Below are 55,587 nucleotides of genomic sequence, written 5' to 3'. Positions count from 1 at the left end.
CGAACTCATCGAGTGGCTGGCCGCAGCCGAGGCCGAAGACATCCGCTTGGTCACCAGCTCCGTCACGCTCGTCGAAGCACGCGACCCCAGGACCAACCAGGCCCGCTTCGACTACGCCGCCTCGCGCGTGGACATCGTCCCACCCACCGAAGCCATCGCCCGCCACGCGAGCAAGCTCCTCGCCTCGGCCGGGCTGCTCGGCCACGAGTACGCCCTGGACGCAATCGTCGCCGCCACCGCACTCGCCTCGGCAGCCCCAGCAACTGTCCTGACCGCGGACCCCGAAGACCTCCTGACGCTGTGCGGCCCCGGCGCGCAAGTGGTCAAGCTCTGACGCCCACGGCCGGCCACAACGAGACGGCACCCCTATGGCGTTCCGTCTCCGCAAGGTCCCGGCAAGATCTCGACAAGGTACCGGGCACAAGAAAAAACCCCAGGTCACGGCGAGTGAGTCCTGGGGTTCTTCCGGAGCCGCCTTCGGGATTCGAACCCGAGACCTACGCATTACGAGACCATGGACACGGCATGAGCCACTGCCGCCGCCGGGGGCAGTCGAAGGCCCACCTGCAGCACGTGTTCACGGCCATCGCCGTGAACATTGAGCGCCTCAGCGGTCGGCCGCCGACCGGTGAGGCACCTCCGCGCCGGCGGCCGACCCGCCTTCCAGGACTTCCTGGACCAGCACGGGATCCATCGACTGAAGTCTTGGCGAGCCGTCAGCGGCTGGCCTCGACCACTACAAGATCCCCGACGGAGTCGCATGACTCCGGGAGCCCGCGCGCCATTGCCCCCGAGGTCGTTAGATCCAGCTGCGTTGGGCGGCTTTCAGGCCGGCTTCGAAGCGGCTGGCGGCGCCTAGGCGTTCCATGATGGAGGCCATTTGGCGGCGGACCGTGCGGACCGAGACGCCGAGGCGGTTGCTCGCGGCTTCGTCGGTCAGGCCGGAGCCCAGGAGGCGGAGGAGTTCGCGTTCGGCGGGGCTCAGGCCGGTGTCGGGGTCTCGGGTGTGGGTCGAGCCGAGGGGGACCGCGATGACCCAGGCCTGTTCGAACAGGTCGATCAGCGAGATCACTATGCCGGGTTCGGTGACGTACAGGGCGCCCTTGCGGCTGTCCGAGGGGTGCAGGGGGACCAGGGCGCGGCTGCGGTCCGTGATGACCACGCGCTGCGGGACCACCGGTGCCGTGCGGACCTCGCCGCCCCGCTCCAGCAGCCAGTTGGCGTGGTCCACGGTAGGGCCGTCGTTGCGCACGCAGTCCTGGTAGAGGGTCCGGAATGTCACGCCCCGGTGCAGCGCCTCGGAGTTCAGCGGGCGACTGGCCATCAGATCCTCGGACCGCTGTGCGCGGCCGGGGTGTACACCCATGCACTCGGTGGTCATGGTCCGGCCCATGAATTCGAGGCGGCTCTGGATCGCGTCCAGGCCCAGGAGGCGTTCCCCGTGGATTCCGTCGGACTGCGCGTCGTCGGCGTGGTCGGCGAAGAGCTGGGTGACGGCAGCTCGGGAAGCGGCGACTTGAGCCTGCCGTTGGGCAAGTTCCGCTTCCTGCTGCCGAAGTATGTCGGCGAGGCCCACCTGGGGGCTCACGGCGCAGAGGGCGCCGCACGGGGGCCGAGGCGATCCACCCCGGGTACGGTTTCCTCGCGGAGAACAGCGCCTTCGCACAGGCCTGCGCTGACGCCGGACTCGCTTTCATCGGGCCGCCGGCCTCGGCGATCTCCCTGATGGGTGACAAGATCCGGGCCAAGGCGACCGTGCAGGCGGCCGGGATCCCGGTCGTGCCGGGCTCCTCCGGCAGCGGGCTGACCGACTCCGAACTGGTCGCGGCCGCCGCGGAGATCGGCATGCCGGTGTTGCTGAAGCCCTCGGCGGGCGGTGGCGGCAAGGGCATGCGGCTGGTGCGGGATGCGGGGCTGCTGGGCGAGGAGATCGCCGAGGCCCGCCGCGAGGCCCGCTCCTCCTTCGGGGATGACACGCTGCTGGTGGAGCGGTGGATCGACCGGCCCCGGCACATCGAGTTCCAGGTGCTGGCGGACTCGTACGGCAACGTGGTGCACCTGGGTGAGCGCGAGTGCTCGCTCCAGCGGCGGCACCAGGAGGTGATCGAGGAAGCGCCGTCGGTCCTGCTGGACGAGAAGACCCGCGCGGCCATGGGCGCGGCAGCGGTGGAAGCGGCCCGCTCGTGCGGGTATGTCGGCGCGGGCACCGTCGAGTTCATCGTCCCGGGGGGGCAACCCGTCCTCGTACTACTTCATGGAGATGAACACCCGCCTCCAGGTCGAACACCCGGTCACCGAGCTGATCACCGGCCTGGACCTGGTGGAGCAGCAGCTGCGGGTCGCGGCCGGGGCGAAGCTCGGCTTCGGCCAGTCCGATGTCACCCTCACCGGTCACGCCATCGAGGCCCGTGTCTGCGCCGAGGACCCGGCGCGGGGGTTCCTGCCCTCCGGGGGCACCGTCCTCGCCCTGTCGGAACCCTCGGGCGGGTCCGTCCGCACCGACTCGGGCCTGGGTCGCCGGAGTGGACACCGGCTCGACGTACGACCCGATGCTGTCGAAGGTCATCGCGTACGGGCCGGACCGGGCCGCTGCACTTCGTGTTCTGCGGGGGGGGGGGCGCTGGCGGACACCGTCATCCTGGGCGTCCAGACCAACACGGGTTTCCTGCGGCGGCTGTTGGCGCACCCGGACGTGGTGTCCGGGGACCTGGACACGGGCCTGGTCGAGCGCGACCTGGCCGAACTCCTGCCGAAGGGTGTCCCGCCGGAGGTGTATGCGGCAGCTGCGCTTCTGTCGGCCCAGGCTTCTCTCCCCCACCGCGCCCCTTTCCGGCTCGATACATATGCGGCTCCGCCGCGGAGGGCTCTGCCCGGACCCGCACCTCGAACTCCCCCGGCTACCGCTGGGAGCGGCCCCCAGGCGAGGCTGGATAGTACGGCCGGGCTGGGTACAGCGGCCCAGCCCGGTGGATCGGCAAGGCCGGTGTGGCCGGGTGGGGCGGCGAGGCATGGCGGGCCCGCGGCGCTGAGCGGTGGGCTCCAAGCGCCGAACGAGTGGGTCGACCCGTTCGGGATCCCGAACGGCTGGCGCCTGGGCGGTACCCCGGCCTGGACCGTCCACCACTTCCGCCTCCCGGGCCAGGACCCGGTCACCGTCCGCACCCGCCCGCACGGCGCGGAGCCGGAGCTCCTCATCGGCAACCCCGCTGGCGACAACCCAGCCCCGCCGGTGTTTGAGGCGTTGCGGGTACCCCCAATGGTAGCTGGGGGAGGGTCCGGGGGCGGAGCCCCCGGTACTCAGCCCGCACCCGGCAGCTCGGCGGCGTCACATGGGCAGAGCCCCGGCACTCAGCCCGCACCTAGCAGCGGTGCCGCCCCACATCAAGCCCCGTCGGCGTTTGAGGCGCGGGGTCTGGGGCAGAGCCCCAGCGCACCGGCCCGCGGCCGGATCGTCAGCCGCACCCCCCACCACGTCACGGTCGAACTCGACGGCGTCACCCACACCTTCAGCCACGCCCCCTCCCCGGAGGGAACCTGGCTCGGCCGTGATGGGGACTCCTGGCACCTCAAGGACCACGACCCAGTCGCCGCTTCCCTCCAAGGCGCGGACAGCGCAGGCGCCGACACCCTCGCCGCCCCCATGCCCGGCACCGTCACCGTCGTCAAGGTGGTCCTCGGCGACCATGTCACTGCCGGGCAGAGCCTCCTCGTCGTCGAGGCCATGAAGATGGAGCACGTCATCTCCGCCCCCCACGCCGGCACCGTCACCGAGCTCGACGTCTCACCCGGTACCACCGTCGCCATGGACCAGATCCTGGCCGTCGTCACCCCGGGCGGCGAGGAAATGTGATCTCGACCGAGAACGGGAAAAGTCCGCCCGAACCATCCCCGGTTGCGCTCGGATAGTGTTGTTGGCTTTCGTGACCGTCCTTCCGTTCACCCGTCCAGGTGACCGACAAGGGCCGCACGTTACTCATTTCGCTGAAAGGCTTCATGTCTGTTCCTTCGTTGGATCAGTCCGAATCCGCCATCGTCGCCCGGCTCCGCGCCGCGGGTTGCGTCTTCGCCGAGGAGGAGGCGCAGATGATCATGTCCGCGGCGGGCAGCCCCGCCGATCTTGAGGACATGGTCGAGCGCCGCGCGGTCGGTCTGCCGCTCGAACACGTCGTCGGCTACGCCGAGTTCTGCGGGCTGCGGATCGAGGTCGACGCCGAGGTCTTCGTGCCCCGTCGGCGTACCGAGGCCCTCGTCCAGCAGGCCGCCGCGCTCGCCCCGTCGCGTGCGGTCGTCGTCGACCTGTGCTGCGGCTCGGGCGCACTGGGCGTCGCCCTGGCCGCCGCCCTCGACGAGGTCGAGCTGCACGCCGCGGACGTCGACCCCGCCGCCGTGCGCTGTGCCCGGCGCAATGTCATCCCGGCCGGGGGCGAGGTCTACGAAGGCGACCTCTTCGAGCCCCTGCCCGTCGGGCTGAAGGGCCGCGTGGACGTACTGCTGTCCAACGTGCCGTACGTGCCCACGGTGGAGATCGAGCTGCTTCCGGCCGAGGCCCGCGAGTACGAGGCGCGGGTGGCTCTCGACGGTGGCGTGGACGGCCTGGAGGTGCTGCGGCGCGTGGTCGCCGAGGCCTCGCAGTGGCTGGCGCCGGGCGGCATCCTGCTCTTCGAGACGAGTGAGCGACAGGCCGACCAGGCCATCGCGGCGGTCACCGGCGCCGGGCTGCCCGCCAGGGTGGTCACCGACGACGAGCTGGACGCCACCGTGATCGTAGCGACCCGCTCCGGCGCCGAGGCAGCAGAGGCTGACGAGGCCCGCTAGGGGCGGAGGCAGGCGCGTAGACCGGTACGGCCGGCAGCGATGGAGTCCGCTGCTGGCCGATACCGCTCAGGCCAGCCGGGCGAACTGCTCCGCTTCCTCGTGGGCGCGGGCGCGCGACGCCTCGGCCTGGGGGCGGAGCGGGGCCATGGCCGGGTTGCGGTGGGCCATGGTCAGCTCGGGGGTGATGATGTCCAGGTTCAGGCCCAGGGAGCCGGCCATCACGCTGCGGAGGTAAGGGATCACGTGGTCCATGCCCTCGCGCGGGGTGCCGGGGCCGTATCCGCCGCCGCGGCTCGTGACGACCACGGCGCGGCGGCCGCGGGTGGGGACCTGGTCGGGGGCGGGGAAGAGGGTTCGCCCGTTGACGAAGACCTGGTCGATCCACGCCTTGAAGCCCGAGGGGATCGAGTGGTTGTACATCGGCACGGTGAACAGGTAGGCGCCGGCTCCGAGGAACTCCTCGATGAGGGTGTCCTGGAGGGCGATCGCGGCCGCTTGGCCCTCGGTGCGGTCGGCGGGGCTGGTGAAGCGCCCGGTTATCGCGGCGGGGGTCAGGTGCGGCAGCGGGTCCGCGGCGAGGTCGCGGTAGACCACGGTGTCATCGGGGTGCTCCTTCTGCCACGCGGTCTGGAAGGTGGCGCCGACCTCCCGGGAAACCGATCCGGTGAGGAGGGATGAGGAGTCGATGTGAAGCAGGTAGGTCATCTTCGCTTTTCAGTAAGGGGGAGGGGGAACAGCCCAATGATCACCCCATGTGATGACGCGCTGCCACCTCTGCGGGAGGGAACCGCATCCCCCATGTTGACGGTTTGACTCAAAGAGACTTCTGGCGGGCGGTAGGGGCGGCCGACGCCTCCGGGGCCACCCGCCGCCCCCGGCTCGTTTTCCGCGCCCGCGATCGCTCAGGGCGCCACCACATGTTCAGGGAAAGCAGGGAATCCATGGAAATCAACTCTCCTTCGCCCCTACCGATTTCAGGAAGCACGCGGCTCTACGCCGTTCTCGGCGACCCCGTCGCCCAAGTGCGCGCACCGTCTCTCCTCAACCCGCTCTTCGCACACCTCGGCATCAACGCGGTGCTGCTCCCCGTACATGTTCGACCGGATTCTTTCGCCGACGTTTTCCGCGGTCTTCGGAGAATGGAGAATCTGGACGGGATACTCATCACCATTCCGCACAAGGCGGCAGCCCTGCACCTCGCGGACGAGGTGAGCCCGGCAGCCGAGGCGGCCGGCGCCGTCAACGCGCTGCGCCGTGAACCGGACGGCCGCTGGACCGGTGAGAACTTCGACGGGATCGGTTTCGTCAGCGGACTGGTCGCGGCCGGCCACCTCCCCAAGGGGAAGCACGTCGCCCTCATGGGCGCCGGCGGGGCCGGCAGCGCGATCGCGGCGGCCCTGCTGGCCGCGGGCGCGGCACGGCTGTCCCTCTGCGATCCGGACGCGGACAAGTTGGAGGCCCTGGTCGCGCGGCTGGAGCGGCACTGGCCCGGCCGCACGACCGGCGCGGCGAAGCCCGTACTCGACGACGCGGACATCGTGGTCAACGCGACCCCGCTGGGCATGCGCGCGGACGATCCCCTGCCGTTCTCCCCGCAGGCCCTGCGCCCGCACTGCGTGGTGGCCGATGTGATCATGAAGCCGAGAGAGACCGCCCTGCTGAAGGCCGCTGCCGCGCTGGGCCACCCGATCCTCCACGGCGCCCATATGCTCGATCACCAACTCGGCCTCTACCGGACCTTTTTCCGGCTCGACAAGTCTTCGAGAGGGGCCCGCGACCGTGAATGAGAGCGTGCCCGTCAGGAGTCAGACGCACCGGATGAATGAGCGGATGAACGAGTTGGATCAGCCGAACCGGCAGAGCGAGCCGAATCTGTTCGCCATCAGCGACCTCCATATCGCCCACCCGGAGAACAGAAAGATCGTCGAAGGGCTCCGTCCCGCGTCGGACGGCGACTGGCTGATCGTGGCCGGTGACGTGGGGGAGCTGACCGAGGACATCACCTGGGCCCTGCGGACGCTGCGCGACCGGTTCGCCAAGGTGATCTGGAGCCCGGGCAACCACGAACTGTGGACTCCGAGGCCAGACCCGGTCCAGCTGCGCGGCGTTGAGCGGTACCAGCACCTGGTCGACATCTGCCGCGACCTCGACGTCCTCACCCCCGAGGACCCCTACGCACTGTGGGAGGGCGCAGGCGGCCCGGTGCGCATCGCGCCCCTGTTCACGCTGTACGACTACACCTTCCGCACCCCCACGGCCGCCACCAAGGAGGAGTCGATCGCCCAGGCGTACGAGGCGGGCGTGGTGTGCACCGACGAGTTCTTCCTGCACCCCGACCCGTACGCCACCCGCGAGGAGTGGTGCCACGCACGCGTGGCCTACACAGAGGAACGCCTCGCCGCCTGCGACCCCGACATGCCGCTGGTGCTGGTCAACCACTACCCCCTGGTCCGGGAACCCACGAGGATCCTGCGGCACCAGGAGTTCGCCCAGTGGTGCGGCACGGAACGCACCGCCGACTGGCACCTCCGCTTCAACACCAGCGTGGTCGTCTACGGCCACCTCCACATCCCCCGTACCACCTGGCACGACGGTGTGCGCTTCGAGGAGGTGTCGGTCGGCTACCCCAGGGAGTGGCGCCGTCCTGGCCACCCCCGCAACGTGCCGCGCCGGGTCCTCACTGCGGCGAGCGCCCCGTGATAGAGCAGATCCTCCCGCCCGACGTCGCCGTCTCCGAGGCATTCGACGACCTCGCCGACGCCCCTCTCTTCCCCGAGGAGGCGGCGGTCGTCCGCAACGCCGTCGACTCCAGGAAACGCGAGTTCGCCACCGCCCGGATGTGCGCCCGCCGGGCGCTCGCCGACATGGGCCTGCCCGCCGTCCCCGTACTGCCGGGCGAGGGCGGAGCGCCCCACTGGCCGGAAACCGTCGTCGGCAGCCTCACGCACACCCGCGGCTACCGGGCCGCGGTACTGGGCAGACGTACGCACTTCGCGACGCTCGGCATCGACGCCGAACCCCACGCGCCGCTGCCCGACGGGGTCATCGACGTCACCGCCCTGCCAGCGGAGCGCGACCATCTGCTCAGCAGTGCCCAAGCCCGTAGCGGCCACTCCCGGAATCCCTACACCAGGTACCCCACCTTGGCCGTGAAGCCTGCAACCGAAGCCTCCCAGTGAGTTGCGGGCGGATCGTACCCGCTAGCCGCGACAGGTTGACCCAGCGGATCACGCTGGTTACCCACCTCCGGCGTACCGCGTTCGGCTTCCTCTGCGCCCGTCCGCTCACGCATGGCTCACGCAGGCACTTCCAGGGCACCCCGCCGCGCGGCTCGTCGCACCCCAGGCATGAAAAAACCCCAGGTCACGGCGAGTGAGTCCTGGGGTTAATCCGAGCCGCCTTCGGGATTCGAACCCGAGACCTACGCATTACGAGTGCGTTGCTCTGGCCAGCTGAGCTAAGGCGGCGCGCTGCATGAACCATGATGCGATCAGCAGCCCGACCAAGTCTACACAGTTTCGAAGGGTGCTCCGCACGCCCCCTCAGCCGCCCGCTTCGCGCAGGTCAGAGGGGGCGTTGGTCGGTCAGGTGCACTGCTTGGCGTCCTTCGGGGGCGTGCCCTCCAGGAGGTAGATGTTGATCGCCGTGTCGATGCAGTCGCTGCCGCGGCCGTACGCCGTGTGGCCGTCGCCTTCGTAGGTGAGCAGGGTGCCGGAGTCCAGCTGGTCCGCGAGGAGTTGGGCCCACTTGTACGGGGTCGCCGGGTCGCGGGTGGTGCCGACCACGACGATCGGGGCCGCACCCTTCGCCTTGATGCGGTGCGGGGTGCCGGTGGGCTTGACCGGCCAGTAGCCGCAGTTCAGGGAGGCCCAGGCGAGGCCCTCGCCGAAGACCGGGGAGGTCTTCTCGAAGGAGGGGAGGCCGGCGCGTACCTCGTCGGGGCCGGTGAAGGCCGGAGGAAGGTCCAGGCAGTTCACGGCGGCGTTGGCGAACATCAGGTTCGCGTAGCTGCCATCGTCGGAGCGCTCGTAGTACGTGTCGGCCAGCGCCAGCAGGCCCGCTCCGTCGCCGCCCATCGCGGTGGTCAGGCCGTCGCGCAGCTGGGACCAGGCGGACTCGTCGTACATCGCCGCGATCACGCCGGTGGTGGCGAGCGCCTCACCGAGGGGGCGGCTCTGGCCGGTGGGGGCGGGCTTGGCGTCGAGCTCGTCGAAGAACGCCTTGAGGCGCTTGCCCGCCTCGTCGGCCGTCCCCGTGCCCAGCGGGCAGACCTTGCGCTTGACACAGTCCGCGGCGAAGGACTGGAAAGCGAGCTCGAAGCCGCCGGTCTGGTCGCGGTTCATGTCGCGCGCGGGCAGCGACGGGTCCATCGCACCGTCCAGCACGAGGCGGCCGGCGCGGGACGGGAAGAGCTCGGCGTACGTGGCGCCGAGGAAGGTCCCGTACGAGGCTCCGACGAAGTTCAGCTTCTTGTCGTCCAGGACCCCGCGCAGGATGTCCATGTCCCGGGCCGATTCGACTGTGGAGACATGCGGGAGGATCTTGGCCGAGCGCTTGTCGCAGCCCGCGGCGAAGTCCTTGTACGCCGTGACCAGTTCGCCGGTCTCCGACTGGTCGTCGGGGGTCTGGTCGATCTGGGTGTACGCGTCCATCTCCTTGCCCGTCAGACACTCGACGGGCTCGCTGCGCGCCACGCCGCGCGGGTCGACGGCCACCATGTCGTACCGCGCGCGGACCGGCTCCGGGTAGCCGATGGCCGCGTACGCCTGGAGGTAGCCGATCGCGGAACCGCCGGGGCCGCCCGGGTTGACCAGGAGCGAGCCGATCCGCTTGCCGGGGCCCGTGGCCTTCTTGCGCGACACCGCCAGCTTGATGTCCCCGGCGGCGGGCTTCGCGTAGTCGAGCGGGGCCTTCATCGTGGCGCACTGGAAACCGGCCACACCGCAGTCGCGCCAGCTCAGCTTCTGCGCGTAGTACCCCTTGAGCTCGGCCGGAACCGCCTTCTGCGGCACCGACGCCGAGGCATTCGGCGACGAAGTCCCCGACGAGCAGCCGGAGATGAGCAGGCCCGCAGTGGCGAGCGCGGTGGCGGAGTAACGGAGCAGGCGCCTGGTGTCCATCCTCGGAGCGTAGTCCGGTGATGACCAAATGTGCCGAGGGCTGCTCGTACGAGTGAGCCGGTGAACCCATGGTCAACGCCGCCGCCCGGCACTGGTGGCCGACACTTCCGCCCGGCGCCGGTGGCCGATTGGCGGGCCCGCGTGGTATTGCCCGTCTTGGCCCGCGCCATGCGGAGTCCCGCCGCGCAGAACCCCGCCGCGCAGAACCCGCGCCGCCGCCCGCGGCCACGCGCCGGCCCGTACGCCCGCGTCGTACCGCCCCCGCCCCCGTCCTCACCCCGCCCGCAACGCCACCGTCATCGCTTCCACCGCGAGCAGCGGCGCGACGTTGCGGTCCAGCGCCTGGCGGCAGGCGATGATCGCCTCGATTCGGCGCAGTGTGCGCTCGGGGGTCGAGCCCTGCGCGATGCGGTCCAGGGAGTCCCGTACGTCCTCATTGGCGAGGGCGACCCGCGAGCCGAGCTGGAGCGCCAGCACGTCGCGGTAGAAACCGGTCAGGTCCGTCAGGGCGAGATCGAGCGTGTCGCGCTGCGTACGGGTCGAGCGGCGCTTCTGGCGGTCGGCCAACTCCTTCATCGCGCCTGCCGTGCCGCGCGGCATCCGGCCGCCCGCCGACGCGCCCAGCGCCGCCTTCAGTCCCTCGGTCTCCTTGACATCCACATCCTCGGCGACCTGCTTGGCGTCCTCCCCAGCCGCGTCGACCAGCTCCTGAGCCGCTTTCAGGCAGCCACCGATGTCGGCGATCCGCATCGGCAGCTTGAGGACGACGGCGCGGCGGGCCCGCGCACGCTCGTCGGTGGCCAGGCGGCGTGCTCGGCCGATGTGGCCCTGGGTGGCGCGGGCGGCCGTCGCCGCGGCCTCGGGGTCGATGCCGTCACGCCTGATCAGCACATCGGTGACGGCCGCGACGGAGGGCGTGCTGAGCGTGAGATGGCGGCAGCGCGAACGGATCGTGGGGAGCACGTCCTCCAGGGACGGCGCGCACAGCAGCCAGACCGTGCGGGGAGCGGGCTCCTCGATCGCTTTCAGCAGCACATTGCCCGCGCCCTCCGTGAGGCGGTCCGCGTCCTCCAGGAGGATGACCTGCCAGCGGCCGACCGCCGGGGAGAGCTGAGCGCGCCGAACCAGGTCACGGGTCTCCTTCACACCGATGGAGAGCAGGTCGGTGCGGACGATCTCGGCATCGGAGTGGGTGCCGATGAGCGTCGTATGACAGCCGTCGCAGAATCCGCAGCCCGGCGCGGCGCCCAGTGCTCGGTCCGGGCTCACGCACTGGAGGGCGGCGGCGAAGGCGCGGGCGGCGGTGGAGCGCCCGGAGCCCGGTGGACCGGTGAACAGCCAGGCGTGCGTCATCTTCGACGCGAGCGGGGCCTTGAGGACCCCCGTCCGGTCCTGCACCGAGGTCACGAGCGCGTCGGCGTCCCGGGCGGCGGCGGCAAGCTGCGTCTGGACACGCTCCTGCCCGACCAGGTCGTCCCATACCGTCATCGTGCTGCCGCCCTCGCCCCGCGCCGGTGCGCGCTCGCCTTGTGGTGTCCTGTGATGCCGCCCGTTCCCGTGGGCGGCTCCGATTTTCGGATTCCATTGCCGGCTTCCATTGCCGGCTTCCGTTGTCGGCTTCCGTTGTCGGTTCCCATTGTGGGCGACGGGACTGACAGTCGTCGCCCACGGCAGTCGCCGCGACGTACGGACGGCTCACGCTGGACGCACAAAAGCGCCGGGCGGGCCTGAGAAAGTAAGCCCGCCCGGCGCTACCTACCGGGTTCCTGGAACCCCTATCAGCGGCCCTTGCCCTTGCCGCGCCTGCCGTCGCCCTCATCGTCACTGTCGTGATCGCCGAGCAACTCGTCCGCCAGGGACGGAAGATCGTCGAGCGGAGTCTCCTCCGCCCAGTCCGAGCGCCGACGCGTACGAGGAGTGGGGCCGGGCGCCGGGCGCCCGCCCTCCGGGTCGAACTGCGGCAGTTCACGCGTGCGGTCGTTGCCCTCCTGGGCGGCGCCCGGCGCGTCCTGCTCGTCCCGGAAGAAGCCCCGCGGCACCCGGTCCGACGGCTCGTCGGTGGGCCGAGTCTCCCGTACGGGCGGCAGCACCGTGGTCTCGTCGGCCGACCCGGACGACCCGGACGATCGGGGAGCCCCGTCCCGTACGGGCGGCAGCACAGCCGTCTCGTCCATCGCGCCCGGCGCACCAGCCGCACCCGAAACATCCGGGACCCGCGGCAGCACTGTGGTCTCGTCGTTCCCGAACGGCGCCGCAGCGACCGACGTCTTGTTGGGGCGCGTCCTCCCTGCGGGAGCCTTGCCGGACGGCGCCTTGCCCGAGCGCCCTCGGTCGGCCGGTGCGTTCTCCGCATGCGTACTCTCCGCCGACGCGCGCCCCTCCGGCGCCTTGCCCGCAGGTGTCCTGTCGGCCGGTGCCCCGTCCACAGGCGCCCTGTCAGCCGGTGTCGCGTCCGTCGATGTCCCGCCCGCCGGCGCCGCATCCTGCTTGCTCAGATCGAGCTGCGGGGTCGGAACCGTCAGCGTCATGTCGTCGGCCCGGACGGCCGGCATCGGGACGACCGGCGTCGTCAGCGTCGTCTCGCTGTCGCTGAGATCCGGAGCCTGAGCCTGAGTCGGAGCCGGAGCCGGTCGCGGAGCCGGTGCCGGAGCCGGAGCCGGAGTCGGTCGCGGGGCCGGTGCCTTCGCGGCCTCGGCTGCGGCCGAAGCCGTCGCCGCTGCCGCGGATGCCGCCGCAGCCGCCTCCGCGAGGCGACGAGCCTCCTCCGCCCGCAGCAGCGCCTCTTCCGCCCTGCGCTGCTTCTCGCGGCGGCGCTCCTCCGCCTCGGCCCGCAGCCTGGCCTCTTCCTCGGCCTGCTTGCGCAGCCTGTCCTGCTCGGCGGCCCGCGCCTTCGCCTCGGCCTCGCGGCGCAGCCGCTCCTCCTCCGCGAGTCGGCGGGCCTCCTCGGCGCGCAGCCTGTCTTCCTCCGCCTGCCGTTCGATCTCGCGCTGCCGCGCCTCTTCGATCTCGCGGCGCTTGCGCGCCTCCTCCTCGGCACGGAGCTTGGCGAGCTGCTCCTGGCGCTCGCGCTCCAGTCGCTCCTCCTCCGCCTTGCGCGCGGCCTCTTCCTCGGCCTTGCGGCGCGCCTCTTCCTCGGCGGCCTTGCGCGCCTCTTCCTGGGCCTTCACCTCGGCCTCGGAGAGCGGCAGCAGCTGGTCGAGACGGTGACGTACGACCGTGCTGACCGATTCCGGCTCCTGGCCGGCGTCCACCACCAGGTAGCGCGCCGGGGCGGCCGCGGCCAGCGTCAGGAAACCGTGCCGTACGCGCGCGTGGAACTCCGGCGGCTCCGACTCCAGTCGGTCCGGCGCCTCCGTGAAGCGCTCCCGCGCGGTCTCGGGGGACACATCGAGCAGCACCGTCAGATGCGGTACGAGTCCGTCGGTCGCCCAGCGTGAGATACGGGCGATCTCGGTCGGCGACAGGTCACGGCCCGCGCCCTGGTAGGCCACGGACGAGTCGACGTAGCGGTCGGTGATCACGATGGCGCCGCGTTCCAGCGCGGGGCGCACGACGGAATCGACGTGCTCGGCACGGTCGGCGGCGTACAGCAGTGCCTCGGCCCGGTTCGACAGACCGGCGCTCGACACGTCGAGCAGAATCGAACGCAGCCGCTTGCCGATGGGCGTCGCGCCGGGTTCGCGTGTGACGACCACCTCGTGGCCCTTGTTGCGGATCCACTCGGCGAGCACCTCGACCTGGGTGGACTTTCCGGCCCCGTCACCGCCCTCCATGGCGATGAAGAAACCGGTGGCGGCGGGCGCCTGGTCCGGGTCGCCGCCGCGCAGTGCCTCGCGCAGATCGCGGCGCAGGGTCACGCCCTGCCGGTCGTCCGTCTTGGCGAGGACGATGGCCGCGACGGGCAGCAGCAGCGCGCCGATGAGCATCAGGGTGAAGGCCGCGCCGCCGTGCGCGAAGACGAATTCGCCGCTCGCCAGGCGCTGCGGCCCGATGGCGGCGGCCAGCAGCGGGGCCGCGACCGCACCGAGGGCCATGGAGACACCCACGACGGCCTGCAGGTGCTCGGTCGTACGGGCCCGCCGGAAGTCCTCGGTCTCCTGGTCTATCAGCGTGTGCCCGGTGTTCGCGGCGACTCCGGCCGAGAAACCGGCGAGCACGCTGATGAAGAGCACGGTCGACGTGTCGGGCACCAGGCCCATGGCGAGCAGCGCGACGCCGGTGACGGCGATCGCGAGGGACAACAGCCTGCGCCGCGACAGCGTGGGCAGCACCTTCTCGGCCTTGCGGATCCCGATGACCGTGCCGCCCGTCAGGGCGAGGAAGAGCAGGGCGAAGGCGACAGGGCCACCGCCCAGGTCGATGGCGTGCAGTACGGCGACAGCAGCAGCGGCGGCGACGGCCCCGGCGACAGCGGCGCAGGCCAGGACGGTGAGCGGGATCGCGCCCGTGCGCCCCCGGTCGATTCCGGTGCCGGTCTTGGGACGGCGCAGACCCTCCAGGGGGGAGCGCGCGCGCGGCGTCTGCACGCCGGGCAGTTCAAGGAAGTACAGCGTCGAAACGGACGCCCCGAAGAGACCCGCGGCGACGTACGAGCCAAGGGCTGCCTGGTGCAGGGAGAACCAGTCGATGCCGGTCCCCAGCAGATTGCCGATCAGCGTCGCCAGCAGAAGCACGGCGCCGGCGGCGGGCAGGGCGACAAAGCCGGTGCGGAGGGAAAGTCGGCGCAGCGCGTCGAGGTGGTCGGGCAACGGCCGTATGGCCGCGCCCTCCGCGGGCGGGCCGGGCACCAGTGCGGGGGCCGCGCCCTCCTTGCAGACGGTCCAGAAGCGCTCGGCGACACCGGCGACGAAAACGGTGATCAGGAGGAGGGCCTGGGCCCTGTCCGGGGTCCAGTCGATCCACAACGGTGCGACGACGAACAGGGCGAGCCGCAGCCCGTCCGCACCGATCATGGTCCAGCGTCGGTCGAGCGGTCCCGAGGGCGCGGTCAGTGAGGAGACCGGGCCCAGGAGTACCGCTCCGAAAAGGAATGTGGCAAGGATCCGAGCCCCGAACACCGCGGCGACCGCAAACGCCGCACCGCGGTAACCACCGCCGAACGACCCTTCCGAGATCGCCACCTGAAGCGACAGCAGCAGAAGCACGAGGAGGGCGAGGGCATCGCCGATATTGCCGACGAGCTGCGCGCTCCACAACCGCCGGAGCGGTGGGATACGCAACAGGGCTCGTACGGCTCGCTCGCGTGAGTCTGCGGCTAGTGCGTCGGAGGTGGGGCTCACGACCGTTGGCTGCTCGGCTCGCGTCATCCGCCCAGCCTATCCGGAGCCCACCGGTCCCCGGAGGCCGCGCCCGAACATACGTCTCCACGCACGGTCGTACGGGCCGGGCACGGGAGGACATACGGGTCGGTCCCCGACACCACGAGGGTATCGGGGACCGACCCGAACGAGTCCGCGGAGAGCCGGCTCACTCGTCGGAGGAAGCCTCCGACGCCGCCGACTTCGCTGCCGTCGCCTTCTTGGCCGGGGCCTTCTTCGCGGTGGTCGTCTTCGCCGCCGTCTTCTTGGCCGCCGTCTTCTTCGCCGCGGTCGCCGTGGTCGCCTTCTTCGCGGCGGCCTTCTTGGCCGGGGCCTTCTTCACGGCCTTCTTCACGGCCTTCTTCTTCGACGGGCCCTTGGCGCGCTTCTCGGCGAGGAGCTCATAGCCCCGCTCGGGGGTGATCTCCTCCACGCTGTCGTCGGTCCGCAGCGTCGCGTTGGTCTCGCCGTCCGTGACGTACGCACCGAAGCGGCCGTCCTTGACCACCACCGGGCGCTCGCTGACCGGGTCGGTGCCCAGTTCCCGCAGGGGCGGCTTGGCAGCTGCCCGGCCCCGCTGCTTGGGCTGGGCGTAGATCGCCAGCGCCTCGTCCAGCGTGATCGAGAAGAGCTGGTCCTCGGTCTCCAGGGAGCGCGAGTCGGTGCCCTTCTTCAGGTACGGGCCGTACCTGCCGTTCTGCGCGGTGATCTCGACACCCTCGGCGTCCACGCCGACCACGCGCGGCAGCGACATCAGCTTGAGCGCGTCCGCCAGCGTCACCGTGTCCAGGGACATCGACTTGAACAGCGATGCCGTGCGCGGCTTGATCGCGTTCTTGCCGGTCTTGGGGGTCCCCTCGGGCAGGATCTCCGTGACGTACGGGCCGTAGCGCCCGTCCTTCGCCACGATCTGACGGCCCGTCTCCGGGTCGGCGCCCAGCTCGAAGTCGCCGCTCGGCTTGGCCAGCAGCTCCTCCGCGTACTCCACGGTCAGCTCGTCGGGCGCCAGGTCTTCCTGCACATCGGCGCGCTGGTGGTCCTCCGCGCCCTTCTCGCCGCGCTCCACGTACGGGCCGTAGCGGCCGACGCGCAGCACGATGCCGTCGCCCACGGGGAACGAGGAGATCTCGCGGGCGTCGATCGCGCCGAGGTCGGTGACGAGCGCCTTGAGACCGGCGAGGTGGTCACCCGCGCCGTTGACAGCGGCGGTCTCGGTGGTGGCGGCGCCGCCTCCGGCGCCCACGCCGACACCGACACCGGCGCCCGCGTTCGTACCGTCGCCCTCACCGAAGTAGAAGCGCCTCAGCCACGGAACGGACTGGGCCTCACCGCGTGCGATGCGGTCGAGGTCGTCCTCCATCCGGGCCGTGAAGTCGTAGTCGACGAGCCGGCCGAAGTGCGTCTCCAGGAGGTTGACCACGGCGAACGACAGGAAGGACGGCACGAGGGCCGTGCCCTTCTTGAAGACATAGCCGCGGTCGAGGATCGTGCCGAGAATCGACGCGTACGTCGACGGGCGGCCGATCTCGCGCTCTTCCAGCTCCTTGACCAGCGAGGCCTCGGTGTAGCGGGCCGGGGGCTTGGTGGCGTGCCCGTCGACCGAGATCTCCTCGGAGGTGAGCGCGTCGCCCTGCTCGACCTGCGGCAGCCTGCGCTCGCGGTCGTCCAGCTCCGCGTTCGGGTCGTCGGCGCCTTCCACGTAGGCCTTCATGAAGCCGTGGAAAGTGATCGTCTTGCCGGAGGCGGAGAACTCGGCGTTGCGGCCGTCGGAGGCCTGGCCGCCGATCTTCACCGTCACGCTGTTTCCGACGGCGTCCTTCATCTGCGAGGCGACGGTGCGCTTCCAGATCAGCTCGTAGAGCCGGAACTGGTCGCCGCTGAGGCCGGCCTCGGCAGGCGTGCGGAAACGATCACCCGAAGGACGGATCGCCTCGTGCGCCTCCTGCGCGTTCTTGACCTTCTTGGCATACGTGCGCGGCTTCTCCGGCAGGTAGTCGGCGCCATACAGCTGCGTCACCTGGGCGCGGGCCGCCGAGATCGCGGTGTCGGAGAGCGTGGTGGAGTCCGTACGCATGTAGGTGATGAAGCCGTTCTCGTACAGCTTCTGCGCGACCTGCATGGTGGCCTTGGCCCCGAAGCCCAGCTTGCGGGAGGCCTCCTGCTGGAGGGTCGTCGTACGGAACGGGGCGTACGGCGAGCGGCGGTACGGCTTCGACTCGACGGAGCGCACGGCGAACGACGTCTCGGCGAGGGCGGCGGCCAGCGCTCGCGCGTTGGTCTCGTCGAGGTGCAGGACCTCGCTCTTGAGCTTGCCCACGGAGCTGAAGTCACGGCCCTGGGCGATACGCCTGCCGTCGACCGTCGTCAGGCGGGCGACCAGAGTGGACGGATCGGAGGCGTCACCGATGCGTCCCGTGGAGAACGTGCCGGTCAGGTCCCAGTACTCAGCAGAACGAAAAGCGATGCGCTCGCGTTCCCGCTCGACGACGAGACGGGTGGCGACCGACTGGACACGGCCGGCCGAAAGCTTCGGCATGACCTTCTTCCACAGGACCGGCGAGACCTCGTAGCCGTAGAGACGGTCGAGGATCCTGCGGGTTTCCTGGGCGTCGACCATGCGCTTGTTGAGCTCGCGCGGGTTGGCGACGGCGGCCTTGATCGCGTCCTTGGTGATCTCGTGGAAGACCATCCGGTGGACCGGGACCTTGGGCTTCAGGACCTCTTGGAGGTGCCACGCGATGGCTTCGCCCTCGCGGTCCTCATCGGTGGCGAGGAAGAGTTCGTCGGACTCCGCGAGGAGTTCCTTGAGCTTCCTGACCTGGGCCTTCTTATCGGCATTGACGACGTAGATGGGCTGGAAGTCATTGTCGACATCCACGCCCAGGCGGCGTACCTCGCCGGTGTACTTGTCGGGCACCTCGGCGGCGCCGTTCGGGAGGTCGCGGATGTGCCCGACGCTCGCCTCGACGATATAACCGGGGCCGAGGTAGCCCTTGATCGTCTTCGCCTTGGCGGGCGACTCGACGATGACGAGTCGGCGGCCGCCGTGTGCGGTCTCGCTGGTCGGGGACAACTTGGCTCTTCTCTCCGGTCGACACTCGGTGGTCCGTACGTGACGCTGCGGAGTGTGACGGTACAACCCGCCCACGTGTCAAACGGTAAAAGCCCGCAACGGCCACTCGAACGGTAACCCGACTCCCGGCATTCCTGCCGCCCGGACCGGCCGACCGGTTCTGCGGCGCCCCCTCGGAGAGCCTGTGGAGAGCTTGTGTGGACCTCTTCCGATCAGATCCGGCCGAAACACCACACACCGAGACCGACGAAAACCACTCCGAACAGGGTCGCGAGCGCGTAGGAGGCCGCAGGGCTCACTCCGTACGCGACCGGCGCACGATGCAGCGCACGCGCCCCCGTCCACCACAGCAGACCGGCCCCGAACAGGGCAAACGCCGTACCCGCGAAAATCGCCGGCCCATCCTCCATCCCCGCGCCCCTCACCGCTCAGCTCTTCTGCTTCCCGAACGGTGAGGCTGGCACTCCGGGACCACCGCCCGGCGTCGTGGGAGCGAAATGCCGGTGAACGGCGCGAGGGCGGCGCGAGGGAGCACGAAAGAGCACAGCGTTGGACAGGGGAACGGGAGTGGACGCGGCGGACGGAAGTGGACGGGTGGACGGGGTGGACAGGAGGAGGGCGGAGCCGGAGAGCGGCCGACAAGGACGGCCCTGGGCCGCGGAGGGGCCTGCCCCGCCCCCTGTCCCTACGCCCCGCGCCCGACTATCCCCCGGGCCGAACCTGCCCGACCTGACCTCAGGTCCTTCCCAGCGGGTCGAGGAAGCCTTGCTCGACCAGCAGCCTGATCGCGTCCGGCGTACGGTCACGCAGCAGCACCGGGTCCTCGCCGAGGAGTTGGCCGATGGCGTCGAGGATGCGGCCGGCGCTCAGCGACCCGTCGGAGACCCCCGCGAAGCCCGCGCCGACCGTGTCCACCTTCGTCGCGCGTCGCATACCGCGATTCTGACGCAGCACCACGTACTCCGGGTCCTCTGCGCCCGGCAGCCCGATCTGCTCCTGGACGACCTCGTCCGCGAGCTTGAAGTGGTCGGCGAGCAGGGCCGCGTCGTCGTGCGCGCGCAGATAGTCCTGGCGCTCGAAGTGCGCCCGCACGACCGGGCCGAGCGGCTGCTCGACGGGGTGCGGCCACTCCTCGATCGTGATCGACGGGACCTCGGCACCGGACTTGCGCAGCGCGATCCAGCCGAAGCCGACACTCTTGGTCTTGCGGGCCTCGAACTCGTCGAGCCAGGCCTCGTAACGCGCCGCGTACTGGGCAGGGTCGGTGCGGTGGTCGCCGCCGTCGCGCAGCCACAGCTCGGCATACTGCGTGATGTCCTGCACATCGCGCTGCACGATCCACGCGTCGCACCCGCGCGGCACCCAGGACCGCAACCGCTCCTGCCAGTCCTCGCCGTCCACATGCTGCCAGTTGGCGAGGAACTGCGCGTATCCCCCCTCGTTCAGCCGCTCCCCCGCCTGCTGAACGAGCGTGCGGCACAGATCGTCCCCGCCCATCCCGCCGTCGCGGTACGTCAGCCGGGCGCCCGGCGAGATCACGAAGGGCGGGTTGGACACGATCAGGTCGTACGTGTCCTCCCCCACCGGGTCGTACAGCGAGCCCTCGCGCAGATCGGCCCCGGGCGCGCCGGAGAGCGCGAGCGTGAGCCGCGTGAAGTGCAGGGCGCGCGGGTTGAGGTCGGTGGCGGTGACCCGGATGGCGTGCTGCGCGGCGTGCAGCGCCTGGATACCGGATCCCGTGCCGAGGTCCAGGGCGCTGGAGACGGGCGTACGGACGGTGATTCCGGCCAGCGTGGTGGACGCGCCGCCGACCCCCAGGACAACACCTTCGTCACGGGTCCCGGCGCCGCCGGCGCCGCCGACCGCGCGGCCCAGGTCGGAGACGATGAACCAGTCCTGGCCCTCGTCCCCGCCGTACGGCCGCACGTCCACGGTGGCCAGTACGCCGTCCTGCGCGCCGCCGTCCTCGCGCACCAGCCAGCCGTCGGCCAGGCACTGCTCCAGGGGCAGCGCGGCGGCGGCCAGGGCGGGCGGCACCGGCTGCTGGAGCAGGAAGAGCCTAACGAGCGTCTCGAGCGGGCTGTCACCGCGGGTGGCCCGCAGCGCGGGCACGGTCTCGCTGCGCGCCAGGGCGGCGTACGCGGGCGCACCGAGCAGGTCGAGGAGCCCGTCGGCGGTGAAGGAGGCGGCGATGAGCGCCTCTCGGAGGCGGGCGGAGCTTTCGGGCGCGGGAAGGCTGGGCGTACTCACCCGCCCATTGTCACCGCTCGCACCGACAAAAGCCGCGTGGCCCGGCACCCTCGCGGGATACCGGGCCACGCGGCCACTTTGTGCACATGCCGTAAAGCACGCCGTAGTGCGCGCCGTCATGGCTTCCGGCGCACGCCGTCATGGCACGCGCCGTACGACTCCGCGGCTACGCCTTGGCGGGCTGCGAGGACGCGCCGGCCTTCTGGCAACCGGGCTGCTTCGACATCGCCGTGCCGACTTCGCCGGACTGGAGCTTCTGCAGTGCGTCGTCGCCACTCTTGCTGATCTTGTTCAGCTCGTCCGCGATGCCCTTGAGGCCGTCCGCGAACTTCGCCTGGTCCTTGGTGTCGAGCGCGTCGACCTTCTTCTTCAGACCGGCGTAGGCCGCCGAGGAGGCCTTGAGCTCCTTGGCCGCCTCCTGCTGCGTCTTGTCGCCCCCGTCGACGGGCGGGGCGCCCGCCTTGTCCACGGCGCCGCCCATCGCCTTGTAGGCGTCCGAAATCTGCTGGAAGGCGGCGGAGTCCGTCTTCTGGACGTCCGCAGGCTTGCTGTTGTCCGCGGTCTGCTTCTGGATCGAGGTGTTCGCGTCCGAGATCTTCTTCAACTGGGGCTGTACCTGGTCGCAGACCGACTTCGCCCAGTCGTTCACCTTGTCGTCACTGTCGTCACTGCTGCAGCCGGACAGTGCCATTGTCAGTACCGCACCGCCGGACAGCGCGGCCGCAAGCTTCTTGTTCACCGGATGGGTCCCTTCCAAGGCTCTCGGCCCCGGAACATACACGCCGAACGGGCTACAACCGCATGCCGTACGTCCGTTCCATCACGTATTGAAGCCATTTGCACCAAGGGAGAGACAACTCACGACGCCACTCGGCGGCGACTCCCGGCGCGGAAATGGGCGGGCGCCACGCCAAAGCGCGTCGCCCGCCCACTTTTTGAGCAGGTGTTACCGGTGTGGTCGCCGTTGTTACGAGACCGCCCTGGAGGAAGCCACCGGGGGGTCCGCGGGCTTGGGCACCCGCCCCGATCCACTGCCGGAGTTGTCGTCGTCACCCACGGCGATCCCGCGCCGCTTGGAGACGTACACCGCACCGACGATGACGACGATGGCGACGGTCGCCACCAGCGCCCGCAGCACGGCACTGGAGTCGTCGCCGTAACTGAACTGGACGACCGCGGGGGCGATGAGCAGCGCCACCAGGTTCATCACCTTCAGCAGCGGGTTGATCGCCGGACCCGCGGTGTCCTTGAACGGGTCGCCGACCGTGTCGCCGATGACGGTCGCGGCATGGGCGTCGCTGCCCTTGCCGCCGTGATGGCCGTCCTCGACGAGTTTCTTGGCGTTGTCCCACGCCCCACCGGAGTTGGCGAGGAAGACAGCCATCAGCGTGCCGGTGCCGATGGCGCCCGCGAGGAACGAACCCAGCGCGCCGACCCCGAGCGAGAAACCGACCGCGATCGGCGTCAGCACGGCGAGCAGACCCGGTGTGGTCAGCTCGCGCAGCGCGTCCTTGGTGCAGATGTCGACGACGCGGCCGTACTCGGGTTTCTCCGTGTAGTCCATGATCCCTGGGTGCTCGCGGAACTGCCGCCGCACCTCGTAGACCACCGCGCCCGCCGACCGGGACACCGCGCTGATCGCCAGCCCCGAGAAGAGGAAGACCACCGCGGCGCCCAGCATCAGCCCGACGAGGTTGTTGGGCTGCGAGATGTCCATCTGAAGGCCCAGCTCGCTTGCTCTGGCGCCGACCTCGTCGCGCGCCGTCGCGATGGCGTCCTTGTACGAGCCGAAGAGCGCCGCCGCCGCCAGCACGGCGGTGGCGATGGCGATGCCCTTGGTGATGGCCTTGGTGGTGTTGCCGACCGCGTCCAGGTCGGTGAGCACCTGCGCGCCCGCGCCCGTGACGTCCCCGGACATCTCCGCGATGCCCTGGGCGTTGTCGGAGACCGGCCCGAAGGTGTCCATGGCGACGATGACACCGACGGTGGTGAGCAGCCCGGTGCCGGCCAGGGCCACCGCGAAGAGGGCGAGCATGACCGACGTACCGCCGAGCAGGAACGCGCCGTACACGCCCAGGCCGATCAACAGCGCGGTGTAGACGGCGGATTCCAGCCCGATGGCGATACCGGCGAGTACGACGGTGGCCGGGCCGGTGAGCGACGATTTACCGATGTCCCGGACGGGGCGCCGGGTTGTCTCGGTGAAGTATCCCGTGAGCTGCTGGATCAGAGCGGCCAGCACGATGCCGATGGCGACGGCGACGAGTGCGAGCACCCGAGGGTCGCCGCTGTGCCCCTGGACGACGGCGTCGGTGACGCCGTCCAGCTCGGCGTACGAGGACGGCAGGTAGACGAAGACGGCCACCGCCACCAGGACCAGGGAGATCGCCGCGGAGATGAAGAACCCGCGGTTGATCGCGGTCATGCCGCTGCGGTCGCTGCGGCGCGGGGCGACCGCGAAGATGCCGATCATCGCCGTGACCACGCCGATCGCCGGAACGATCAGCGGGAACGCAAGTCCGGCGTCCCCGAAGGCGACCTTGCCCAGGATGAGCGCGGCGACGAGCGTCACGGCGTACGACTCGAACAGGTCGGCCGCCATGCCCGCGCAGTCGCCGACGTTGTCGCCCACATTGTCGGCGATGGTCGCGGCATTGCGCGGATCGTCCTCCGGAATGCCCTGTTCGACCTTGCCGACCAGATCGGCGCCGACGTCGGCGGCCTTGGTGAAGATGCCGCCGCCGACCCTCATGAACATCGCGATGAGCGCGGCGCCGAGTCCAAAGCCCTCCAGCACCTTGGGTGCGTCGGCCGCGTAGACGAGGACCACGCTGGAGGCACCGAGCAGGCCGAGGCCCACCGTGAACATGCCGACCACGCCGCCCGTACGAAAAGCGATCTTCATCGCTTTGTGCGAAACCGCCGTCAGATCCTTTTCCGGCTCACCCTCCGCCGGGGTGGCTTCACGCGCGGCGGCTGCCACACGCACATTGCTTCGTACGGCGAGACGCATGCCGATGTAACCGGTCGCCGCCGAGAAACCGGCACCGACCAGGAAGAACACCGAACGTCCGGCACGCTGCGACCAGTTGTCGGCCGGGAGCAGAAAGAGCAGAAAGAACACCGCGACGGCGAAAATACCGAGGGTGCGCAACTGCCGGGCAAGATAGGCGTTCGCTCCCTCCTGCACGGCTGCCGCGATTTCCTTCATCTTTTCGGTGCCTTCGCCGGCCGCCAGCACCTGACGTGTCAGCACCTGGGCCACGACCAGTGCCGCCAGGGCCACCACGGCGATGACGATCACGATGATCCGGTTCCCGTCGGTCAGCACCGCTGCCGCGAGAGTTGAGGGGTGATCTAGCTGATGTGAGGTGAAGAGCCCCGCCATTCGTCCTCCTTGACGCTCAGAGCTCAAGATGTGGACGGATTGTAGGTAGCGGAACCTGATCAAAACAGGGTGCCGCAATCAGAATTGGCCTTCAGTTGCACATCCGCAAATGATCGTCTTCCCGAAAACCCCCCCGAGGGCGGTAATGGGGCGAACGCATTCACGATTCCCGGATGATCCACCCGCGAAGATCCAAAAAGGCCGGCGAAGATCCAGAAAAAGAAAAAAGGCCCCGCTCAGCAGGGCCTCACAGAAAAGAAAAACGGAATGGATCAAGCGCGGTGGAGAGGCGAGATCAGGGAAGTACGACCGCCGGTGTCTTCGGCCACGTCATGCGGATGACCCCACCGGACTCGTCCGAGGTGACCTCCACATCGTCGACGAGTCCACTGATGACCGCCAACCCCATCTCGTCCTCACCGTCGGATTCGACGGCGGAACCCTCCGGGCCGGCGACGCCACGTGCCCCGGGAACCGCCCCGGAAGCACCACTGCCGCCCGAAGCGGGCACCTCGTCCCCGACCTCGATGGAGAATGCCTTCTCCTCCTCGGTCAGCACGACCCGGACCGGAGCCGAGATGCCATTGCTGCGATGGAGTCCCACCGCACGGGAGCACGCTTCGCCGACCGCGAGGCGGACTTCGTCCAGTACCGCCTCATCCACCCCGGCCCTGCGCGCCACAGCAGCCGCCACGAGGCGTGCCGTCCTGACGTGCTCGGGCTGGGCGCTGAAGCGGAGTTCAACGGTGGCCATGCGATCCCCCTCGGACGTACGAGCGTGCTTCGCAAGGGCCCGGGCCATCAGCCCGGTACCCCTGCCTATTCTTCCGCGTCCTGCCTGAAGCCGTCAGTCTGTAGCTGCGACGGCTTCGTCGACCGAGGTGTGGATGGGGAACACCTTGGTCAGACCGGTGATGCGGAAGATCTTCAAAATGCGCTCCTGGTTGCAGACCAGGCGCAGCGAGCCCTCATGGGCACGCACTCGCTTCAAGCCACCCACGAGCACGCCGAGCCCGGTGGAGTCGAGGAAGTCCACGCCCTCCATGTCGACAACCAGGTGATAACTGCCGTCGTTCACCAACTCGACCAACTGCTCGCGCAGCTTGGGCGCGGTATACACATCAATCTCGCCACCGACCTCGACGACCGTACGGTCGCCACCAGGTCCGGAAACATTGCGAGTCGACAGGGACAGGTCCACGGATCCTCCAGCACCTTGCTATCGAGCGGCCGCCCCCCTGAGGTCTCCCCGGCGGAGCCAGAGGACGGAACGCCAGCCGCGAAGGCATTCAATCACTTACCAGCAGGCATGCACGACGCCTTGGGACCATTGTCCCGTCATGCCGGTGACACACTCGGGTCCGATGGCCAAGAAACACCACCCCAGTCGACCTCCGGAGAGCGCGGGCCCGCGCCCCTCTCCCGGTACGGTCCTCGACCGGCTCGCCGCAGGCGGGAGCCGGGCCACGCGCATCACTCATACGGAGCACTTGCCCCCGAGAGCGGGTCGTCATGCAGTCTGGCCCGACCGCATCCGTGCGGAAGTTGTCGCGGCCATCCAGTCCGCCGGGATCGAACACCCCTGGACACACCAGGCCGACGCCGCCGAGCACGCCCTGGACGGCGAATCCGTCGTCATCGCCACCGGGACCGCGTCGGGCAAGTCCTTGGCCTACCTGGCCCCCGTCCTGTCCACCCTCCTCGACGGCTCCGAGGCCCCCAACGGGCGCGGCACGACCGCCCTGTACCTCGCCCCGACCAAAGCCCTCGCCGCAGACCAGCGCCGCGCCGTGAAGGCCCTCGCGGCCCCCCTGGGCAACGCCGTACGCCCCGCGGTCTACGACGGCGACACCCCGGTCGAAGAGCGCGAATGGGTACGTCAGTACGCCAACTACGTCCTGACCAACCCAGACATGCTGCACCGCGGGATACTCCCCTCCCACCCCCGCTGGGCCTCCTTCCTGCGCGCCTTGCGCTTCGTCGTCATCGACGAGTGCCACACCTACCGCGGCGTCTTCGGATCGCACGTCGCCCAGGTCCTGCGCCGGCTGCGCCGCCTGTGCGCCCGCTACGGCGCGGATCCCGTCTTCCTCCTCGCCTCGGCCACCTCCGCGGAACCCGCCGTCTCCGCGGGCCGCCTGACCGGCCTCCCCGTCCAGGAGGTCTCCGACGACGCATCCCCGAGGGGCGAGCTGGTCTTCGCCCTCTGGGAGCCGCCACTTACCGAGCTGCACGGCGAGAAGGGCGCGCCCGTGCGACGCACCGCCACGGCGGAGACCGCGGACCTGCTCACCGACCTGACCGTGCAGGGCGTGAGATCCGTGGCTTTCGTCCGCTCCCGGCGCGGCGCCGAGCTCGTCGCCCTCATCGCCCAGGAACGCCTGGCCGCGGTGGACCGCTCGCTCCCCCAGCGCGTCGCCGCCTACCGCGGCGGCTACCTCCCCGAGGAACGCCGCGCCCTGGAACGCGCCCTGCACTCCGGAGACCTCCTCGGCCTCGCCGCGACCACCGCCCTCGAACTCGGCATCGACGTCTCGGGCCTGGACGCCGTGATCATCGCCGGATACCCCGGCACCCGCGCCTCGCTCTGGCAGCAGGCGGGGCGGGCCGGGCGGTCGGGCGAGGGCGCCCTGGCGATCCTCGTCGCCCGTGACGACCCCCTGGACACCTACCTCGTCCACCACCCCGAGGCGCTGTTCCGGCAGCCGGTGGAATCCACCGTCCTCGACCCGGACAACCCCTACGTCCTCGCCCCGCACCTGTGCGCCGCCGCCTCCGAGCTCCCGCTCACCGAGGCCGACCTGGACCTCTTCGGCCCGGCCACCGCCGAGCTCATGCCGCAGCTGGAGGCAGCCGCTCTGCTGCGCCGCCGCGGCAAGTCCTGGTACTGGACCCGCCGCGAACGGGCCGTCGACCTCGCCGACATCCGGGGCGAGGGCGGCCGTCCCGTCCAGATCGTCGAGGCGGTCACCGGCCGGCTGCTCGGCACGGTCGACGCGTCCGCCGCGCACACCTCCGTCCACGACGGCGCCATCCACCTCCACCAGGGCCGCACCTACCTGGTGAAGCACCTGGACCTGGAAGACCCCCACGGCGCCGTCGCCCTGGTCGAGGAGGCCAACCCGCCGTACTCCACGACCGCCCGCGACACCACCGCCATCTCCGTCCTGGAGACCGACACCGAGATCCCCTGGGGAGCGGGACGGCTCTGCTACGGCTCCGTCGAAGTCACCAACCAGGTCGTTTCCTTCCTGCGCCGCAAACTCATCACCGGCGAAGTGCTCGGTGAGACCAAGCTCGACCTCCCTCCCCGCACCCTGCGCACCCGTGCGGTGTGGTGGACGGTCACCCAGGACCAGCTCGACGCCGCCCGCGTAAATCCGGAGCACCTGGGCGGAGCACTGCACGCCGCCGAGCACGCCTCCATCGGGATGCTCCCGCTCTTCGCCACCTGCGACCGCTGGGACATTGGCGGCGTCTCCGTCCCGCTCCACCCGGACACTCTGCTGCCGACGGTCTTCGTGTACGACGGCCACCCCGGCGGCGCGGGCTTCGCCGAGCGTGCCTTCCACACCGCCCGGGAGTGGCTGACCGCCACCCGCGAAGCCATCGCCTCCTGCGAGTGCGAAGCGGGCTGCCCCTCCTGCATCCAGTCCCCGAAGTGCGGCAACGGCAACGAACCCCTGAACAAGCGCGCGGCCGTCCGCCTGCTCACCACCCTCATCGCGGGCGCCCCGGAGGGGGCGGGTGCGCTGGAGGGGGCGGGTGCGCTGGAGGGGGCGGGTGCCTCGGAAGCGCGGGAATCGGCCGAGGCACCGGGGTTGTCCGAAGTCCGGGACCCGGCACGGGCACCGGACGCGCAGGACTCGGCCGGGGTTCCGAAGCGGCGACGGGGTGCCGCAATCGCTCCGGAGCCACCGCAGGCCCCTGAGGCGCCTCCGGAGCGAGCCCGGCGGCCACGGGGCCCGCGGGACCCGCGCGGGCTCTGACCGCCACGCTGTACGGCCCCATGCCCGCCTCCGCCGTGACGTCGGAGATCTCCCCGCTCACCACACACCTCACCAAGCGGGCTTCCTGAGCGGCTGCCACGCCCGCCGCCTCGCCGCAGGCCGCGGTCTGCCCATGTATCCACTGCCCGGCCGCCGCCAAAGCCGCCAGGTCTGCGGCGCCACCCGCCCGGTGGCGGGCCAGCGTCGCCTGCCCCATGGCCAGCACCCCCGCGAAGACCACCCCGAGCACGGCAACGGCCACCACCGCCCACACCGTGGCCGACCCCCGGTCGCCCTCGTCCCGTATCCGGCTGCCGACCCCGGCGCCCCCTTGGCCATCGGGGGCACGCCCGGGCGTGCCCCCGGCCAGATCCCCGCCCGGCGCCCCGCACCTCCCGCCGCCCCCTCCGGAGCTCCTCATGCCGCCACCCCCACGGTCTCCTCGGCCAGCGCGACCGCCTCCGCACGCAGCCTCAGCGACAGCCCGCCGAGACCCGGTGCGGGGGCTTCCACCGCCACCCGCACCTGATCGCCCTCCCTGCCGATCATGACGACCGCCCCGCGCGGTGCCGCCTGCCTGGCCGCCGCCACCGACGCGCCCTGCGGCTCCTGCCGGGCGACCGCCCGTGCCCCGGCCCTCGCCGCGTCCACGCACTGGATCTGCGCGGAGGTCGCCATCAGCGCCCAGACCAGCGCCATGGTGAACAGCACCAGCGTCGGCACCACCACGGCCGCCTCGGCCGTCACATAGCCACCGTCCGCCCGCGCGTGCCCGCCCCGGCCGGCCCTTGCACCGGTCTCAGAACGGCACATTGAGCGCCCTCCCGACCACCGACTCCAGGGCCGCCTTCACCACATCGCTCGTGACCACTTTGTAGAGCACCGCCGCGAAGGCACAGGCCGCGATCGTCCCCATCGCGTACTCGGAGGTCGTCATCCCCGCGTCCGCACTTCCGGCCCTGATCGCCGCCGTGCGCACCCGCACCCGCACCAAGGTCCGCACCCAGATACGCGCCATCCCCGTCATCTCAACCCCCAGGTCATTTCCACTGTCGCGATTCATTTCGGTCGCCTCCCGATCGCCTCTCGGCCGCCTTCTCGGCGCTCGGAGCGCTCATCGACAGGAGCGCTCATTTCAGTTGCCGTTCATCAGGCCGCCCGCCAGTCCGATCACCACCGGCACCACCCCTGTGACCAGGAACGCCGGCAGGAAGCAAAGCCCCACGGGACCGACCATCAGCACCCCCGCCCGCCCCGCCCGAGCCGCCGCCTCCCGCGCCCTCTCGGCACGAAGGCCGTCGGCCAGCCGGGACACCGGCTCAGCCGCCGGAGCCCCGGTGGCACCCGCCCGCTCCAGGCAGCGGGCCAACCCCGCGGCGCCCGGTATCGCACCCAGCCGCCCCCACGCGGCCGCCGGTTCACCCCCGAGCCTCAGCTCCGCCGCGGTCCGCGCCAGCCGGTCACCGACAGGGCCGCCGAGCGACTCCCCGACCGCCTCCGCCGCCTCGCGCGGACCGGCGCCGGCCGAGATGCAGGCCGCCAGGAGATCGGCGGCAAGGGGCAGTTGACGCGCGTCGACTGCCGGCCCATCACCGCCGGATGGCCTGCGTCTGCGCTGCCACCGCACTACGCCATACGCCGCAGCCACCCCGATCCCGGTGCCGACCACGCCACCGACCAGCACGAAGCCGGTGACCACGGCGCCCAATAGCGGCGCCCAGCACTTCACCCACCCGACGAACTCCGGACGTCTCCACCACAGTTGCCGCCCTAGTGCGGACCCGCCCGCCCACACTGCCAGCAGCGACGCGAGTCGCCTGCGCGACCGCCGCTCCCGTCTCCACCCCGCCCACCCGAATACCAGCCAGGCCCCGGCGGCCACAACCGACACAGCCACCCCCAGCCTGTGGACAACTTCCGCGTTCACGCGCCCTCCCCCTGTCGCACGATGCGCCCGGCCCACCACAGCCCCGCAGCCTCCAACAGCCCGCCGACCAGCAGGCACCCGAGCCCGGCCGGGGTGTGCAACAGCACCCTCAGTGGCTGCGCCCCCAACGCGCTGCCGATCAGCAGCCCCGCCACCGGAAGCAGCGCAAGGAGCGCCACCGTCGCCCACGCCCCGGCCAACTGGGCGCGCAGATCGGCCCGCTGATCCCGCTCCGCCCGCAAGGCGCTCTCCAGCCGGTCCAGCCCGGCCGCGAGGCCGGCCCCGCCGTCCACCGCCACCCGCCAGCAGGCGGCGATCCCCACGAGCCCGTCGGCGCCCGGCTCCCGGGACGCCTTCCGCAGCGCCTCCGGCACGTCCCCGCCGAACCGCGCCGCCGCCATCACCTCGGCCTCCGCCGCACCCAGGCCGCCCGTGCCCGTCGCGGCGAACAGGGCCTGCCCCGGCTGCCGCCCCGCCCGCAGCTCGCCCGCCACCGCCCCGCACAGGGCGATGACTTCACCGGCCCGCCGCTCGCGCTCCCGCCGCCGTGCCCCGGCCCGCAGCCGGCGCCCCACCAGAGGCACCGCCACCGCACCCGCGACCAGCGGCAGCAACGACTCGGCCAGTACAGCGACCAGCACCGCCACCGGCACACACAGCCACTCCCGCCGCCCCCGCCTCCGCACGAGCGCCGACAACCTCTCCCACCACGCCGAGGCGTCCCCTTCGCCATCCCCGGAATCCACCGCGCCGCCCGCGAACATCAGCCGGGCACGCCGCTGGTTCTGCTCCCGCCCAGCCATCAGCCAGGCCAACGCCGCACACACCGCGGCCGCGTACACCGGACCCGCTCCGGACCCCGTCACAGCGCATCCCCCAGCAGCGCGCGCAGCCGTCCCCAGCCGCGCTCGCGGGCGAAGGCGTCAGCGCGCCACCGCAGCGCGGGCACCGTCACCACAAGGCCCGCCGCGTCCCGCTCCAGTACATGCACCTCGGCGACCCGCCGCAGCCCGTCCCGGTCCCGCACGAGATGGACCACCACCGCCAGCGCCGCCCCCAACTGGCTGTGGAGCGCCGCCCGGTCGAGCCCCGCCGTGGCACCGAGCGCCTCCAGCCGCGCCGGAACGTCCGCAGCCGCGTTGGCGTGCACCGTCCCGCAACCGCCCTCGTGCCCGGTGTTGAGCGCGGCCAGGAGCTCGGTCACTTCTGGCCCACGCACCTCACCGACCACCAGCCGGTCCGGCCGCATCCGCAGCGCCTGGCGCACCAGGTCCTGCAGGGTGACCTGTCCGGCGCCCTCCTGGTTCGCGGGCCGGGACTCCAGGCGCACCACGTGTGGATGGTCGGGCTTCAACTCCGCCGAGTCCTCGGCCAGGACGATCCGCTCGCGCTCCCCCACAAGCCCCAGCAGGGTCGAGAGCAGCGTCGTCTTCCCGAACCCCAGACAGAAGCACCTCTAAGGGTTCACACTCGGGACATGAAGACGGTGAACACCCCAAGCGGCCGGCGCACACACGCTGTTATCTACGTCCGCATCAGCCAGGACCGCTCCGGCGCCCACCTCGGTGTCGACCGCCAGCGCGAAGACTGCGAAGCCCTCGCGGAACGCAACGGCTGGGACGTCGTCGAGGTGTACGTCGACAACGACCTCTCCGCGTACAGCGGCAAGCCGCGCCCCGGATACCGCCGCATGCTTGCCGACCTGGCCGACGGCACCGCCACCGTCGTCGTCGCCTGGCACACCGACCGGCTGCACCGCTCCCCCACCGAGCTGGAGGAGTACATCGACCTCTCCGAGCGGCGGGGCATCAACACTCACACCTGCCAGGCCGGACCGATCGACCTGTCCACCCCGTCCGGGCGGATGACCGCGCGGATCCTCGGCGCGGTCGCCCGGCACGAATCCGAGCACAAGGGCGAGCGTGTCGCCCGCGCGCGCCAGCAGAAGGCGAAGGCCGGAATCTGGGGCGGCGGCATTCGCCCATTCGGGTGGGGCGTGCCCACTGGCGAGCTGCGCAAGAAGGCCGACAAGGAGACGGGTGAAGAGATCGAGGTCCCCGTCCTCGACATGAACCGGCTGCAGCCGGAAGAGGCCGCGGCCATCGAGGCCGGCACGGACATGCTGCTCTCCAGCGGATCCGTGCGGGGGTGGGTGAAGTGGCTGCGCGACAAGGGATTCACGACGACTCGCGGTAACCAGATCTCCCACGTCGAGGCGCGGGACATGCTGCTCCGAGCGAGGAACGCCGGCATCGCCATCTACAAGGGCGAGGAGGTCGGCAGGGGGGCGTGGGAGCCCATCATCGACGAGCCCCGGTTCCGCGCCGTGGCGGCACTCCTCACGGACCCGACCCGCCGGACGTCACCCGGCAGCACACCGAAGTGGTTCGGATCGGTGATCTACAAGTGCGGCATCAACGGCTGCACGCAGCGCTTGGTGTGCACCAAGTCCGGCGGCGCAAATCGGCCCAGTTACCGCTGCCCCACCCAGCACGGCGGCGGCCGGCGCGCCGACAAGGTGGACGAGCACGTCATGGACCTGATCGTCGAGCGGCTGTCGAGGCCGGATGCCGCCGATCTATTGCAGCCCGCACCGGACGGCGTGCACGTCGGCGAGCTACAGGCGGAGAGCGAGCAGATCCGCAGGCGCCTGACCGACACGGCCGCGCTCTTCGGCTCCGGGCAGATCAGCATGGCCGAGTTCACCGAGGCATCGGATGTGGCGCGAAAGCAGCTTGAGGGTGTGACCAGGCAGCTGGCCCGAGCCGCCACGAAAGATCCACTCGTCGGATTGGTCGGCGCGGCGGACGTGAGCGTGGCGTGGAAGGCTCTCGACCTTGAGCGGCGGCGCGCAGTGCTGCGGTCCCTGCTCGACGTGACGATCCTCCCGGCGCGTCAGGGCCGGATGCCCGATGGCGGGTACTTCGACTACTCCGCCATTGCGTTCGAGTGGAAGCGGGCTAGCGGCCTTACCGGGTAGACACACGAGGCCGCCACGTCGTATCAGGAAGCTATGGCCTGGCGGCCTTTAGCACACGCCGCACCATGCACTCACCGGCAGCATTATCGGCCACACCTATCCTGAGCATTCATTTACCCATTGGAATCTTTCCGCTTCTTCCGGACTCTAATTGCGCGCTTAGGCTTACCCTCCCTCGCCGTGGCGTCAGCTTTGTCGACGATGTCCTCGAACATCCCGTTCGCCTCTTGCACCAGCTCATCCATGCGGCGCTCGAAATCACGCTGCGCCTCACGCAGCAAGTCTCCCGCGCCCGCCTTGGCCAACGCCGTGAGCAGGGCTCGCGTGTAGGCCTGTTTGGCCACGTCATCCATGGTTTCTTGCCATGCGTGCCTCTGGTCGTCCTCGCTCACCGCAGAGCCAGAGACCACCGGGACGCCTTTTTCGTAATTGAAGTGACTTAGCTCGTGAGCGGGTTCGTACGCGGCAGCCAGGTACTTCTGAAAGAGGACTTCCATGCGCTCTGCGAAACCGCCCATGGGCCACTGGGTCACGGCCAACATGCGAAGAAAAGAGTCGAAGCGGTAGGTGACAACCTCAGACACGTCCTCTTCGGGCACCGCATCGTCCGTGAGTCGAAGTTCGAAGTCCTTCGGCGCGTCATCTGGCGCCAGGAAGAAGTACGCAGGCGGGACGTCGAGCGCCAGAGACAGAGCGACGATCTCGTTCGCGTCAAAGCGGCGCGTGCGCCCGCCTTTCCAGGCGCGTTCCGCTGCACTGACGCTCGCGTTTGACCACGGCCTGCCCGTGATCTCTTCCATGCGCTGCGCCAGGTCGGATTGCGTGAGTCCGAACGACTTCCGGGCGCGCGCCAGGTTGTGAGAGACGAGCTGGTTCGGGGTGAGCGGGCCAGCCGCAGGGGAGGGCTTCTCCAGCGGGAGCGTGGACGTCGTCATGGCGCCAACTGTAGAGCAGGAGTCAACGCCAGGCGAGAGATCGGCGCTTTGATCTCGGAGATATTGAACCGGACCGTTGACTTATGAACCACACGGTTGACTCAGGCACAGCAAACCTCTACCGTCTCAGCCATGGCCACAGATTCAACGCCGAGGTTGAGTTCTCACCCGCTGCGTGCAATTCGAGCAGCTCGCGGTCTACCACTGCGCACAGTCGCCTCGCGCGCCAACATCGACCCCGGCCACCTGTCCAAGGTCGAGCGCGGCCAGAGCCAGCTGTCGTTGGAGTCCCTGTACCGACTCGCCGTAGTGCTGGAGCTCCGCGAGCTCACCAGTCTGCTCAGGCCGTACCTACACAGCACCGACGTGGTGCGGACAGTAACGCCTCCACGTCAGCCGCAAACGACAACAGCGCCCGGGGTGCAACCCAGGCGCTGTCAGTCGAGCAATTCGAATCCGCCTACCAGCAGAACGGAACGCTCATGACAACCATCATCGCAGAGCCCACTGACAACGCACAGCCGACCGTCGGCCACCCCGTCTCGGCCATCGCCGAAACCGTCGAGGCGATCACCGGCCGCATCCGCGTCGAGGTCCCCACCCTGGCCGCGAAGATGACCCCGGCGCAGCTCCACAGTGTCATCGCCGAATCCGTCAGCAAGCTCCTCGCCGCGCAGCTGCCCGGATGCCCCACCTGGTGCGTCACGAAGCACGACGACGACGTGCTCGGCGACCCGGGATGGCACGAAGGCCCGAAGGTCGAGGCACTCGCCCCCATCCCGTTCGCCGACGCCCACACCGACGACGGCGCCAGCATCGTCCTCGCCGCCCGTGTCGTGCAGGTCAACCAGGACTCGCGGATCTTCGGAGTCACCACCGAGGTCTGGGTGGACGTCGACACGGAGACACTCGAACTCAACGTCGAGCAGACGGGCCAGCTCATCGGCCGCCTGGAGGACTTCCTCCCCAAGCTCCGCGCCGTGCGCGACCAGCTCGCGGCGGCCAGCGTTGGCGACTACCCCGAGGACGAGGTCGCCGTCGCGAAGTGGCGGGCCCAGTCCGCCGAAGAGGTCCGGCTCCGCCGCGTCGAGCTCGGCGAGCTGCCCGCAGAGGCCCAGCGATGACGGCCGGGGGTACTCCCTCCGGCCGCCCGGTGCGGGACCCGGACCCCGCGCGGAACGCGGCGTACTGGCAGCGCATCCAACGGCTCGTCGACGCCGCGCCCCCGCTGTCTGACCGCCAGCGGGCTGCAATTCGTGTGGCCTTCCACCAGACAAACGACCGTAGAGAGCAGGCGGCATGAGCGAGCACCGTAAGGGCGCCTGGCCCATCGAGCACCCGGTCGACATCGTCGCCCTGCCCGCGCCCGCCGCCCTCTCCGCCCCGTCGGCGCCTGTACCCCTGGCGCAAGACGTCAGGCTCGTCCTCACCGTCGACCTCACCGGCGCGTACCGCACTGCCCGCGAAGTCTCGGAGCACCTCCGGGACCAGACCCACCGCAACGTCGACTGCCACACCGCCATCGTCCGGCTCGGCGCCGACGCTGTACGCCACCACATCGAGCTCGGCCGCACCATCGCCGCCACCTTCTTCCTCGCCGCCGAGCGCATCGAGATCCACGCCCCCGCAGGCAACGTCATGGGCGCGCTGATCCACGACGAGGTTGCTCGCTACGCACGGCTCTACCGGGCTGATCACGAACAGTTCATCGCGCCTCCCGCCGCCTCTGGGTAACGGACAGCGCGCGACTCAGGCCCGGGCCTCACTCAGGCCCGGGCCGACCGCGCATCACGAACACCCCCATCGGCGCGAGAGAAAGCCACGTTCGTGAACAGCACCGCCACCGGCCCCACGGCCACCCTCTTCGGCGAGGCCCCCGCGCCCACCGCGCCGCAGCCGGGTCTCGTTCCAGCGACGGCTCGGCTCGTCACCACCCACAGCACAGACATGGCCGACCCCGAGCTGCGGGACCTACTGCTCCTCGTCGTGCTCTGCCCGTACTGCGACCAGCAGCACGTCCATCCCGCTGGCCACACCGGCGCCTTCACGTTCGGGGTACGCCGCTCCCGCTGCGTCGGTCGACAAGGCGGCAGCTACTACTTCCCCGGGCTGGTGCACCAGTGATCGACACGCAACCACCACCTGCCCTGGGGAGCCCCCTCGACGGCGCCCTGTGGCTGGTGCGACGCGGCTTCGCGGTCTTCCCCGCAGACCACCCCGGGGGCGACCAGTGCACCGGCATCGGACGCGGCCACGACCCGGCCACCTGCGCCGACCGGGGCAAGCACCCGAGCGTCGCCTTCACAACCGTGCACACTCGCGACGAGGACCGGGTACACCGTGAAATCGGCGGCCAGCTGCAAAACGTCGGCGTGTCCGTCGGCGCGTGCACCGGCCCGGCCGGGCAGCAGCTCATCGTCCTCGACTCCGACCGGCCCGGCGCAATCGAAGACGCTACAGCCGCGTTCGGTCAGCAACACGAGCCGACCATGCGCGTGCTCACCGCGAAGGGCTACCACGACTACTACTGGGCGCCCGCCGAAGCGAAGTTGGGCAACCGACTCGGCGCCCTGAAGGGCAAGTTCGACGGGGACGTACGGGCAGGCAACGCGTACGTCATCGGGCCCGGCTCGGTGCATCAGACGGGCGTCGTCTACACCCTCGAAGACCCGGACGTGCCGCCGGCCGCCGCCCCGGACTGGCTGCTCGACGCGTTGCAAGCACGCCCCGCGCCGACCGCCCCGGCCACCAACATCGTCATCCCTGCGGACCGGCACGACCTGTACACCCGCAAGGTCGTGCAGGCCGAGTGCGACTCAATCACCGAAGCACCGGAAGGGGACCAGAACAACACGATCAACACCGCCGCCTTCAACCTCGGCACCCTCGTCGGCGCGGGAGCACTGAGCGAGAACGAGGCGCGCGAGGATCTCCTCACCGCTGCGCGCGCGGGCAACCACCCGGAAGGGCGGGCGCTGGCCACCATCACGTCCGGACTGCGCGCAGGCATGGCGCAGCCCCGGCGCCCGTGGCCGCCAGTCGCACGCGCGGACGCTTGGGCCCGCCGCATCGACTTCTCCGACCTGATCCCACCGCACGACCCTGACGACTGGACCGAGGAGGCGCCGCCCGCCGAGGAGAGCGCGCCGGAGCACAGCGTGCTCGGCCTCCTGCCAGAGTCGTTCTACGCCGCCCGACCCGAGTTGCAGCACATCCGGCAGGCCGGCCACTCGCGCAACCGGTCAGGTGACGTCGCGTTCCTGGCGACCCTGACACGGCTGTCAGGCATGGTCTCCCACCGCATCCGCGCCGACACCGGAGTAGCCGGGTTCGCATCGCTCAACCTGTTCGGCGGCATCGTCGGCCCCTCGGGCATCGGGAAGTCCTCCGGGGTGGAGGTGTCGGACCGCCTCATGCCCCCGCCGGCGAACCTCGACTTCCGCGACGGGCTCCCCATCGGCTCGGGGGAAGGCGTCGCCGAAATCTTCATGGACACAGTCGAGGAGGAGACCGGCGAGGTCAGCAGGGGACGAGGCGGGACTGCGACGCCCGTAACGAGAAAGGTCCGCAAGCAGGTCCGGCACAACGCGTTCTTCTATGTCGACGAGGGCGCCACCATCACGCGCCTGATGAAGGAGCGGTCAGGGTCGACGCTCGGCGAGACCCTCCGCAGCGCGGCCGTCGGCCAGACCCTCGGCCAGACCAACGCCAGCAAGGAGACCAGCCGGTACATCCCCAGCGGCTCGTACAGCATGGGCATGCTGGTCGGCTTCCAGCCCGAGACCGCAGCACCGCTGTTCGAAGAAGTGGCTGAGGGAACACCCCAACGGTTCCTGTGGGTCCAGGTCGTTGACCCCTCCATTCCAGACGAGCAGCCCGCTTGGCCGGGCGAGCTCCTCGACTGGCGTCCGGCAGCCGTGGCTGCCGCCGGTGGGGAACGCGACGGGCTGATCCTCGTCAGCTTCGACCAGGGCATCAAGGACGAGTTGCGCCGCGCCGACCTGGCCAAGGCCCGCGGGGAGACCTCCGTCGGCGAGATGAATCCGCTCGACTCGCACGCTCCCCTCATGCGCGTCAAGGTCGCGTCTCTCTTGGCCATCCTCGCTGGCCGCCGCCACGTCAATGCTGAGGACTGGGAGTTGGCCCGTGTGGTGTGGCAGTCGTCGTGTGCGACCCGCGACGCCGTGTTGCGGTACAGCGAAGGGCTGCGCAGGCGCGAGCAGGAGCAGCGCACGCAGGCGCGGATCGTCGAGGAGGTTCGCGTCGAGCAGGCCAAGGTCTCGGCCGAGGACGCGCGGGCGGAGAAGGCGGTCGACCGCATCGCGCTGCGCGTCGCCGTGCGGGTGAGGGACAACGGGCCTCTCACTCGGAAGGAAGTCAGGGCCAAGTGCGCGGGCCGCGACAAGCGGTACGTCAACGACGCCATCGCCTACGCAGAGCTCCGGGAGTGGGTGGCGGACGCGGGCGGCAAGCTCGGGCCAGGCCCCGTCCCCCCGTCCTGAAGGGGGGACACGAGGGGGGGACGGGGGACGCGTCCCGTCCCCCCTCTCTCGCTGGAACCGCCGAAAGCCATTCGTCAGCCTAAAGGTCTCATCTTCAACCAGCTCGCTGGCCAGCGCTTATAAGAAGGGGAGGGGATTACCTATCTGACTCGCGTACCGCGCGAGAGGGGGAGGGACAAACAGCGTCCCCCCTGTCCCCCCTTGTCCCCCCGGTAGCTACGCCGGGCAGCCATTCAAGATCAAGGAGACAGAGATGCTCAACTCCGCAGAATCACCGACCGGCTTCCACGCCCTCTACTGGACCCACGACGACTTCATGGCGAGCAAGCCCGCCTTCAAGACCCCCGTGGTCGATTGGGACGAGGAGGGGGAACCCCGCGTCCTCGACGACCACGGGCGGCGCGTTATCGCCGCCTCACTGCCCGACTTCCACAGCGTCACGCAGACACTGCGCATCGTCGCGGCGCTGCCCGGCGGCGGCTGGAGTGTCGTGTGGCGCATGCTCCCCGAGGACGACCAGGAGATCGGCGCACCCGTCATCTCCTGGGTCGTCTACAGCAACGGCGAGCTCCGCCCGGTGGCCGACGTGATCGGCGGCGGACACCTCCAGCCGCTCGACCTCACCGACGGCGACATCAAGTTGATCCCTCCGACCGGCGACGGCAGCGCTGACCCCACCATCCGTCCGAATGACGGAACCGCCAACCCGCCGAAGGAGGACCGCTGATGTCCGGAGAGACCGTCATCACGATCGTCGGCAACCTGGTCGACGACCCCGAGCTCCGCTTCACCCCGGCCGGCGCCGCCGTGTGCAAGTTCCGTGTCGCTTCCACCCCCCGGATCTTCGACAAGACCACCAACGAGTGGAAGGACGGCGACGGCCTGTTCCTCACCTGCTCCGTGTGGCGCCAGGCCGCCGAGAACGCCGCCGAGACCCTGGCCCGCGGCATGCGCGTCATCGTCCAAGGCCGCCTCAAGCAGCGGTCCTACGAGGACCGCGAGCAGGTCAAGCGCACGGTGTATGAGCTCGACGTCGAGGAGGTCGGCGCCAGCCTGGCCCGGGCCTCGGCCAAGGTCACCAAGAACGTGCCCGGCGGCGCCGGTCAGGGTCAGGGCGCCCGCCCGGCCGCCGCAGCCCGGCCGGCGGCTGAAGACCCGTGGGCCACGTCGACGACCGCGGGCGCACAGGCTCCTTCGGCTGCCCCGGCTGGCGGCGGCTACTCGGACGAGCCGCCCTTCTGACCCAGCACCACCGGCAAGGCCGCCCCGCTCGTACCGGGGCGGCCCTCCTTGACCACACGCCACGACGGAGGACCGATCCGTGACCACCTGCCTGCTGTGTGAGCGCCCGTCCGAGGACGGCTACCTCTGCCTCTTGTGCACGAAGGATCTTCGCGTGCGGCTGGAGTCCCTGCCCGGCCTGTACGCCGGGCTGTTGCCCTTCCTCACCCCGGCGGCGACCGGTGGTCAGGGCCGCGGGTCCAAGCCCGTGTACGCGCCACTCCCGGTGGCGGAGGACGTTCTCGACCTGCGCGGGCCGGGCGGGTTGGTGGGCGTGGCCGAGCGGTGGCTGGTCATCGTCCGGGAGGAGCGTGGGGTGGCGAAGCAGGATGGGCACCCGATGGGCACCATCGAGGGCCGGTTGCACTGTGCGACGCACGCCTTGGTCGGACACCTGCCCTGGGTCGCGGTGAGCTGGCCGGACGCAGGCGTGTTCGCCGAGGACATTCGTGCGGTGACCGAGTCGGTCCGCTCCATCGTCGACCCGCGCGAGGCGGTCGAGCGAGGCACACGCCTCGGGAGCTGTGCGGCCCTGCTCGGTGACGGCACGTCGTGCGGTGCTGTGCTGCGGCTGATGCCTGACGAGAAGGCCGCGCGGTGCTTGTGGTGCGCCACGATCTGGCCGCCGTGCACGTGGCTGCAGTTGAAGGCGTGGCAGGACGAGGACACGAAGGTGCGCGATGTGGCGTGACACCTTGCCTGCAACCCCGGGTTGTAGTAGCGTTCCGTCTGTGCCCAACAGCTCATGGCGCAAGAGAGTCGCTGATGAAAAAAGGCGGCAGAGGGACCTGCAAGACGAGCTGCGGGCCAGCGCCATCCGGAGAGCACACGCCCTCCTGGACGGCGTGGCCGAGCTGGGAAGCCAGGCTGCTGTCGCCCGAGAGATTGGGGTCAGCACCACCGCAGTACAGAACGCGATCAAGGACTACGGAACGGCGACTGCACCGCCGCCCGAGCCCACAACTGAAGATCAAAACAAGTAGGCCCCCCGGCTAAGGCGACTGCACCGCCGGCCGGAGGGCGACTACCCGGCACCCGGAAGGCGCGTCAACGCCAGACCGGGAGCTCACCCAGCCACATCCTGATAACAGCAGGAGGACTCGGCTATGGCCGATCATGCCCGCGTTGTGTCGGCCGACACAACTCCGCCAAACCCCGCTCGGCGCCTCGTGGCCGTCGGCACCATCCGCCGCCACGACGGCCGCACCACCACCGTGCGCGCCACCGAGACCGGCGTCACCGGCAGCATCCGCCCCACCGGCGGTGCACGGTGAGCACCCCCGAGATCGTCCTGAGCGACGACACCCGCACCCTCCTCGGCCTCCTCGCCGACAAGCTCGACAGCCACCGGCCCACCGCCGTGATGCACAACGCCACCCGCCTCGCGCTGGCCCTCGTCTTCGCCGAACAGCTCCACGGCCCCAGCGAGAAGGCGTTCACCGCCGAGCAGGACCTCCTCGCCGCCGCGCCGCCCGTCCGACCCGAGCAGACCCGCGGCGAGTACGCCACGCTCCTCCGCCTCCTCGCCCAGGGGGTGAGCGCACGATGACCGCGCTCCCCAAGCCCGTGCGTGAACTCCTCCAGGCCGTCGTTGACGCAGTCGACCTGCCCCTGCCCGACATCACCGAGCAGGACGATCGGGAGCGCACCCTGCTCCTGGACCGTCGTGCGGCCCACGTCGCGATCATCCTCGGCTTGGTGCTGAGGGACGGCGGAACGACGATCGCTGACCTCACCGCCGACGCCGCGCACCTCCGCAAGTACACCGCCGGCCCCCTCACCTACACCCCGTGGCAGGCACCGCGGGACAGGGGCACGTCGTGACCGCCCCGCGCACCGTCACGGTGCCGACCCTCGACCACGGGCCCATCACCATCCCCGAACCGGCCTGGTGCCTCGGCCACGAAGGCCACCAGCCCGAGTACCGCGTCGACATCACCCACACCGGCTCCGAGCACTCCTTCACCTTCAACGGCCACCCCCTGCTCGTCACGATGCTCACCCAGGCGCCATGCGCGACCATCGGCACCCGCGACACGGGGCTGCACGTCGAGCAGACCGGATACGCGAGGACCCTCGACCCGACGGCGCTCGGCCAACTCGCCGCAGCCCTCGTAGAGCACGCCGCCACACTGCGCGCCCAAGCCCGAGCCCTCTCCGCCCTCCTCGCACAGGAGGGCAAGTGAAGAGCATCGACGCCGCCCGGGCCCTGGCCATCGGCGCCGGGGTTGTGATCATCGGCCTGACCGCCACCGCGTTCTGGCTGTCCTACGCCCACCTCGCCGAGGTGGCCCTGGCACACGGCCTGGGCAAAGCCACCGAGCGCGCCTGGGCATGGCCCGCATGCCTGGACCTGTTCATCATCGCGGGCGAGATCATGTGGCTACGCGCCGCTCTCGCCCACAACGTCGACCCGTGGGCCATCGCCCTGACGGTCATCGGCTCGGCCGGCTCCATCGCCCTCAACGTCGCCGGAGTGACCGGCAACCGAGACCCGAGCGCCGTGCCGCTCCTCGACTACGTGGTCGCCGCCGTCCCGCCCACCGCCGCACTGCTCGCCTTCGGCGCCCTCATGCGGCAGGTACACCAGGTACTCGCCGGTCACGTCGAGCAGCCTGCGGCGAACGCTGAAGTGACCATCGAGCGGGCCGACGACGACCAGCCCCTTGCCCCCAACGAGGCACCGCCCATGGCGCTCAAGGCGGTCACCACCCCGGTCATCGAGCTGCCCGCAGCGACCCCGATGTGGGACGCCTACGGGACAAGCAAGGTGACCAACTCCGTACCGGCTGAGACCACCCGGCAAGTGGTCACCGAGCAGATCGTCCTTACCCCCCGTGAGCTGCTGAGGAAGGCCCGCAAGCTGCACTGGATGGCGGTCACTACGGGCGGGCGCGGCATGACCATCGACATGCTGCGCCGCGAGTTCGGTCTCTCTCGCCGCGAGGCGACCGACCTGCGCCGGAAGATCTTGGAGGACCGGTCATGACGGACCCCCGCATCATCCCGCCGCCGCCCAACTACCCGCCCGCCGCCGGGGCGAACAGGCCCACCATCGAGGCCCACGTCATCGTGGCCACGGCCTACGTCGTCGCGATCCGGAGCCGGTGACCCATGAACATCCCTGTGCACAACATCGTTTCCCTCGGCGGCGTCACCATCGGCCTGTCCATCCTCGGCTGGAACATCGCCCGCTGGTGGGTCGGCCACAAGAAGCGCAACATCAAGGCCTTGCTCGACCTGGTCCCGTTCACCCTCTGCGCCCTGTATGGGATGCTCCTGATCCTCTCCGCAGGCGGGCTCCTCGGCGGCGGCGCCGACTGGACCCTGTGGGGCACCAGCGCGATCGGTGACGCCGCTCTGGAGTACGGCGTCGGCGGCGGCACACCGAACGTGACCCGTACCTCGAACCTCATCCTGACCGACGGCGGACACGCGGTCGTCATCATCAGCACCGTCATCCTGATCGCTGTCTGGACCTTCAGGCGCGGGTTCCGCTGGGACCTGTTCTTCGGCGTCCTGTGCGGCATCTCGCTCGGCTTGTCGTCCGGTGCGGCCGGCGCCGCGGGCTACGTCCTGTCGCCCGTCGTATCGACGGCCGGCGACTACGTGGTCGGGCTCCTGTGAGCGGCGAGTTGAAGGCCGCGGCACAGCAGGCAGCCGACCGGGGGCGGGCTGCATGGGAGCGCCTCACCCTCGGCTCCGGGCTGCTCCTCCACGGGCTCGGCGGGTGGCTCTCGCCCGGCGGCTGCGGGCCTCTCCTGGCGCGCAGCGCGGGGGCTGCCGCGGCCCTCGCGTTCGGCGGGGCGCTGCTCCAGCGGGCGCCGCATCTGGCGTACGCCGTGCCCATTGCGTGGGCACTCGCCGCATGGCATCTGTCCGATTCGTCCGCCACTCCCCCACCAGAAGGGGTTGCCCCCTCTGCGGGCGTTTCCGCTGGTGAGGCCGCTAGGGCGGCGAGAGCGGTCATGGACCCGAACGGGGTTATGTGCATCACGCACGTACCTAGAGACGAGGTGAGCACCGACCAGACCTAAGCTCCACCGACCCCCGCTCCACCCACCGCCGAGAGGACCCGAAATGGACCGCTGCGAAGACTGCGCCAGCTCCAACTGCCCGGACTGCGGCACCCACTACTGCTGCGAGCCGTGCCCCTGCACCCGCTCCCACAACTGCGACTGCGAGTGCTCCGCGTACGACCGGCGCATGACCGACGCCGACTGACCAGCACCCGTCCGACTAGCCCCGGGGCGGTCGCCCTGCTTGCCGGCCGACGACCGCCCCGGTCCCATCCCGAACACGCGAGACAGGACCCGATCATGGCACTCCGCAAGACGATGCCCACGCGCGACCCGAAGCAGGCCGTCCCCGAGAACCCCCACAGCCACGCCTACTCAGGGCGCGACGGCGGGCACGTCCCGGCCGGACCGAAGCCCGTCCCTGGAACCCCCAAGAAGGGCTGAAGCCCGCCCACAGCCACTGACGGCCCTGCCCGGACCTGACACCCTGCACCCACAATCTCGGAGGACCTCATGAGCGACACCCGCCAGTACGCCTACCTGATCGAGCGCACCGACGAGGACGACCCGAATCTCCCGCCCGTCGAATGGAACCGGCGCTGCCTCAGCCGCGGCACCCGCACGGTCATCCCCACCGAGCCCGACAGCCCCGCCACTACGCGGGACCTGGCCGACGAGCTGGTGCGCCAAAACCGCGTGGACCACTCGTACTACACCGGGCCGCTGCGCTGCTCGATCTGGCACCGCTCGCCCGGCGACCGGCTCCCGGACACCGCGCCCGAGGTTACGGAGCGCTTCGACTACTGATCGCACCGCCGTTGTCAGTCCCCACCCGTACCGTGCGAAGTCCAAGCTGCTGGCGCTACTTGGACCCGCCGCCGCCCCCTGCACCCGCAGGGGGCGGGGCCGTTCTGCGCCGGCGAACGGCGATACCGCACCATGGGGACATGGAACCCGTCCTCCTCGACGCCTACGCCGCCCAGGCCGCTACCGGCGTCAAGCCGGGCACCATCCGCCAGTGGCTACGCCGAGGCCGTCTCATCCACCACGGATACGACCGACAGGGCCGCGCGTTGATAGACCTCCGCGAGCTACGGGCCCGCTCCGCCCAACGCCCCTCGGCGCTGCCCCTGACCGAGGCCAAGCGGCCCCGCGTCGACCCCATGGACTAGAACGTAAGTTCTATTGCATGATCATTGGTCACGGCAACGACTCGCTCACCACTCACCGTGGCGTACGCGACCTGCCACCTGGAGGCACCAATGACCGACTGGGCCCTGCACACCGGAGACGCGCTGACGATCCTGCCCACACTCAACACCCCAGTCGACGCCGTCATCTGCGACCCGCCCTACAACAGCGGCGGCCGCACCATGACGGAGCGCACCACCCGCACCGCCCGCGAGAAGTACCTCACCGAAGGCGGCCGGCACGTTGCCCCCGACCTCGCTGACTTCACCGGCGAGAACCGCGACCAGCGCTCCTACCTCGCCTGGCTCTCCCAGATCCTCGCCCACTGCCACCGCCTGACCCGGCCTGGCGGCGCCGCCCTCGTCTTCACCGACTGGCGGCAACTCCCCACCACCACCGACGCCCTCCAGGCCGCGGGCTACACCTGGCGCGGGATCGCCGCCTGGCACAAGCCCATCGCCCGGCCTCAACCTGGCCGCCTGCGCCAGGAATGCGAGTTCATCGTCTGGGGCAGCAACGGCGCAATGATCCCCGGCAATGATCCGGTGTATCTGCCGGGGCACTTCACCGGCAGCCAGCCCCGCGGCAAGGACCGCCAGCACATCACTCAGAAGCCCCTCGACGTCATGCGCCAGCTGGTGCGCATCGTCCCCGTAGGCGGCACGGTTCTCGATCCGTTCGCCGGTTCCGGCACCACCGGAGCGGCCGCGCTCGCCGAGCAGCGACGCTTCATCGGCATCGAGCAGTCCGCCCACTACACCGCTGTGGCCCGCGACCGCCTCGATGCCTTCGACACTGCGGCGTAGCAGCTTGACCAGCTAGATCACACGGTGTAACACTCGGGGCACGTCCAGCGTGCCCATACACCGCTGACCACGACTCTTGAAGGCCCCGACCACATCCCCCCGGTCGGGGCCTTCGCGATGCGCACGGAGAGGCGCCCGTGCCCAGCAACCCGCGCAACGGGCGCCCGTACCGCCGCCTGGTCGCCGCAGTGAAAGCCCTCGGCCACCCGTGCTGGATCTGCGGCCACAACATCCCCGCCAGCCTTGACGCCCGGCACCGCATGTCGTTCACCCTCGACCACCTCGTACCGCTCAGCCGCGGCGGCAGCCTCCTCGACCCCGCCAACGCCCGCAGCGCACACCGCAAGTGCAATTCGAAGCGCGGGAATCGCCTCGCAACCGCACAGTCCCGCGCATCCAGACGCTGGTAACCCATAAGCAGCCGCCACTGATCACGGCGGACAGAACGGCCCGACACCGCTCCCGTGGTGCCGGGCCGTTCGCATTCCACGGGAGAGCTCATGCAGACCAAGTACGACCTGGCGCGCACCCGCATCGCTACTGGCGCTTGGTGTGTCGATACGGCGACCGGACACGTCGTCGGAGGGCGTGGCGCTCCCGTCGGCTACGTCATGTCGACGGGCTACGTCCACATCGCCATCAAGGAACAGAAGCGAGTCCGGCGTCTCTATGCGCACCGCGTCATCTGGGAGTCGGTGCACGGACCGATCCCCGACACGATGCAGGTCAACCACATCAATGGCGTCAAGAGCGACAACCGCATTGCCAACCTGGAACTGGTCACGCCCGCAGGCAACGCGCGCCACGCCTACGACACCGGACTAAGTACGCCGATGCGGGGCTCACGAAATGGCAACGCCAAGCTGACGCCCCAACAAGTCTCCGAGATCCGCGCGCGCCACGCTGCTGGCGAGCTGCAGCGGACCCTCGGTAAGGAATACGGCGTCAGCAGAGGTCAGGTGTCACGCATCGTTCTCGGCCGCCGATGGGCAGTCGCCCCGTGCTGTTCGTGATCACCGGCCCTCCCGCGGCCGGCAAGACCAGCTGGATCCAGTCGCACGCCAAGGCCGCGGACATCGTCATCGACCTGGACCGCATCACCGTGGCCCTCACCGGCCCGGGCGCACCGCAGTGGAACCACGACCCGCTCACGCAGCGTGTGGCCCAGCGCGCCCGGTACGCAGCCATCGACGAGGCCACCCAGCACCTCGACAAGCTCGACTGCTACCTGATCCACACGATGCCCAACGCGAAGGCGCGAGCGAAGTACAAGCGTCTGGCCGCGCGGATCATCGTGGTCGACCCGGGCCGCGACATCGTGATGCAGCGCATCGACGCCATGCGCGCACCGGAGATGAAGCGCGTCGCGACCCGCTGGTACAACTCCCGCCGGGGCCAGTCACGGACAGCGATGCCCCAGGCATCCCGCCCGTGGTGACACACAGCCACACACGCTGAGCGTCACCGACCCGGGGCCGGCAGGGCTCCCGATGGGCTGATCAGCGGCCCGAATGAAGATCAACGCCGGTCGGGTTCCCGTTCTTTCCGCTGCGGACCGGGCGACCCAAACGCCCTTGTCGCCCGGTTTTTTGCGCGGCCAAATCCAAAGCTGATCTTGCTCTGAACTCCAACGTCAGCTAAATCGATCCGTCACCCTGCGTGACATCACTGTGGGTGACGGGAGCCGGTCATGATCGCGGACGACGTTGCCTCCGAGTTGGAACTACTGGGTGTGACCAGCGTGTCTCCCGGTATGTCCGCCGTAGCGATCAAGCTCGCGCGGGCTCTGGACGCGATCGAATCCGGTGACGCTCCGACATCTCAGGCCGTCGTGGCGGACAAGCTGACCGCGATCATGACCAAGCTTCGCGGCCTCGCGCAGCCCGCTACGGAGGGGGATGGCGTCGATGACATTGCTGAGCAGCGAGAAAAGCGCAGGTCAGAGGCCCGAAAGCGAGCCGCCGGCGGCTGACGATCGTGTGTACGGCTGGCAGACACCGCCGATCGAGACCACCCCGCCGGCCGTGTCGACCGCGGGCCAGGAGGCCATTGACCTCGCGGCCAAGGCGGGCCTGTACCTGGACCCGTGGCAGCAGCACATCCTGAGGGTCGCGATGGGCGAGAAGCCCAATGGCGACTGGGCCGCGCCCGAGGTCTGCGTGAACGTCCCCCGCCAGAACGGCAAGGGCGGGGTGATCGAAGCCCGGGTGTTGTGGGGGCTGTTCATCGGCGGCGAGCAGGGCATCCTGGTCAGCGCTCACGAGTTCAAGACCACGATGAACACGATGAAGCGCATCGAGCGCCTCATCCGTGGCTGCCCCGACATGCACAAGCGTGTGAAGGCGTACCACAAGACCGTGGGCCGCGAGGGCATCGAGCTGCACGACGGGCGGATGCTTCAGTACGTGGCCCGGTCGCGTGGCTCGGGGCGCGGGTTCACCGCGGCGCTCGTCATCTTCGACGAGTGCATGATCCTCGGCGACGACGCGATGGGCGCGCTGGCGCCGACGACGGACGCTGTCGACAACTGCCAGCTCTGGTACCTGGGAAGCGCCGGGATCGGTCACCCGTCGCAGCAGTTGGGGCGCCTGCGCAGGCGTGCTCTGGCGGCCCTCGCATCCGATGAGCCGGATCCGGTCCTGGCGTACATGGAGTGGTCGATCGACGCGCACCTCGACGAGTGCCCGCCTGGGTGTACGGAGCATGACGAGCTCGGCTCGGTCGAGTCGCTCCTGAAGTCGAACCCGGCTGTCGGCTACCGCCTGCAGGTCGAGAAGAGCATGCACCGGAGGCTGACGATGGGCGATGCCCTGTACGCCCGTGAGCGGCTCGGGGTGGGCGAGTACCCAGCGGACGGCACGGACACGTGGCAGGTCATCGGAGAGGACGCCTGGCGGGCCCTGGCGGACGCCGACTCCAAGCCGGACGGGCCGGTCGTGTTCTCCATCGACATGACACCGGAGCGCTCGCACGCGGCGATAGCCGTAGCGGGGCCGTGGCGGGGCGGCACGCACCTGGAGGTCATCGAGCACCGGCCCGGTACCGGCTGGATCCTGGACCGTGCCGAGCAGCTGCACACGCGGTGGAAGCCGCGAATCTGGGTGGTGGATGCGGGCGGACCGGCCGGGTCGCTGATCGCCGATCTGCAAGAGCGGCTCGGCATCGAGGTGGTCAGCCCGAAAGCCCGCGAAGTGGCCGCAGCCTGCGGGCAGCTGTACGACGCGGTGACCGAACAGACCGTCTCCCACCTCGACCAGGCGCCGCTAGCCGCGGCCCTGGCGGGCGCCCAGCAACGGCCTCTCGGTGACGCCTGGGCGTGGGCCCGGCGCGGCGTGAACACGGACATCAGCCCGCTGGTCGCGGCGACGCTCGCCAAGTGGGGCCTGGGCGCGCCCGTCGATGAGGACGTCGACCCGCTGGACAACATCTTCTGAGAGGGGCCCGCATGGACAGGGCAAAGGCAGCGGTCGCCCTGGCCGGGGCCGCTGGGTGGATCGTCGCGAGGCTGCCCGGTGTGGCCGGGGCCGTTCTTGTGTCGGCGGCCGGCTGGATGGTGTTCGAGCCTGCGGGGCTGTTCCTCGCTGGGGCGTTCTGCCTGGCGGCGGATTGGCGGGGGGCTCGATGAGTCTGTTCTTCGCGGGCCGTGAGAAGCGGGCGGTGTTCACCGAGCCGGAGATTCCCCGCCCGTCCGCGGCCAGGTCCACGTTCGCGCGTATCAACCTCGCGCGCGCCGAGTCGAGTTTGCAGAAGGTCGCGGTGTGGGCCGCTGTCGACGTCATCGCCAGCCTGGTGTCCACCCTGCCCCTGGACGTGTACCGGGGGGTCGGCAAGGCCCGCAAGGAGCTGGACAAGCCCAAGGTCATGGTCGACCCGGCAGGGGACGGCTACGGCCTGGACGACTGGGTGTATCAGTACATGCTGTCGCTGCTGCTGCGCGGCAACACCTACGGCACGGTCGGCGACCGAGACCGGCTCGGCAACCCGAAACAGGTCGTGCTGTACCACCCCGACGAAGTGCAGGGCTGGCGCGACCCGAAGAGCGGCGAGCCGCAGTGGCGGGCCGGCGGCAAGAAGGTGCCCGCCGATGAGATGTGGCACCGGCGGGCGTATCCGGTACCGGGCCGCCTGCTGGGCCTGTCACCGGTTGAGCACCACGCCATGACGATCGGGCTGGGCCTGGCCGCCTCGCGCTTCGGCATGCAGTGGTTCGAGGACGGGGCGCACCCCTCGGGGATGCTCACCAACGACGCGGCCCTGGACGCGGGGCAGGCGAGGACCGCGAAGGAGCGGTTCATGGCGTCGCTGCGCGGCTCGCGTGAGCCGGTGGTGCTGGGCCAGGGATGGAAGTGGGCGCCGATCTCGGTGTCCGCGAACGAGTCGCAGTTCCTGGAGACGCAGCGCTACACCTCGGCGGAGTGCGCCCGCATCTACGGGCCCGGCATGCCGGAGATCCTCGGCTACGACACCGGCGGATCGATGACCTACGCCAACGTCGAGCAGCGCTCCCTGGACCTGCTGACGTACGCGCTGGACCGGTGGCTGGTGCGCACCGAGCGGATGTTCACCGGCATGCTGCCCGAGGGCCAGTACGCGAAGTACAACCGCTCGGCGCTGGCCCGTACCGACCTGCTGACCCGCTTCCGGGCGCACGCCATCGCGCTGCAAAACCGGTGGGAGGTCGTCAACGAGGTCCGCGACCTGGAGGACATGGCACCCGTGGACTGGGGCGACAAGCCGAACGAGCTGCCCGCACCGACCATCAAGATCAGTGACTAGAAGGGGGCGCGATGAGCGTCAAGAGCGACCGGGCCAAGGCGTCCGGGACCGTGCGGCGCGCGTTCCCGGTCCGCCTGGAGGTCCGCGCCAAGGCCGGCACGTCTGGGGTGTCCACGGTCGAGGGGTACGCCTCGGTGACCGAGGCCCCGTTCGAGATGTGGGACTGGCTCGGCCCGTACTCCGAAGTGGTCCGCACCGGCGCCTTCGGCAAGACCCTGGCGGAGAACCCGCAGGTGCAGCTGCTGCTGAACCATTCCGGGCTCGCCATGGCGTACACCAAGGCCGGGTCCCTGCGCCTGTCGGAGGACTCCACGGGCCTGCACATGGAAGCTGATGTCAACTCCAAGCGCTCGGACGTCTCCGACATGCTCGCCGCCCTGGACGAGCAGAGCGTGGACGAGATGAGCTTCGCGTTCAGGGTGACGCGCCAGCAGTGGTCACCGGACTACGACCAGCGCGACATCCTCGAAGTCGACCTGCACCGCGGCGACGTCTCGGTGGTCAACTTCGGGGCCAACCCCGCCACCACGGTCGGCGCGATGCGCGCGGCCGACTTCGACCACCTCGACGAGGCCGACGCCCGGGCGCTGTACGAGCGCCTGCAACGCCGCCTGGAGCCCGCGCCCGTCGAGGCCGGGCACCCGCTGGCCCTCTACCTGGCGCAGGCCGAAGCACTCAGCCTGTAGCCGCACCCGCCTGCACCACCTGACGCGCCGGAGTCCACGCCGGAGCGCTGTTCGCCACGCCCGCGCAGCGCCACCACCTGGACCACCACCCGGACGGATCCGCAGGCGCGACCCCACCCACACCCAAATGAAGGGAGCGAGCCATGCTCGCCTACCTGCGCAAGCAGATGACCGCCGCGCTCGAAGCCCGGGCCGCGCTGAAGACCGAGATGGACTCCGTCCTCACCGCGCCCACGGCCGAGAAGCGCAACCCCACCGACGCCGAGGCCACCCAGTTCGCGGAGAAGCGCGACGCGGTCAAGGCCAAGGACGCCGAGATCGAAGAGTTCGCCACCAAGATCAAGGACCTGGAGGAGGACGAGCAGCGCGAGCAGCGCGCCGCGCAGATCCTCGCCGAGCACCTCCAGACCGGAGAGCGCCGCGAGCGCGTGCAGGTCACCAGCGAGCCGGAGACCTACCGCAAGGGCGGGGCCACCTCCTACTTCCGCGACCTGTACCGGGCCACGGAAAAGGGTGACCGTGGCGCCATCGAGCGCCTTGAGCGCAACGACCGCGAGGTCCAGGAGAAGCGCGCCGTCACCACCACCGACGGATCCATGGGCGAGTTCGTGCCCCCGCTGTGGATGGTCAGCGACTACGTGGCCCTGGCCCGCGCGGGCAGGGTCGCAGCCGACCGGGTGCGCCACCAGCCGCTGCCGGCGGGCACCGACTCCATCAGCCTGCCCAAGGTCGCCACCGGCACCGCGACCGCCGAGCAGACGGCGCAGAACACAGCGGTGCAGAACACCGACGCCACCCTGACGAGCGTGACCGCGGCCGTCGCCACGATCGCCGGTCAGCAGGTCGTCCCCCAGCAGCTGCTCGACCAGTCGCCCATCAACGTCGACGACATCCTGCTCGCCGACCTGGCGGCCGACTACGCGGTCAAGCTCGACACGTTCGTCCTCAACAACAACGTGGCGAACAAGCGCGGCCTGCTCAACGTGACGGGCATCAACGCCATCACCTACACCGACGCCACCCCCACCGTGGGCGAGCTGTACCCCAAGGTCGCCGACGGCATCCAGCTCGTGCACACCAACCGGTTCATGCCGGCGGACACGATCCTGATGCACCCGCGCCGCTGGGCCTGGTTCACCGCGCAGGTCGACACCGCGGGCCGTCCGCTGGTCGTGCCGGTGGCGAACATGCCGCAGAACGCGCTGGCCGCCATGGACGGCGTCAACTCCGAGGGGTTCGTGGGCACGTTGCAGGGCCTGCCGGTCTACGTCGACCCGAACATCCCGACCAACCTCGGGGTGGGCACGAACGAGGACCGCGTGATCATCCTGCGGGCCGACGACGTGATCCTCTTCGAGGGATCCCCGCGGGCCGAAGTGTTCCGCGAGACGAAGGCCGACCAGCTCTCCATCCTGCTGCGGTTCTACAACTACGCGGCGATCCACAGCGAGCGCTACCCGAAGTCCATCGCCGTGATCGCGGGCACCGGCCTCATCGCCCCGACGTTCTGACCGCCGTGGCCGCCGGGCCCACCCCGGCGGCCCCCGCCTGCCCCTGGAAGGACCAGCCGTGGCTGCACGCACGAGCACATCGACCGCCCCCGCCAAGCCGGACGACCAGCAACCGCCCCCCACTACCGAGCCCGACCCCGCGGCAACCCCCGCACCGCCGGCGCCCGATCCCGAGCCGGACGCGAAGGCGCCCACCACCAAGCGCGAGGCGAAGGCAGCGGACGAAGCACCGGCCAAGCGCGGCGCGGTGGATGACGCGTACATCGACGCCCTGTACCGCGAGCGCGAGGGCTACACCCGCTACGGCCGCAAGGACCGGGCATCTGAGGTCGCCGCCGAACTCAAGCGCCTCGGTGCCCCGCTCGAGCGCGCGGTCACCGCCCCGCCCGAGCGGGCCTGAGCCAAGGGAGCACCCGGTGCCACTGCTGACACTGGCCGACGCCAAGGCCCAGCTCGACATCGACAGCAGCAGCCACGACACCGAGCTGCTGGCGTACATCGAGGCCATCACCCCGGTCATCGAACGCCACACCGGGCCGGTGGAGAACCGGGAGGTGACCGAGATGCTCAACGCGTACGGCACCCGCCTTGCCCTGACCAAGGTCCCGGCCGTGTCACTGGCGTCCGTCACCCCGGTCCTCACCGGCGGCCTGGCCCTAGACGTCGCGGACCTGGCGCTGGACGGCGAGGCCGGGGTAGTGCGGCGCCTGGACGGCGGCACGTTCCACGGAGGCCCGTGGACCGTCGTCTACACCGCAGGCCGCGGTACGGTTCCCGCCACGATCAACCTCGCTGCCCGCATCCTGCTCCAGCACCTGTGGCGTACTCAGTACGGGGCGGCCCGCGGCGGCGGCGGAGCCGACGACTACAACTCCAACGACCCGGTGCCCGGCTTCGGGTACGCGATCCCCAACCGAGTCCTGGAACTGCTCGAAGGCTTCAAGGCCCCGCCCGGGATCGCCTGATGGCCACGACCTCACGCGTCCCCGCCGCCCTCAACGCGCTGCTGACGATCCTCCGCGCGGCCCCGGCCCTGGCAGCGACCCACATCGAGGACGGCCCGCCCGGGGTGAACCTCACCGACCGCCACCGCCTCTACATCGGCTGGTCTCCCTCGGGTGATCAGGCCGTCGATCTACAGCAGAGTTTCGCCAGCGCCGGAGCCCGCACCCGCGACGAGTCGTTCACGATCACCTGCTACGCGGAGTCGCGCGCGGGCGACAAGGACATGGCGCTGCGCCGCACGCAAGTCTTCGAGATCGTCGCGGCGGTGGAGGCCGCGTTGCGCGCCACCGACGCCTTCCCCGAGGCGCCGACGCTGCTCGGCGCGGTCCTGTGGTCCGAGCTGACCACCGGCTCCCTGACGCAGGAGCAAGGCTCCGACGGGGCTCTGGCGGGCCTGGTGTTTTCGGTGTCCTGCCGCGCCCGCATCTGATCACCCCACCCCCAGCGAGGAGTACAGCCATGGCGCGCGTGCGCTACATCGGCCCTGTCCCGGTCACCGTGCCGGAACTCGGCGGCAGGACCATCCACCCCGACGAGATCGCCGAGGTGCCCGACGACCGGTACGACGGCTACGTCTGCCAGAGCACCACCTGGGAGGCCGTCGAGGAGCCGAAGGACGAGCCCCCGGCCCCCAAGAAGTCCCCCGCGCTCAAGACCGTTTCGACCACGAAGGAGGCCTGACCATGGCGATCGGATCCGGGCTCGGCGCGCAAGTCGGCCTCGCAGCTGAGAGCGCCTACGGAACCTACGTGGCACCGACCAAGTTCGTGGAGTTCACCAAGGAGTCGCTGGCGCTCAAGAAGACCGTCGCGCAGAGCGCGGGCATCGCGGCGAACCGTCTGCTGCCGCTGTCCTCGCGGCGTGTGTTGACCCAGCGGGAGGCCGCCGGATCGCTGGAAATGGAGGTCACCAACACGGCCATGGGTGTGCTGTTGCAGTCGCTCATGGGGACCTCGGTCACCCCGGTGCAGCAGGCCGCGACCGCGGCGTACCTCCAGACGCATACCCTCGCGGACACCGTCGGCAAGAGCCTGACGATTCAGAAGGGCGTGCCGCTCACCACGGGCACGGTGACGCGCAAGAACTTCCTGGGCTGCAAGGTCATCAGCGCGGAGTTCTCGTGTGAGGTCGGCGGCATGCTGACCGTGTCCTTCGAGATCGACAGCAAGGACTGCGAGGAGACCAGCGTTCTCGCGGCCGCCACGTACCCGGCCATGAGCCCGTTCCACTTCGGGCAGATGAGCGCGAAGACCGGCACGTTCGGTGCGGAGGTCGCGCGCGACGGCATCCGCAAGGTGTCCGTGAAGTTCGAGCGTCCTCAGGCCACTGACCGGTTCTACGCCGGACAGAGCGGGCTGAAGAAGGAACCCATCAGCAACGACCAGGTGAAGATCACCGGCTCGATGGAGATGGACTACGTCGACACGACCCTGGACGACCTGCACACCAGCGACGCCGCGACGTCGTTCCAGTGGGACTTCATCGGCCCGCTGATCGCAGTCACCCACTACGAGCGGTTCACGGTCAAGCTCCCGGCGATCAGGTTCGATGACGCGCCGCCGACCGTCGAGGGCTTCGACCTGGTCAAGCCCACCCTGCAGTTCACCGGGCTGTACGACGGGACGAACCAGCCGCTCATCGAGTACATGTCCCGCGACATCACGCTGTAGGAGGTGGCCCCGTGGCCGTTGGCTCCGTACAGATCCTCGGCACCGGACAACTGCTGGAATTGCAGCGGAAGCTGCGCGCGGCCGGGCAGGAGAACCTGCGCCGCAACATGCAGCGAAGGATCCGCCGCGCGGCTGAGCCGCTGCACGCCGACCTCGTGGCGACGGTGAGCGGTCTGCCGATCCGGTCGGCCGGCCGCTCGGCGGGGAAGCGTGGCGGGCCGTCGCCGACGACTCGGCCGCTGCGCGCGACGATCGCCGGGGCTATCCGGATCAGCGTCCGGACGTCTGGCGCACCGGGTGCGCGGGTGTGGGTCGACAAGTCGCGGCTGCCGCACGATCTCCGCAACATGGCGCAGACCCTCAACG

At 70.3% G+C, this 55,587-nt stretch carries 59 protein-coding genes, 1 tRNA gene and 5 pseudogenes (2 of these 65 running past the window's edge); 45 read left to right on the top strand and 20 right to left on the bottom strand.

What is annotated here, in order from left to right:
• Positions 1-334, top strand: partial view of a PIN domain-containing protein gene (locus tag QMK30_RS08135; RefSeq protein ID WP_283516506.1) — the 3' portion only. The gene continues 59 nt to the left of window position 1, outside the view; 334 of the gene's 393 nt are visible here — the last part of the coding sequence; the start codon falls outside the window, past its left edge; the stop codon is at positions 332-334.
• A gap of 465 nt (positions 335-799) precedes the next feature.
• On the opposite strand, the gene QMK30_RS08130 is transcribed toward QMK30_RS08135, so the two are convergent.
• Positions 800-1,588 (bottom strand): helix-turn-helix transcriptional regulator, encoded by a 789-nt coding sequence (locus tag QMK30_RS08130; protein WP_283516505.1) that lies wholly within the window; start codon positions 1,586-1,588, stop codon positions 800-802.
• Positions 1,589-1,620: 32 nt separating this feature from the next.
• Here QMK30_RS08130 and QMK30_RS38740 point away from each other — a divergent pair.
• The 4 genes and pseudogenes from QMK30_RS38740 to QMK30_RS08115 form a co-directional block, all read left to right on the top strand.
• Positions 1,621-2,181, top strand: a pseudogene (locus QMK30_RS38740) (ATP-binding protein); the annotation flags it as partial.
• 10 nt (positions 2,182-2,191) lie between these two features.
• Positions 2,192-3,139 (top strand): annotated as a pseudogene (locus QMK30_RS38735) (ATP-binding protein); the annotation flags it as partial.
• Between the two features lie 288 nt (positions 3,140-3,427).
• Positions 3,428-3,850 (top strand): annotated as a pseudogene (locus QMK30_RS38730) (acyl-CoA carboxylase biotin carboxyl carrier protein subunit); the annotation flags it as partial.
• Positions 3,851-3,993: 143 nt separating this feature from the next.
• Positions 3,994-4,815, top strand: a complete 822-nt coding sequence (locus QMK30_RS08115; RefSeq protein WP_283516504.1) for a putative protein N(5)-glutamine methyltransferase — start codon at positions 3,994-3,996, stop codon at positions 4,813-4,815.
• Between the two features lie 66 nt (positions 4,816-4,881).
• On the opposite strand, the gene QMK30_RS08110 is transcribed toward QMK30_RS08115, so the two are convergent.
• Positions 4,882-5,520 (bottom strand): FMN-dependent NADH-azoreductase, encoded by a 639-nt coding sequence (locus QMK30_RS08110; RefSeq protein ID WP_283516503.1) that lies wholly within the window; start codon positions 5,518-5,520, stop codon positions 4,882-4,884.
• Between the two features lie 212 nt (positions 5,521-5,732).
• Between QMK30_RS08110 and QMK30_RS08105 the strand changes: the two genes are divergently transcribed.
• Genes QMK30_RS08105 through QMK30_RS08095 form a run of 3 tightly spaced genes read left to right on the top strand, consistent with a single transcriptional unit; the run spans position 5,733 to position 7,994 of the window.
• Positions 5,733-6,602, top strand: a complete 870-nt coding sequence (locus QMK30_RS08105) for a shikimate dehydrogenase family protein (RefSeq protein ID WP_349362050.1) — start codon at positions 5,733-5,735, stop codon at positions 6,600-6,602.
• A 43-nt stretch (positions 6,603-6,645) separates the two neighbouring features.
• On the top strand, positions 6,646-7,515 hold the full coding sequence (locus QMK30_RS08100; protein WP_283516501.1) for a metallophosphoesterase family protein: 870 nt from the start codon (positions 6,646-6,648) through the stop codon (positions 7,513-7,515).
• Positions 7,512-7,994 (top strand): 4'-phosphopantetheinyl transferase family protein, encoded by a 483-nt coding sequence (locus QMK30_RS08095; RefSeq protein ID WP_283516500.1) that lies wholly within the window; start codon positions 7,512-7,514, stop codon positions 7,992-7,994. The genes QMK30_RS08100 and QMK30_RS08095 overlap by 4 nt, the downstream gene beginning before the upstream one ends.
• A 214-nt stretch (positions 7,995-8,208) precedes the next feature.
• Here the strand turns inward: QMK30_RS08095 and QMK30_RS08090 are convergent.
• The 11 genes from QMK30_RS08090 to bldG form a co-directional block, all read right to left on the bottom strand.
• Positions 8,209-8,282: transfer RNA gene (locus QMK30_RS08090), tRNA-Thr, on the bottom strand.
• 117 nt (positions 8,283-8,399) lie between these two features.
• The gene (locus QMK30_RS08085) at positions 8,400-9,935 is read right to left on the bottom strand and encodes an alpha/beta hydrolase (protein ID WP_283516499.1); all 1,536 of its coding nucleotides are present in this window, start codon (positions 9,933-9,935) and stop codon (positions 8,400-8,402) included.
• Between the two features lie 273 nt (positions 9,936-10,208).
• On the bottom strand, positions 10,209-11,423 hold the full coding sequence (locus QMK30_RS08080) for a DNA polymerase III subunit delta' (RefSeq protein WP_283516498.1): 1,215 nt from the start codon (positions 11,421-11,423) through the stop codon (positions 10,209-10,211).
• A 290-nt stretch (positions 11,424-11,713) separates the two neighbouring features.
• On the bottom strand, positions 11,714-15,241 hold the full coding sequence (gene tmk, locus QMK30_RS08075) for a dTMP kinase (RefSeq protein WP_283516497.1): 3,528 nt from the start codon (positions 15,239-15,241) through the stop codon (positions 11,714-11,716).
• Between the two features lie 160 nt (positions 15,242-15,401).
• Positions 15,402-18,305, bottom strand: a complete 2,904-nt coding sequence (gene topA, locus QMK30_RS08070) for a type I DNA topoisomerase (protein ID WP_283516496.1) — start codon at positions 18,303-18,305, stop codon at positions 15,402-15,404.
• Between the two features lie 212 nt (positions 18,306-18,517).
• Positions 18,518-18,715, bottom strand: a complete 198-nt coding sequence (locus QMK30_RS08065) for a hypothetical protein (protein WP_283516495.1) — start codon at positions 18,713-18,715, stop codon at positions 18,518-18,520.
• 325 nt (positions 18,716-19,040) lie between these two features.
• Positions 19,041-20,555, bottom strand: coding sequence for a DUF7059 domain-containing protein (locus QMK30_RS08060; protein WP_283516494.1), 1,515 nt, complete (start codon positions 20,553-20,555; stop codon positions 19,041-19,043).
• A 166-nt stretch (positions 20,556-20,721) separates the two neighbouring features.
• Positions 20,722-21,294 (bottom strand): small secreted protein, encoded by a 573-nt coding sequence (locus QMK30_RS08055; protein WP_283516493.1) that lies wholly within the window; start codon positions 21,292-21,294, stop codon positions 20,722-20,724.
• Positions 21,295-21,522: 228 nt separating this feature from the next.
• The gene (locus QMK30_RS08050; RefSeq protein ID WP_283516492.1) at positions 21,523-23,943 is read right to left on the bottom strand and encodes a sodium-translocating pyrophosphatase; all 2,421 of its coding nucleotides are present in this window, start codon (positions 23,941-23,943) and stop codon (positions 21,523-21,525) included.
• Between the two features lie 295 nt (positions 23,944-24,238).
• Positions 24,239-24,697, bottom strand: a complete 459-nt coding sequence (locus tag QMK30_RS08045) for an ATP-binding protein (protein ID WP_283516491.1) — start codon at positions 24,695-24,697, stop codon at positions 24,239-24,241.
• A 93-nt stretch (positions 24,698-24,790) separates the two neighbouring features.
• A complete protein-coding gene (gene bldG / locus QMK30_RS08040; RefSeq protein ID WP_093799810.1) occupies positions 24,791-25,144 on the bottom strand; it encodes an anti-sigma factor antagonist BldG in 354 nt (117 codons plus the stop codon).
• Between the two features lie 163 nt (positions 25,145-25,307).
• On the opposite strand from bldG, the gene QMK30_RS08035 reads away from it, so the two are divergent.
• Positions 25,308-27,932 carry a DEAD/DEAH box helicase gene (locus tag QMK30_RS08035; RefSeq protein WP_283516490.1) on the top strand — a complete coding sequence of 875 codons (2,625 nt, stop codon included), beginning with the start codon at positions 25,308-25,310 and terminating at the stop codon, positions 27,930-27,932.
• Between the two features lie 40 nt (positions 27,933-27,972).
• Here QMK30_RS08035 and QMK30_RS08030 read toward each other — a convergent pair.
• The 6 genes and pseudogenes from QMK30_RS08030 to QMK30_RS08005 form a co-directional block, all read right to left on the bottom strand.
• Positions 27,973-28,353 (bottom strand): annotated as a pseudogene (locus QMK30_RS08030) (Rv3654c family TadE-like protein); the annotation flags it as partial.
• Positions 28,350-28,745, bottom strand: a complete 396-nt coding sequence (locus tag QMK30_RS08025; RefSeq protein WP_283516489.1) for a TadE family type IV pilus minor pilin — start codon at positions 28,743-28,745, stop codon at positions 28,350-28,352. The gene QMK30_RS08025 and the pseudogene QMK30_RS08030, both read right to left, overlap by 4 nt.
• Entirely contained in the window at positions 28,732-28,950 is a 219-nt protein-coding gene (locus QMK30_RS08020) for a DUF4244 domain-containing protein (protein ID WP_283516488.1), read from the bottom strand. The genes QMK30_RS08025 and QMK30_RS08020 overlap by 14 nt, the downstream gene beginning before the upstream one ends.
• A 117-nt stretch (positions 28,951-29,067) precedes the next feature.
• Complete coding sequence (locus QMK30_RS08015) at positions 29,068-29,661, bottom strand: type II secretion system F family protein (RefSeq protein ID WP_349362049.1); 594 nt, start codon at positions 29,659-29,661, stop codon at positions 29,068-29,070.
• A 194-nt stretch (positions 29,662-29,855) separates the two neighbouring features.
• Positions 29,856-30,662: a type II secretion system F family protein gene (locus QMK30_RS08010; protein WP_283516574.1), complete on the bottom strand. Its 807-nt coding sequence runs from the start codon at positions 30,660-30,662 to the stop codon at positions 29,856-29,858.
• A gap of 59 nt (positions 30,663-30,721) precedes the next feature.
• A pseudogene (locus QMK30_RS08005) lies at positions 30,722-31,300 on the bottom strand (ATPase, T2SS/T4P/T4SS family); the annotation flags it as partial.
• A 36-nt stretch (positions 31,301-31,336) separates the two neighbouring features.
• Between QMK30_RS08005 and QMK30_RS08000 the strand changes: the two are divergent.
• A complete protein-coding gene (locus QMK30_RS08000) occupies positions 31,337-32,839 on the top strand; it encodes a recombinase family protein (RefSeq protein ID WP_283516486.1) in 1,503 nt (500 codons plus the stop codon).
• Positions 32,840-32,952: 113 nt separating this feature from the next.
• On the opposite strand, the gene QMK30_RS07995 is transcribed toward QMK30_RS08000, so the two are convergent.
• Entirely contained in the window at positions 32,953-33,774 is an 822-nt protein-coding gene (locus QMK30_RS07995; protein WP_283516485.1) for a helix-turn-helix domain-containing protein, read from the bottom strand.
• Positions 33,775-33,906: 132 nt separating this feature from the next.
• On the opposite strand from QMK30_RS07995, the gene QMK30_RS38725 reads away from it, so the two are divergent.
• From QMK30_RS38725 to QMK30_RS07825, 35 genes are all read left to right on the top strand, one after another.
• Complete coding sequence (locus QMK30_RS38725; protein WP_502963087.1) at positions 33,907-34,260, top strand: helix-turn-helix domain-containing protein; 354 nt, start codon at positions 33,907-33,909, stop codon at positions 34,258-34,260.
• Positions 34,257-34,898, top strand: a complete 642-nt coding sequence (locus tag QMK30_RS07990; RefSeq protein ID WP_283516484.1) for a DUF6907 domain-containing protein — start codon at positions 34,257-34,259, stop codon at positions 34,896-34,898. The genes QMK30_RS38725 and QMK30_RS07990 overlap by 4 nt, the downstream gene beginning before the upstream one ends.
• Before the next feature lie 175 nt (positions 34,899-35,073).
• Complete coding sequence (locus QMK30_RS07985) at positions 35,074-35,508, top strand: hypothetical protein (protein ID WP_283516483.1); 435 nt, start codon at positions 35,074-35,076, stop codon at positions 35,506-35,508.
• A 93-nt stretch (positions 35,509-35,601) separates the two neighbouring features.
• Positions 35,602-35,898, top strand: a complete 297-nt coding sequence (locus tag QMK30_RS07980) for a hypothetical protein (protein ID WP_283516482.1) — start codon at positions 35,602-35,604, stop codon at positions 35,896-35,898.
• A complete protein-coding gene (locus QMK30_RS07975) occupies positions 35,895-38,276 on the top strand; it encodes a bifunctional DNA primase/polymerase (protein ID WP_283516481.1) in 2,382 nt (793 codons plus the stop codon). The genes QMK30_RS07980 and QMK30_RS07975 overlap by 4 nt, the downstream gene beginning before the upstream one ends.
• A gap of 253 nt (positions 38,277-38,529) precedes the next feature.
• Positions 38,530-39,003: a hypothetical protein gene (locus QMK30_RS07970; protein ID WP_283516480.1), complete on the top strand. Its 474-nt coding sequence runs from the start codon at positions 38,530-38,532 to the stop codon at positions 39,001-39,003.
• Entirely contained in the window at positions 39,003-39,518 is a 516-nt protein-coding gene (locus QMK30_RS07965) for a single-stranded DNA-binding protein (protein ID WP_283516479.1), read from the top strand. The genes QMK30_RS07970 and QMK30_RS07965 overlap by 1 nt, the downstream gene beginning before the upstream one ends.
• Positions 39,519-39,597: 79 nt before the next feature.
• A complete protein-coding gene (locus QMK30_RS07960; RefSeq protein WP_283516478.1) occupies positions 39,598-40,248 on the top strand; it encodes a hypothetical protein in 651 nt (216 codons plus the stop codon).
• A 415-nt stretch (positions 40,249-40,663) separates the two neighbouring features.
• Positions 40,664-40,831: a hypothetical protein gene (locus tag QMK30_RS07955; RefSeq protein ID WP_283516477.1), complete on the top strand. Its 168-nt coding sequence runs from the start codon at positions 40,664-40,666 to the stop codon at positions 40,829-40,831.
• Positions 40,828-41,106, top strand: coding sequence for a hypothetical protein (locus tag QMK30_RS07950; RefSeq protein WP_283516476.1), 279 nt, complete (start codon positions 40,828-40,830; stop codon positions 41,104-41,106). Before QMK30_RS07955 ends, QMK30_RS07950 begins: the two co-directional genes overlap by 4 nt.
• Positions 41,103-41,381, top strand: a complete 279-nt coding sequence (locus QMK30_RS07945; protein ID WP_283516475.1) for a hypothetical protein — start codon at positions 41,103-41,105, stop codon at positions 41,379-41,381. The genes QMK30_RS07950 and QMK30_RS07945 overlap by 4 nt, the downstream gene beginning before the upstream one ends.
• Entirely contained in the window at positions 41,378-41,743 is a 366-nt protein-coding gene (locus QMK30_RS07940) for a DUF6907 domain-containing protein (protein WP_283516474.1), read from the top strand. Before QMK30_RS07945 ends, QMK30_RS07940 begins: the two co-directional genes overlap by 4 nt.
• The gene (locus QMK30_RS07935) at positions 41,740-42,546 is read left to right on the top strand and encodes a DUF2637 domain-containing protein (RefSeq protein WP_283516473.1); all 807 of its coding nucleotides are present in this window, start codon (positions 41,740-41,742) and stop codon (positions 42,544-42,546) included. The genes QMK30_RS07940 and QMK30_RS07935 overlap by 4 nt, the downstream gene beginning before the upstream one ends.
• Positions 42,543-42,668: a hypothetical protein gene (locus QMK30_RS07930; RefSeq protein ID WP_283516472.1), complete on the top strand. Its 126-nt coding sequence runs from the start codon at positions 42,543-42,545 to the stop codon at positions 42,666-42,668. The genes QMK30_RS07935 and QMK30_RS07930 overlap by 4 nt, the downstream gene beginning before the upstream one ends.
• A 3-nt stretch (positions 42,669-42,671) precedes the next feature.
• Entirely contained in the window at positions 42,672-43,184 is a 513-nt protein-coding gene (locus QMK30_RS07925) for a hypothetical protein (protein ID WP_283516471.1), read from the top strand.
• A gap of 453 nt (positions 43,185-43,637) precedes the next feature.
• Positions 43,638-43,781 carry a hypothetical protein gene (locus QMK30_RS07920; protein ID WP_283516470.1) on the top strand — a complete coding sequence of 48 codons (144 nt, stop codon included), beginning with the start codon at positions 43,638-43,640 and terminating at the stop codon, positions 43,779-43,781.
• Between the two features lie 95 nt (positions 43,782-43,876).
• On the top strand, positions 43,877-44,020 hold the full coding sequence (locus QMK30_RS07915; protein ID WP_283516469.1) for a hypothetical protein: 144 nt from the start codon (positions 43,877-43,879) through the stop codon (positions 44,018-44,020).
• Positions 44,021-44,089: 69 nt separating this feature from the next.
• Positions 44,090-44,383 (top strand): hypothetical protein, encoded by a 294-nt coding sequence (locus QMK30_RS07910; RefSeq protein ID WP_283516468.1) that lies wholly within the window; start codon positions 44,090-44,092, stop codon positions 44,381-44,383.
• Positions 44,384-44,523: 140 nt separating this feature from the next.
• Entirely contained in the window at positions 44,524-44,748 is a 225-nt protein-coding gene (locus QMK30_RS07905; protein ID WP_283516467.1) for a hypothetical protein, read from the top strand.
• Positions 44,749-44,838: 90 nt separating this feature from the next.
• Positions 44,839-45,573 (top strand): DNA-methyltransferase, encoded by a 735-nt coding sequence (locus tag QMK30_RS07900; RefSeq protein ID WP_283516466.1) that lies wholly within the window; start codon positions 44,839-44,841, stop codon positions 45,571-45,573.
• A 137-nt stretch (positions 45,574-45,710) separates the two neighbouring features.
• Positions 45,711-45,983 carry an HNH endonuclease gene (locus QMK30_RS07895; RefSeq protein WP_283516465.1) on the top strand — a complete coding sequence of 91 codons (273 nt, stop codon included), beginning with the start codon at positions 45,711-45,713 and terminating at the stop codon, positions 45,981-45,983.
• Positions 45,984-46,073: 90 nt separating this feature from the next.
• The gene (locus tag QMK30_RS07890; RefSeq protein ID WP_283516464.1) at positions 46,074-46,586 is read left to right on the top strand and encodes an HNH endonuclease; all 513 of its coding nucleotides are present in this window, start codon (positions 46,074-46,076) and stop codon (positions 46,584-46,586) included.
• Positions 46,559-47,011: an AAA family ATPase gene (locus QMK30_RS07885; RefSeq protein ID WP_283516463.1), complete on the top strand. Its 453-nt coding sequence runs from the start codon at positions 46,559-46,561 to the stop codon at positions 47,009-47,011. The genes QMK30_RS07890 and QMK30_RS07885 overlap by 28 nt, the downstream gene beginning before the upstream one ends.
• Before the next feature lie 252 nt (positions 47,012-47,263).
• The gene (locus QMK30_RS07880; RefSeq protein WP_283516462.1) at positions 47,264-47,545 is read left to right on the top strand and encodes a hypothetical protein; all 282 of its coding nucleotides are present in this window, start codon (positions 47,264-47,266) and stop codon (positions 47,543-47,545) included.
• 52 nt (positions 47,546-47,597) lie between these two features.
• Positions 47,598-49,007 carry a terminase large subunit domain-containing protein gene (locus QMK30_RS07875; protein ID WP_283516461.1) on the top strand — a complete coding sequence of 470 codons (1,410 nt, stop codon included), beginning with the start codon at positions 47,598-47,600 and terminating at the stop codon, positions 49,005-49,007.
• A gap of 11 nt (positions 49,008-49,018) precedes the next feature.
• Positions 49,019-49,198: a hypothetical protein gene (locus QMK30_RS07870; protein WP_283516460.1), complete on the top strand. Its 180-nt coding sequence runs from the start codon at positions 49,019-49,021 to the stop codon at positions 49,196-49,198.
• The gene (locus tag QMK30_RS07865; protein WP_283516459.1) at positions 49,195-50,349 is read left to right on the top strand and encodes a phage portal protein; all 1,155 of its coding nucleotides are present in this window, start codon (positions 49,195-49,197) and stop codon (positions 50,347-50,349) included. Before QMK30_RS07870 ends, QMK30_RS07865 begins: the two co-directional genes overlap by 4 nt.
• Before the next feature lie 11 nt (positions 50,350-50,360).
• A complete protein-coding gene (locus QMK30_RS07860) occupies positions 50,361-51,035 on the top strand; it encodes an HK97 family phage prohead protease (protein ID WP_283516458.1) in 675 nt (224 codons plus the stop codon).
• A gap of 143 nt (positions 51,036-51,178) precedes the next feature.
• A complete protein-coding gene (locus QMK30_RS07855; protein ID WP_283516457.1) occupies positions 51,179-52,546 on the top strand; it encodes a phage major capsid protein in 1,368 nt (455 codons plus the stop codon).
• 58 nt (positions 52,547-52,604) lie between these two features.
• Entirely contained in the window at positions 52,605-52,946 is a 342-nt protein-coding gene (locus tag QMK30_RS07850) for a hypothetical protein (protein WP_283516456.1), read from the top strand.
• A gap of 16 nt (positions 52,947-52,962) precedes the next feature.
• A complete protein-coding gene (locus QMK30_RS07845; RefSeq protein ID WP_283516455.1) occupies positions 52,963-53,511 on the top strand; it encodes a head-tail connector protein in 549 nt (182 codons plus the stop codon).
• Complete coding sequence (locus QMK30_RS07840) at positions 53,511-53,981, top strand: hypothetical protein (protein WP_283516454.1); 471 nt, start codon at positions 53,511-53,513, stop codon at positions 53,979-53,981. Before QMK30_RS07845 ends, QMK30_RS07840 begins: the two co-directional genes overlap by 1 nt.
• A gap of 29 nt (positions 53,982-54,010) precedes the next feature.
• Entirely contained in the window at positions 54,011-54,232 is a 222-nt protein-coding gene (locus QMK30_RS07835) for a hypothetical protein (RefSeq protein WP_283516453.1), read from the top strand.
• Between the two features lie 2 nt (positions 54,233-54,234).
• Entirely contained in the window at positions 54,235-55,221 is a 987-nt protein-coding gene (locus QMK30_RS07830) for a phage tail tube protein (protein ID WP_283516452.1), read from the top strand.
• Between the two features lie 11 nt (positions 55,222-55,232).
• Positions 55,233-55,587 carry the 5' portion of a hypothetical protein gene (locus QMK30_RS07825; RefSeq protein WP_283516451.1) on the top strand. It continues 167 nt past the right edge of the window, so the window shows 355 of its 522 coding nt (coding positions 1-355); the start codon lies at positions 55,233-55,235; the stop codon falls past the right edge of the window.

This window comes from Streptomyces sp. H27-C3, from assembly GCF_030063415.1.
GTDB lineage: Bacteria > Actinomycetota > Actinomycetes > Streptomycetales > Streptomycetaceae > Streptomyces.
Note: the sequence above shows the minus strand (reverse complement) of the source record. Positions and strands in the feature narration are given on the sequence as shown.

What these genes read in the sequence shown, in the direction of transcription:
- QMK30_RS07870 (WP_283516460.1), top strand. Translation starts at nt 49,019, where the DNA reads ATGGACAGGGCAAAGGCAGCGGTCGCCCTGGCCGGGGCCGCTGGGTGG.
- QMK30_RS07990 (WP_283516484.1), top strand. Translation starts at nt 34,257, where the DNA reads ATGACAACCATCATCGCAGAGCCCACTGACAACGCACAGCCGACCGTC.
- QMK30_RS08000 (WP_283516486.1), top strand. Translation starts at nt 31,337, where the DNA reads ATGAAGACGGTGAACACCCCAAGCGGCCGGCGCACACACGCTGTTATC.
- QMK30_RS07925 (WP_283516471.1), top strand. Translation starts at nt 42,672, where the DNA reads ATGAACATCCCTGTGCACAACATCGTTTCCCTCGGCGGCGTCACCATC.
- QMK30_RS08105 (WP_349362050.1), top strand. Translation starts at nt 5,733, where the DNA reads ATGTTCAGGGAAAGCAGGGAATCCATGGAAATCAACTCTCCTTCGCCC.
- QMK30_RS07840 (WP_283516454.1), top strand. Translation starts at nt 53,511, where the DNA reads ATGGCCACGACCTCACGCGTCCCCGCCGCCCTCAACGCGCTGCTGACG.
- QMK30_RS08020 (WP_283516488.1), bottom strand. Translation starts at nt 28,950, where the DNA reads ATGGCGCGTATCTGGGTGCGGACCTTGGTGCGGGTGCGGGTGCGCACG.
- QMK30_RS07970 (WP_283516480.1), top strand. Translation starts at nt 38,530, where the DNA reads ATGCTCAACTCCGCAGAATCACCGACCGGCTTCCACGCCCTCTACTGG.
- QMK30_RS08065 (WP_283516495.1), bottom strand. Translation starts at nt 18,715, where the DNA reads ATGGAGGATGGGCCGGCGATTTTCGCGGGTACGGCGTTTGCCCTGTTC.
- QMK30_RS07910 (WP_283516468.1), top strand. Translation starts at nt 44,090, where the DNA reads ATGAGCGACACCCGCCAGTACGCCTACCTGATCGAGCGCACCGACGAG.
- QMK30_RS07860 (WP_283516458.1), top strand. Translation starts at nt 50,361, where the DNA reads ATGAGCGTCAAGAGCGACCGGGCCAAGGCGTCCGGGACCGTGCGGCGC.
- QMK30_RS07915 (WP_283516469.1), top strand. Translation starts at nt 43,877, where the DNA reads ATGGCACTCCGCAAGACGATGCCCACGCGCGACCCGAAGCAGGCCGTC.
- QMK30_RS07985 (WP_283516483.1), top strand. Translation starts at nt 35,074, where the DNA reads ATGAGCGAGCACCGTAAGGGCGCCTGGCCCATCGAGCACCCGGTCGAC.
- QMK30_RS08080 (WP_283516498.1), bottom strand. Translation starts at nt 11,423, where the DNA reads ATGACGGTATGGGACGACCTGGTCGGGCAGGAGCGTGTCCAGACGCAG.
- QMK30_RS07890 (WP_283516464.1), top strand. Translation starts at nt 46,074, where the DNA reads ATGCAGACCAAGTACGACCTGGCGCGCACCCGCATCGCTACTGGCGCT.
- QMK30_RS07900 (WP_283516466.1), top strand. Translation starts at nt 44,839, where the DNA reads ATGACCGACTGGGCCCTGCACACCGGAGACGCGCTGACGATCCTGCCC.
- QMK30_RS08025 (WP_283516489.1), bottom strand. Translation starts at nt 28,745, where the DNA reads ATGTGCCGTTCTGAGACCGGTGCAAGGGCCGGCCGGGGCGGGCACGCG.
- QMK30_RS07905 (WP_283516467.1), top strand. Translation starts at nt 44,524, where the DNA reads ATGGAACCCGTCCTCCTCGACGCCTACGCCGCCCAGGCCGCTACCGGC.
- QMK30_RS07835 (WP_283516453.1), top strand. Translation starts at nt 54,011, where the DNA reads ATGGCGCGCGTGCGCTACATCGGCCCTGTCCCGGTCACCGTGCCGGAA.
- QMK30_RS07955 (WP_283516477.1), top strand. Translation starts at nt 40,664, where the DNA reads ATGGCCGATCATGCCCGCGTTGTGTCGGCCGACACAACTCCGCCAAAC.
- QMK30_RS08110 (WP_283516503.1), bottom strand. Translation starts at nt 5,520, where the DNA reads ATGACCTACCTGCTTCACATCGACTCCTCATCCCTCCTCACCGGATCG.
- QMK30_RS07830 (WP_283516452.1), top strand. Translation starts at nt 54,235, where the DNA reads ATGGCGATCGGATCCGGGCTCGGCGCGCAAGTCGGCCTCGCAGCTGAG.
- QMK30_RS38725 (WP_502963087.1), top strand. Translation starts at nt 33,907, where the DNA reads ATGGCCACAGATTCAACGCCGAGGTTGAGTTCTCACCCGCTGCGTGCA.
- QMK30_RS08010 (WP_283516574.1), bottom strand. Translation starts at nt 30,662, where the DNA reads ATGGCTGGGCGGGAGCAGAACCAGCGGCGTGCCCGGCTGATGTTCGCG.
- QMK30_RS07885 (WP_283516463.1), top strand. Translation starts at nt 46,559, where the DNA reads ATGGGCAGTCGCCCCGTGCTGTTCGTGATCACCGGCCCTCCCGCGGCC.
- QMK30_RS08045 (WP_283516491.1), bottom strand. Translation starts at nt 24,697, where the DNA reads ATGGCCACCGTTGAACTCCGCTTCAGCGCCCAGCCCGAGCACGTCAGG.
- QMK30_RS07965 (WP_283516479.1), top strand. Translation starts at nt 39,003, where the DNA reads ATGTCCGGAGAGACCGTCATCACGATCGTCGGCAACCTGGTCGACGAC.
- QMK30_RS08050 (WP_283516492.1), bottom strand. Translation starts at nt 23,943, where the DNA reads ATGGCGGGGCTCTTCACCTCACATCAGCTAGATCACCCCTCAACTCTC.
- QMK30_RS08085 (WP_283516499.1), bottom strand. Translation starts at nt 9,935, where the DNA reads ATGGACACCAGGCGCCTGCTCCGTTACTCCGCCACCGCGCTCGCCACT.
- tmk (WP_283516497.1), bottom strand. Translation starts at nt 15,241, where the DNA reads ATGACGCGAGCCGAGCAGCCAACGGTCGTGAGCCCCACCTCCGACGCA.
- QMK30_RS07865 (WP_283516459.1), top strand. Translation starts at nt 49,195, where the DNA reads ATGAGTCTGTTCTTCGCGGGCCGTGAGAAGCGGGCGGTGTTCACCGAG.
- QMK30_RS07920 (WP_283516470.1), top strand. Translation starts at nt 43,638, where the DNA reads ATGGACCGCTGCGAAGACTGCGCCAGCTCCAACTGCCCGGACTGCGGC.
- QMK30_RS07880 (WP_283516462.1), top strand. Translation starts at nt 47,264, where the DNA reads ATGATCGCGGACGACGTTGCCTCCGAGTTGGAACTACTGGGTGTGACC.
- QMK30_RS07995 (WP_283516485.1), bottom strand. Translation starts at nt 33,774, where the DNA reads ATGACGACGTCCACGCTCCCGCTGGAGAAGCCCTCCCCTGCGGCTGGC.
- QMK30_RS07930 (WP_283516472.1), top strand. Translation starts at nt 42,543, where the DNA reads ATGACGGACCCCCGCATCATCCCGCCGCCGCCCAACTACCCGCCCGCC.
- QMK30_RS08115 (WP_283516504.1), top strand. Translation starts at nt 3,994, where the DNA reads ATGTCTGTTCCTTCGTTGGATCAGTCCGAATCCGCCATCGTCGCCCGG.
- QMK30_RS07855 (WP_283516457.1), top strand. Translation starts at nt 51,179, where the DNA reads ATGCTCGCCTACCTGCGCAAGCAGATGACCGCCGCGCTCGAAGCCCGG.
- QMK30_RS08100 (WP_283516501.1), top strand. Translation starts at nt 6,646, where the DNA reads ATGAACGAGTTGGATCAGCCGAACCGGCAGAGCGAGCCGAATCTGTTC.
- QMK30_RS07945 (WP_283516475.1), top strand. Translation starts at nt 41,103, where the DNA reads ATGACCGCGCTCCCCAAGCCCGTGCGTGAACTCCTCCAGGCCGTCGTT.
- QMK30_RS08035 (WP_283516490.1), top strand. Translation starts at nt 25,308, where the DNA reads ATGGCCAAGAAACACCACCCCAGTCGACCTCCGGAGAGCGCGGGCCCG.